This is a genomic window from Rahnella sp. BIGb0603 (genome assembly GCF_024808755.1).
GTDB classification, from domain to species: domain Bacteria; phylum Pseudomonadota; class Gammaproteobacteria; order Enterobacterales; family Enterobacteriaceae; genus Rahnella; species Rahnella contaminans.
The window spans coordinates 53,091-110,761 of the sequence record NZ_JANUEX010000011.1 but is presented as its reverse complement, the minus strand read 5'-3'; the positions used below and the strand labels follow the sequence as shown (position 1 = coordinate 110,761).

Here is a 57,671-nt window from a genome sequence, read left to right as displayed (position 1 = left end):
TGACGTGGAACCAGAACGTCGAACCGCGGTTGATCTGGCTGTAGAAGCTGATGTCGCCGCCCATTTCTTTGACCAGACGCTGAGTGATGACCAGCCCCAGACCGGTGCCGCCGTGACGGCGTGAAATGCTGGCATCTGCCTGACGGAAGGCCTGGAAAAGCTGCGACTGCTGGCGCTCGGAAATCCCGATGCCGGTATCGTGGATCTGCACTTCCAGTTCTACTTGCAAATTATTCTGCGAGCGCAATTCAACATTGATATCAATGTTACCGCTTTCGGTGAATTTAATCGCATTTCCCAGCAGGTTAGTAACCACTTGCTGCATGCGCATCGGGTCGCCGAGAACGTTTTCCGGCACGTTGTTGTGGACGTTCAGCGTCAGCTCCAGCCCCTTATCATGCGCGGTGTGGGCGAGCAGGATCACCACTTCATCGAGCATTTCACGCAGGGCGAAGGGAATATGTTCGAGCACCAGCTTGCCGGCTTCCAGCTTCGAGAAGTCCAGGACGTCATTAATGATGGTCAGCAGGTGATTCGCGGAACGCTCGATGGTTTGCAGGTAATCCGCCTGCGTTGGCGAGAGCGGTGTTTTCAGCGTCTGACGGGTGAAGCCAATCACGCCGTTCAGCGGCGTACGCAGCTCGTGGGACATATTGGCCAGGAATTCAGATTTAATACGTGCGGCTTCCTGCGCACGTTTTTTCGCGAGATCCAGCTCGACGTTCTGGATTTCCATCTGCTCAAGCGTTTCACGCAAATCTGACGTGGCCTGATCGATGTTCTGCTGCACTTCTTCGTGATACGCCGTCAGCGACATCGCCATCGAGTTAATGCCGTTTTTCAGCATGCTCAGCTCGCCCGGCATATTGCCTTCCACGCGGCTGTCGAGCTGGCCGCGGCGGATACGGTCAACCGTATTGACCATATTGCGTATGGGGCCGGTGACGTCGCGCATCAGGCGGTAAGCAAACAGGGTGGCGATCCCCAGACACAGCAACAGCAGCATGGTGGAAACGAACGCTTCCTGATATTGCGCAAGGCGCACGGAACGTAAATCCAGCTCAATGGCGATATAGCCTAGCATGTGTTCCTGAGACAACATGAAAGCTTCATCATCCGTTTCCGTGTGGTTTTCGGCCTGAATCGGCGTGCGCAGGATTAACATATCGCCGGCGCGAACTTTGGTCAGGCTGCGCGGAATATCGTCGACACTTTTCACCTGTAACGGGCTGCCTTCGCGCAGCGAGTTGGAGGTAGCGAACAGTTTGTTGTCGCCGTCGAAAACGCTGATGCTGCGGACAATATCTGAGTGATTGCGGTGCAGGCGGCTGATCAGGCGCTTCACCGGTTCGCGTTCGCGGAACGTCATGCCGTATTCGCTCGCGACCGCCAGAGGTTCGATAATGCTAGCTCCGGCGTCTGTCAGCTGGTTCTGCAACTCGTTGTAGCGGTGCACCACAAAGAAAGTGCTGAGCAGCAAACCGATCATTAACGTCGGTGCCAGAATCAGGATCATCATCCGTGCGCGAAGGCTATATTTGGTCATGAGGTTCCAATGTGGGAGAATTACCTAAAGTAAGCTTAATAAACCAGCGTGCAATCGACAATAATGGCTCAATTCTACTCTCCGAACCGCCGCGTGACGACCCGGCAAACGATAACTGTGACCGCCACCGACCTTGATGCTTTCGGGCAGGGTGTTGCGCGTCACAACGGCAAAGCGGTATTTGTCAGTGGTTTACTGCCTGACGAACAGGCGGAAGTCACTTTAACAGAAGATAAAAGCAAGTACGCCAAAGGGCGTCTGAAACGTTTGCTGAATACCAGTGCCGAGCGCGTAAAACCGCAGTGCCCGCATTATTCGACGTGCGGAGGCTGTCAGCAGCAGCACGCCAGCGAGGCGCTGCAACAGCGCAGTAAAGCGGCGTCATTGTTGCGCCTGATCTCCCGCGAAACTGGCGTGCAGGCGCAGGAACAGCCGGTGATTGCCGGTCCGCAATACGGCTACCGCCGTCGCGCGCGTCTGGGATTACAAATCGCCGGCGTTAAACCGGGACGTAAAGCCGGAACCGTGAACGGTCCGCTGGTGATGGGATTTCGTCAGGAAGGGTCGAACGATCTGGTTGCCATCACAAAATGCCCGGTGCTGCGCCCTGAACTGGAGCAACTGTTGGTGCCGGTGCAGAAATGCCTCTCCTCGCTGACGGCGGCGAAACGCCTCGGGCATCTGGAACTGGTGCTGGCGGATAATGGTCCGCTGCTGGTGCTGCGTCATCTTGATCCGCTCAGTGAAACCGATCGTGCGCGTCTGACAGCATTTGCCGCGCTACATCAGCTGACGATTTTCCTGGCGCCCGACAGTGATACGCTGGAGCGTTTATGCGGCGAGACGCCTTATTACCAGATTGAGGGTTTGAATCTGAAATTTGGTCCGCGTGATTTTATTCAGGTCAATGATGCGGTTAACCAGCAAATGGTGGCACAGGCCTTGCAGTGGCTGGAACTGACACCTGAAGATCGCGTGCTGGATTTGTTCTGCGGGATGGGAAATTTCACCCTGCCGCTGGCAAAAAGAGCTAAGCAGGTTGTCGGCGTCGAAGGTGTTGCTACACTGGTGGCGAATGGGCAAGATAATGCCCGGAATAATGGATTAGATAATGTGTCGTTCTTTCACGAAAATCTGGAAGACGATGTCAGTAAGCAACCCTGGGCGGCGCAAGGCTTCACGAAAGTCCTGCTGGATCCGGCCCGGGGCGGCGCTGCTGGCGTAATGACGCAGATTATTAAGCTTGCCCCGAGGCGCGTGGTGTACGTGTCCTGCAATCCCACGACTTTGGCCCGGGACAGTAAAATTTTGTTGGAGGCGGGTTATCGCTTAGCTCAGGTTCGTATGCTGGATATGTTCCCGCACACCGGGCACCTTGAATCGATGGCTCTGTTTATCAACCCGTCTGATACAGGCGTTGTATCAGAAACGTAGGGAGAGGGTATGGTTGCGGTAAGAAGTGCACATCTGAATACGGCTGGCGAGTTTGCGCTCGACGATTGGATCAACAGTTTAGGGCTGTCCAGCCAGCAATCATGTGAGCGTTTAGCCGAAACCTGGCGCTACTGCGAACAGCAAACGCAGGGCCATCCTGACGCGTCACTTCTGCTGTGGCGCGGTCTGGAAATGGTTGAAATCCTCTCGACCCTCAGCATGGATAACGACAGTATGCGCGCCGCGCTGCTGTTCCCGCTGGTCGATGACGGCATCATCGACGAAGAAACCCTCACGCAGCAATTCGGCAAAGGCATCACGGATTTGGTTCACGGTGTCCGTGATATGGACGCCATCCGCCAGCTGAAAGCCACACAAAACGATTCGATGGGCTCCGAGCAGGTGGATAACGTCCGCCGCATGTTGCTGGCGATGGTGGAAGATTTCCGCTGCGTGGTGCTCAAGCTCGCAGAACGTATTGCGCATCTGCGTGAAGTCAAAGACGCGCCGGAAGAAGAGCGCGTACTGGCTGCAAAAGAGTGTACCAATATCTATGCGCCGCTGGCGAACCGCCTGGGTATCGGCCAGCTCAAATGGGAGCTGGAAGATTTCTGCTTCCGCTATCTGCATCCCGACGAATACAAACGCATTGCCAAACTGCTGCACGAGCGACGTATTGACCGCGAGCAGTACATCGACGATTTTGTCTCGACCGTTAAAAATGCGATGGCGGAAGAGGGCATCAAAGTTGATGTTTATGGCCGCCCGAAACATATCTACAGCATCTGGCGCAAGATGCAGAAAAAATCCCTGTCCTTCGATGAACTCTTCGACGTGCGCGCCGTGCGTATCGTGGTGGAACGTTTGCAGGATTGCTATGCCGCGTTAGGGATTGTGCACACCCATTTCCGCCATCTGCCGGATGAGTTTGACGATTACGTCGCTAACCCGAAACCAAACGGTTATCAGTCGATACATACCGTTGTTTTGGGGCCGCGCGGTAAAACGCTGGAAGTGCAGATCCGTACCCGCCAGATGCACGAAGACGCCGAGCTGGGCGTCGCCGCGCACTGGAAATACAAAGAAGGTACCGCCGTGGTCGGTGGCCGCAGCGGTGGTTATGAAGGGCGCATCGCGTGGCTGCGTAAACTTATCGCGTGGCAGGAAGAAATGGCCGATTCGGGCGAAATGCTCGACGAAGTGCGCAGTCAGGTCTTCGACGACCGCGTTTACGTGTTTACGCCAAAAGGCGATGTTATCGATCTGCCGATGGGCTCCACGCCGCTCGACTTCGCTTATCACATCCACAGTGATGTCGGTCACCGGTGTATCGGGGCAAAAATCGGCGGGCGTATCGTGCCGTTTACCTATCAGTTGCAGATGGGCGATCAGATTGAAATCATCACCCAGAAGCATGCGAACCCAAGCCGCGACTGGCTGAACCCGAGCCTCGGTTATGTCACTACCAGCCGCGGGCGTTCTAAAATCCAGAACTGGTTCCGTAAGCAGGATCGCGATAAGAACATTATTGCCGGTAAACAAATCCTCGACGATGAACTGGACCGGCTGGATATCAGCATCAAAGATGCCGAGAAACTGCTTCTGCCGCGCTACAACGTGAACTCGCTCGACGAGGTTCTGGCCGCGATCGGTAACGGCGATATCCGCATCAACCAGATGGTTAACTTCCTGCAATCGCAGCTGAAAAAGCCGAGCGCGGAAGAACTGGATAAAGAAGCGCTGCGCCAGCTGACGCAGAAAACCACGCCACCACCGACGCGTACCAAAGATAATGGCCGCGTCGTGGTCGAAGGCGTGGGCAATCTGATGCACCACATTGCCCGTTGTTGCCAGCCAATTCCGGGCGATGAAATCGTCGGCTACATCACGCAGGGGCGCGGGATTTCCATCCACCGCGCCGATTGTGATCAGCTGGAAGATTTGCGCTCGAATGCGCCGGAACGCGTGGTAGACGCCGTGTGGGGCGAAAGCTATTCCAGCGGCTATTCACTGGTGGTGCGTGTGGTCGCGAACGACCGCAGCGGGCTGCTGCGTGATATCACGACTATTCTGGCCAACGAAAAAGTGAACGTGCTCGGCGTAGCCAGTCGCAGTGATACCAAGCAGCAACTGGCAACCATCGATATGGATATCGAAATCTACAACCCTCAGGTTCTGGGGCGCGTGATTGCCAAACTGAATCAGCTTCCTGACGTTATTGAAGCGAAGCGACTGCACGGTAGTTGATTATCTTTATCTCAAGGCCCGCCAGTCGGGCCTTTTCTATTTTTATTCCGCCAGAAAAAATTTTAAAACGGACGGGCGCCATGACTGAAACTCCTTTGCAACGTTTGCTCACCATCATGAAAACTCTGCGTGACCCCCAAGCCGGTTGCCCCTGGGATAAAGAGCAGACATTCGAGACTATCGCGCCATATACGCTGGAAGAAACCTACGAAGTGCTGGACGCGATTGCCCGCAAAGATTACGCCGATGTGCGCGACGAACTGGGAGATCTGCTGTTCCAGGTGGTGTTCTACGCGCAAATGGGCAGCGAGCAGGGATTGTTTGAATTTGACGATATCTGCAACGCCATTTCAGACAAATTAGAGCGCCGCCATCCGCAGATCTTTGGCACTGAAGCGGCCTGGTCGAAAGAGGCCAGCAGCAAAGACGTGCTGGTAAAATGGGAAGCGCGTAAGGCGCAGGAGCGGGCGGAAAAATCCCTGCATTCCGCGCTCGATGACATTCCGTCTGCTCTGCCAGCGCTGATGAAAGCACACAAAATTCAGAAGCGCTGTTCCAATGTCGGCTTCGACTGGACGACGCTCGGGCCGGTGCTCGACAAAGTGTACGAAGAAATCGACGAGGTGATGTTTGAAGCGCGTCAGGCCGTGATCGACGAGGAAAAACTGGGTGAGGAGATCGGCGATCTGCTGTTCGCGACCGTTAATCTTTCACGTCATCTCGGCCATAAAGCGGAAGATGCATTGCAGGCCGCTAACCGCAAGTTTGAGCGTCGTTTCCGGCAGGTTGAGGAGATTATTCGCAGCAAAGGGTTAAATATGGAAGACGCCACGCTAGAACAGATGGAAGCTGCCTGGCAGCAGGTGAAAAAGCAGGAAGACTGAGATCGGCGAATACGACTTTGATCGGCGACAAGATCTGACAATGCTGAAACGGTTAAGCTCAGTGTCATTCAGGGGCTAAAACGCTGATCTGCGAGCATTAAAGTCCAACAAATTGAAATCTAAGATGTTTTAGTGAGTTATGCGAACAGTAATGCATGTTTTATCAGCTAACTGTTTGTTTTTGAAAGACTGAGAGGGAAGGGCTGAAAGGCAAAACCCTTCTGAACTGACGGCAAGGAAACGATGATGGACAGCAAAACGATTATTTGTGGCGCACACAAGGTTCCGGTATACTGTTTTCCCGTCTTGGTTACTCCATCATCTTTAAACCTAACCTCTCAGGTTCAGCATGACAACTAATTATATTTTTGTGACCGGCGGGGTCGTATCCTCTCTGGGTAAAGGCATTGCCGCAGCCTCTCTGGCGGCTATTCTCGAAGCCCGTGGCCTCAACGTGACCATCATGAAACTGGACCCGTATATCAACGTGGATCCGGGTACGATGAGCCCGACTCAACACGGCGAAGTCTTCGTTACCGAAGATGGCGCTGAAACCGATCTCGATCTGGGTCACTACGAGCGTTTCATCCGCACCAAGATGACTCGCCGCAACAACTTCACCACAGGCCGTATCTATTCTGACGTGCTGCGCAAAGAGCGCCGCGGCGATTATCTCGGCGCGACCATTCAGGTTATCCCGCACATCACCAACAACATCAAAGAACGCATCATTGAAGGCGGCGAAGGCCACGATGTCGTGCTGGTTGAAATTGGCGGTACTGTCGGTGATATCGAATCCCTGCCGTTCCTGGAAGCGATTCGTCAGATGGCGGTTGAAGTGGGCCGTGAACATACGCTGTACATGCACCTGACCCTGGTGCCGTACATGGCCGCTGCCGGTGAAGTGAAAACAAAACCGACTCAGCATTCTGTGAAAGAACTGCTGTCTATCGGTATCCAGCCAGACGTGCTGATCTGCCGTTCTGACCGCGCTGTTCCTGCCAACGAACGTGCAAAAATTGCGCTGTTCTGCAACGTGCCGGAAAAAGCGGTTATCTCCCTTAAAGATGTTGATTCCATTTATAAAATCCCGGCCCTATTGAAATCTCAGGGTCTGGACGACTATATTTGTAAACGTTTCAGCATCAACGCGCCGGAAGCCAATCTGTCCGAGTGGGAACAGGTTGTTTACGAAGAAGCTAATCCGGGCGGTGAAGTCACCATCGGTATGGTCGGTAAGTACATTGAGCTGCCAGACGCGTATAAGTCTGTGATTGAAGCGCTCAAACACGGTGGCCTGAAAAATCGTCTGACCGTGAACATTAAACTTATCGATTCACAGGATGTCGAAACCCGTGGCGTCGAAGTGCTGAAAGGCCTGGACGCAATCCTAATCCCGGGTGGCTTCGGTTATCGTGGTGTGGAAGGGAAAGTCGCGACAGCCCGTTATGCGCGTGAAAACAACATTCCTTATCTGGGTATTTGTCTGGGTATGCAGGTTGCGTTGATTGAGTTTGCCCGTAACGTTGCGGGTATGGATAACGCCAACTCAACGGAATTTGTGCCAGACTGTAAGTTCCCGGTAGTCGCCCTCATCACTGAATGGCGCGATGAAGAAGGTAACGTCGAAGTACGTTCCGAAGACAGTGATTTAGGCGGAACCATGCGTGTAGGTGGTCAGCAATGTCACCTGAACGAGGGTAGCCTGGTTCGCGAGATGTACGGCGAGCCGACAATAGTTGAACGCCATCGTCACCGTTACGAAGTGAACAATATGCTGCTGAAACAAATCGAAGCCGCAGGTTTACGCGTAGCCGGTCGCTCTGGCGATAAGCAACTGGTGGAAATTATCGAGCTGCCAAACCATCCGTGGTTTGTTGCTTGCCAGTTCCATCCAGAATTTACGTCTACGCCGCGTGATGGTCATCCGTTGTTTGCAGGCTTCGTGAAGGCTGCCGGTGAGTATCAGAAGCGTCAGGTAAAATAAAATACAGGGGAAACGACGTGTCGCAGATGCGTCGTTTGTCTGAAGCTTTAGTTAACTTGTACTGAGGAAATCCTAATGTCCAAAATCGTTAAAGTCATCGGTCGCGAAATCATCGATTCACGTGGTAACCCGACTGTAGAAGCTGAAGTTCATCTGGAAGGTGGTTTTGTTGGTCTGGCTGCTGCGCCATCAGGTGCTTCTACCGGTTCCCGCGAAGCGCTGGAACTGCGTGACGGTGACAAATCCCGTTTCCTGGGCAAAGGCGTTCTGAAAGCCGTTGCTGCTGTTAACGGTCCAATTGCTCAGGCTGTATTGGGCAAAGACGCAAAAGACCAGGCTAACATCGATAAAATCATGATCGACCTGGACGGTACCGAAAACAAATCTAACTTCGGTGCTAACGCGATTCTGGCTGTTTCCCTGGCTGCTGCTAAAGCGGCTGCTGCTTCTAAAGGTCTGCCACTGTACGCTCACATCGCAGAACTGAACGGTACCCCAGGCAAATACTCTATGCCACTGCCTATGATGAACATCATCAACGGCGGCGAACACGCTGATAACAACGTTGATATTCAAGAGTTCATGATTCAGCCTGTTGGCGCGAAAACGCTGAAAGAAGCCATCCGTATGGGTTCTGAAGTTTTCCACACCCTGGCTAAAGTTCTGAAATCTAAAGGCATGGGTACTGCTGTTGGTGACGAAGGTGGCTACGCGCCAAACCTGGGTTCTAACGCAGAAGCTCTGGCTGTGATCGCTGAAGCGGTTAAAGCAGCAGGCTACGAACTGGGCAAAGACATCACCCTGGCGATGGACTGTGCGGCATCTGAGTTCTACAAAGATGGCAAATACGTTCTGGCTGGCGAAGGCAACAAAGCATTCACTTCTGAAGAGTTCACTCACTTCCTGGAAGACCTGACTAAACAGTACCCAATCGTTTCTATCGAAGACGGTCTGGACGAATCTGACTGGGCTGGCTTTGCTTACCAGACTAAAGTTCTGGGCGACAAAATCCAGCTGGTGGGTGACGATCTGTTCGTAACCAACACCAAGATCCTGAAAGAAGGTATCGACAAAGGTATCGTTAACTCCATCCTGATCAAATTCAACCAGATCGGTTCACTGACCGAAACTCTGGCTGCGATCAAAATGGCTAAAGATGCTGGCTACACTGCCGTTATCTCTCACCGTTCAGGCGAAACTGAAGATGCAACCATCGCTGACCTGGCGGTCGGTACTGCTGCTGGCCAGATCAAAACCGGTTCTATGAGCCGTTCTGACCGTGTTGCTAAATACAACCAGCTGATCCGTATCGAAGAAGCGCTGGCGGCACAGGGTACTCCTGCTCCGTTCAACGGTCTGAAAGAAGTTAAAGGTCAGTAATTACTGCCCTGTAACGCTTTCTTAAAAACCCGCTCCGGCGGGTTTTTTTATGCCTGAAAAATGGTGTCGGGCAAATCTGCCATACTCATTTACAGCACAAGTTTGGCCTCACCCGTCTTATCTGTGATAATGCGCGCTGATTTTTTAGAGATGACTGAGAAAACGATGCAGTACCCGATTAATGAGATGTTCGAAACCCTGCAAGGGGAAGGTTATTTTACCGGCGTGCCGGCGATTTTTGTGCGCCTGCAAGGCTGCCCGGTGGGTTGCAGCTGGTGCGACACCAAACACACCTGGGATAAAATTGCCGATCGGGAAGTCGATATGCAGCGCATTCTGGTCAAAACCGAAGAGAGTGATGCCTGGGGTAACGCGACGTCAGAACAGTTGCTGGACGTCATTGCACAACAGGGTTACACCGCCCGTCACGTGGTGATCACCGGCGGCGAGCCGTGCATTTATGACCTGACCGAGCTGACCTCTTTGCTCGAGAAAAACGGCTTCAGTTGTCAGATTGAAACCAGCGGCACGCATGAAGTGCGTTGTTCAGTGAATACCTGGGTCACCGTTTCACCTAAAGTGAATATGCGTGGCGGGTACGACATTCTGCCGCAGGCGCTGAAACGTGCTGATGAAGTGAAACATCCGGTGGCGCGTCAGCGTGATATCGACGCACTGGAAGCATTGCTGGAAACGCTGACCGACAGCAAATCACGCATTATCGCGTTGCAGCCTATCAGCCAAAAAGAAGAAGCCACCAGACTGTGCATTGCGACCTGCATTGCAAAGAACTGGCGGCTGTCGATGCAGACCCATAAATACTTAAATATCGCCTAAATAGCGATATCGGGTGGATCAGCCTTTATAGACGCAACCCGCTGTGCAAGTTTCTTTCACGCGCACGGCGGAAAGTAAAGGCAGCTTCGGCTTCATCTCATTCCAGATCCATTCCGCCAGCACTTCGCTGGTTGGGTTTTCCAGGCCCGGAATATCATTCAGATTATAATGATCGAGGCGGTCCAGCGTCGGGTTGAATGCAGCTTTCAGATCGGCGAAATCCATTACCCAGCCTGTGTGCGGATCCACTTCACCGGTGATTTCTATACGAACGGTAAAAGAGTGGCCATGCAACCGGCCGCATTTGTGTCCGGCAGGGACGTGCGGTAAATGGTGTGCGGCTTCGAACTGAAAATCTTTAAATAATGTGGTGGTCATGAGGCTGTCTCGTTGCTCGAAAAAACGCGGCATAGTACCGGAATACCGGCTTACGTGCCATGACTTAACTGCGCTTTTCTTCACCAAATCCTGACTTTTACTCTCTTTACTCCGCCCGCATTGCTGGCTTACAGTGAGCCGGTAGAAACTAACCTGTTGAGATAGTGAATGATTACTGTGCTTCGTTGCGCTGTTCTGGCGCTGTTGTTCTCTGCCAGCGTGCAGGCAGAAACCACGGCTCCCCCACAGGAAGCCGCGCCCGCCGCGGCTAAAACCGTTCAGCCTGCGGCAAAAGTGCCACCGGTCGCCAAAACGGCTATACCGAAAGCTCCGCTGATATTCCCGCCGGGTGCCGGTGTCATGCATGTTCCTCTGGCTCAGAGTAAAAAGACGCTGGAAGTCTTCACCTACCAGCCCGCAGAGGCTGATGAAAATACGCCGGTAGTGATGGTCATGACCGGCGTTGACCGCAACGCGGCAACCTACCGTAATGACTGGATAACCGTTGCAGATCAGTATCATTTGCGCGTTATCGTGCCGCATTTCAGCGAACAGGAATTCCCGGGCGCGGCGGGGTACAACCTTGGAAATCTGGTGGACAGCAAAACGCACCGCCGTCTGCCTAAATCTCAGTGGGCGTTCAGCATGGTCGATAATCTGTTTACGACGTTGCAAAAGCAGGGCGTGACTGGCCAGAAGCAATACTATTTGTTCGGGAACAGCGCGGGCTGCCAGTTCGTTCACCGCATGCTGACGTTATTGCCTGAGCCGAATGTCAAAGCTGCCGTCTGCGCTGCGGCCGGCTGGTGGACATTGCCGGATACCGATCAGCGCTGGCCGTATGGTTTGCGTGAAGCGCCAGTGGCGGTAAACCAGCAACAGCTCAATGATTATTTTGCGAAACCGGTGCTGATTGCCGTGGGCGCTGAAGATGACGATCCGGAAAATCATCTGCTGCGTAAATCCAAACAGGCGATGGCGCAGGGGACTAACCGGCTGGAACGTGCAGAAAGCTATTTCACCACATCCCAGCAGCGTGCCGAACAGAACAATACGCCGTTCAACTGGCACTTTATGGACCTCTCTGACATCGGCCACAGCGGCAGTAAAATGTCGGTCTTTGCCGCCGGCCAGTTTGCGTGGTTCGAGCAGCATAACGCCTTCCATCTCTGAGACTTGAGCGTAAAAGCCGTGTCCTGAAAAAATTTCATCACCCCGCTCCGGCGGGGTTTTTCTTTTACTTTCCGTCACTTTGAAAATGCCCGCGAAGTGTGTGGGAAATTTCATAGCGATTTCAGTACGATAAAAAACTCCCTTTACCACTTTTTCAGATAGAACTTACCGCTAAATCCTCTTAGTCATTTTGGTTATTTATTATTTCCATCACTTCTTTAATTGTTATTATCCGGCTCGTTAACCTTACACTTTCTGAAGGTCTTTTCCGCGCGTAGGTATCCCCTGAAAGCCGCTGAAGGCCGGATTGATGACTGGCTTATGCATAAGGGAATTCGTACTGCGATGACGACTCAGGCTCCTCCAATTTCACTGCTCCCGCTGACCCCCGAGCAACTGGCACGACTTCAATCGGCAACGAGTGATTATTCACCGACTCAGATGGCCTGGCTTTCCGGTTATTTCTGGGGGATGGTTAACCAGCAACCGGGCGCTGTGGCCGCGCCGGCACCGGTGCCGGCAGCAGCATCGATTACCTTGATTTCTGCCTCGCAAACCGGCAATGCCCGCCGCGTGGCCGAACAGTTACGTGATGACCTGATTGCCGCAAAACTGAATGTGAATCTGGTGAATGCCGGTGATTACAAATTCAAGCAAATCGCGCAGGAAAAACTGCTGCTGATTGTGGCGTCGACGCAGGGCGAAGGCGAGCAGGCTGAAGAAGCCGTCGCGCTGCATAAATTCCTGCAATCCAAAAAAGCCCCAAAATTCACGGACACGGCTTTTGCGGTGTTCGCGCTTGGCGATACCTCTTATGAGTTCTTCTGCAAGGCCGGTAAAGACTTCGATACGCGTCTGGGCGAACTGGGCGCGGAGCGTCTGTTAGACCGCGTAGATGCGGACGTTGAATATAAAGAGACTGCCGCCGGATGGCGCAAGCGCATAGTTGAAGTGCTGAAACAGCGCGTACCAGCAGACACTTCCGCGCAAGCCGCGCCGACGCTGGCGGGCAGTGTAAATCAGATCGACAGCAGCCCGTATACGAAAGAAGCACCGCTGACGGCGACGCTGGCGGTGAACCAGAAAATCACCGGCCGCGATTCGGATAAAGATGTGCGTCATCTGGAAATCGATCTCGGTGATTCTGGTCTGCGTTACCAGCCGGGCGATGCGCTGGGGATCTGGTTTGAAAACGATCCGCAGCTGGTGCAGGAAGTCGTGGAACTGCTGTGGCTGAAAGGCGATGAGACGGTCGGCATCAACGGCAAATCAATGCCGCTGTCTGAAGCCCTCCAGCATCATATCGAGCTGACGCAAAACACCACGCCAATCATTGAGAAATACGCCGCGCTTTGCCGCGACGAACATCTGACCGGATTGCTGGCCGACAAACCTGCGCTTTTGCAATACGCGCAAACCGTGCCGTTTGTTGACATGGTGCGCCGGGCACCGACTGAACTCGACGCTCAGCAACTGGTGGATTTACTGCGTCCGCTGACGCCGCGCCTGTATTCGATTGCCTCGTCACAGGCCGAAACCGAATCCGAGGTGCATATCACCGTCGGCGTTGTGCGTTATGACATTGATGGCCGTCCGCGTTCCGGTGGTGCATCAGGTTATCTGGCTGACCGTCTGGAAGAAGACGGCGAGGTGAAAGTCTTCATCGAGCACAACGACAATTTCCGTCTGCCAGCAAATCCTGAAACGCCGGTCATTATGATCGGGCCGGGCACCGGGATTGCGCCGTTCCGCGCGTTCATCCAGCAGCGTGATAACGACGGCGCCAGCGGCAAAAACTGGCTGTTCTTCGGCAATCCGCACTTCACCGACGATTTCCTTTATCAGGTGGAATGGCAGCGCTACGTGAAAGACGGCCTGCTGACCCACATCAGTCTGGCGTGGTCACGTGATCAGGCGGAAAAAGTTTACGTACAGGACAAGCTGCGCGAGAGCGGCGCTGAAGTCTGGCAATGGTTGCAGGAAGGCGCGCACGTCTATGTTTGCGGCGACGCCAACCGTATGGCGAAAGACGTAGAGCAGGCGCTGCTGGAGATTATTGCCGAATATGGCGTGATGGATCTGGAAACCGCCGACGAATATCTCAGCGAGTTGCGTCTGGATCGCCGCTATCAGCGTGACGTTTACTAATCTGGCGTTTATAAAAATTAGAGCGATGAGTAAAAACTTATGAGCAAAAAGTTGTGGAGTGAACTCAATCCCGGCCCCGGTCCGCTGATTGTCGATGCGCCTCTGGCCGACGCCGAACGCCTGAAAAAGGAAAGTCATTTCCTGCGCGGAACCATTGCCGATGATTTAAAAGACGGCCTGACCGGCGGTTTCAACGGTGACAATTTCCTGTTGATCCGTTTCCACGGCATGTACCAGCAGGACGACCGCGATATTCGTGCTGAACGTGCTGAGCAAAAGCTGGAGCCGCGTCACGCCATGATGCTGCGTTGCCGTCTGCCGGGCGGGGTGATGACGCCTGCGCAATGGCTTGGCATCGACAAATTTGCCGAAGACAGCACGATCTACGGCAGCATCCGTATTACTAACCGTCAGACATTCCAGTTCCACGGCATTCTGAAACCGAACGTAAAACCGGTGCATCAGTTGCTGAATAAACTCGGCCTGGATGCACTGGCGACCGCCAACGACGTTAACCGTAACGTGCTATGTACGTCGAATCCGGTGGAGTCTGAACTGCATCAGGAAGCGTATCAGTGGGCGAAGAAAATCTCCGAACATCTGCTGCCGCGCACCCGTGCTTACGCCGAAGTCTGGCTCGATCAGGAAAAAGTCGAAACCACTGACGAAGAACCGATTCTGGGCGCGACTTATCTGCCACGTAAATTCAAAACCACCGTGGTGATCCCGCCGCAAAACGATGTTGATCTTCATGCGAACGATCTGAACTTCGTGGCGATTGCTGACAACGGTAAACTGATCGGTTTTAACGTACTGGTCGGCGGTGGTCTTTCTATCGCACACGGCGATAAAGCGACTTACGCCCGTACCGCCAGCGAGCTGGGCTTTATCCCGCTGGAGAAAACGCTGGCCGTAGCCGAAGCCGTGGTGACCACGCAGCGGGACTGGGGTAACCGTACCAACCGTAAAAACGCCAAAACGAAATACACGCTGGAACGCGTTGGCGTGCCGGTATTCAAAGCTGAAGTGGAAAAGCGCGCGGGAATTCAGTTCGCTGAAATCCGCCCTTACGAATTCACCGGCCGCGGCGATCGTATCGGCTGGGTGAAAGGCATCGACAAACAGTGGCACCTGACCCTGTTTATCGAAAATGGCCGTATTCTGGATTATCCGGGCAAGCCGCTGAAAACCGGTCTGGCAGAAATTGCTAAGATCCACAAAGGCGATTTCAGGCTAACTGCTAACCAGAACCTGATCGTGGCCGGTGTCGCCGAAAAAGACAAAGACGCGATAGAAACGCTGGCGCGTAATCACGGCCTGATCGACGACGGTGTTACCGAGCAGCGTAAAAACTCAATGGCCTGCGTGTCTTACCCGACGTGTCCGCTGGCGATGGCGGAAGCTGAACGTTTCCTGCCGGAGTTTGTGACCAAAGTGGAAGGCATCATGCACGGTCATGGCGTAGGCGATGAACACATCGTTCTGCGCGTGACGGGCTGCCCGAACGGTTGTGGCCGTGCACTGCTGGCGGAAATTGGTCTGGTGGGCAAAGCCCTCAACCGTTATAACCTGCACCTCGGCGGTAACCGCGCCGGGACGCGCATTCCGCGGATGTACCGCGAAAATATTTCAGACGCAGAGATCCTGACAATCATCGACGAACTGGTAGGGCGCTGGGCAAAAGAGCGCGAAACTGGCGAAGGTTTTGGTGATTTCGTGATCCGCGCGGGGATCATCAGACCGGTGCTTGATCCGGCCCGTGATTTCTACGATTAACCGTTACGACTGACAGGAGGCACCATGAGTTCATTGAATCTGACTCTGGCCGAACTGAACGACATGCCGAAGTCCGGACAGGCCCTGGCGCTGGCGGAAATTAACGTCAGCCTTGAAAAACTGTCTGCACAGGAGCGTGTGCAGTGGGCACTGGAGAATATGCCCGGTGAATTTGCGTTGTCCTCCAGCTTTGGTATTCAGGCGGCCGTGAGCCTGCATCTGGTGACGCAGCAGAAACCGGACATTCCGGTGATCCTCACGGATACCGGTTATTTGTTCCCGGAAACCTACCAGTTCATTGATTCGTTAACTGAGCAGCTCAGCCTGAACTTGAAGATCTTCCGTGCGGAGCAATCGCCTGCCTGGCAGGAAGCGCGTTACGGCAAACTGTGGGAGCAGGGCGTCGAAGGCATTGAGAAGTACAACCACCTCAATAAAGTTGAGCCGATGAATCGTGCGATTCAGACGCTCGGCGTGCAGACCTGGTTCGCCGGTCTGCGTCGCGAACAGTCCGGCAGCCGTGCGCATCTGCCGGTTCTGGCGGTTCAGCGTGGTGTGTTTAAAATCCTGCCGATCATTGACTGGGATAACCGTCAGGTCTTCCAGTACCTGAAAGAACATGGCCTCAGCTACCATCCGCTGTGGGATCAGGGCTATCTTTCCGTCGGCGATACCCATACCACGAAAAAGTGGGAAGAAGGGATGAAGGAAGAAGAAACGCGTTTCTTTGGGCTTAAACGAGAGTGCGGCCTGCACGAGTAAATCCCCGTCATACTTCGAGTTGCAGATGCGTTGGCTGCGTGCACATACCCCGGTCACATGGTTATCTATGCTCAAGGGGATGCGTTTACTTGCCGCCTTCCTGCAACCCGAATTATTTAGGGGATTCCTGTTATTAGCGTCTCTACGACTCTTCTTTAAATCAGGCGTGTTTCGCCGGTTTCGCCAGATCCCTGAGCAGCGGGAACAACACTTTCACGGTATCCCGCGAGCGTTTTTCAATGCGGCCCGGCAGCGCGGTATCGAGATATTGCAGGTTATCGAACTGGCTCTGATAGCGGGTTGTGCCCAGCGGGAAGTGGCTGCTGACGGCGCGTTGTTGCTCGCCATCTTTCTTGCCTAATGCATAATTCGTGGCCGTCACGTTCAGCAGCGGTAATCGCGCTTCATCCAGTGCGCCGATGCCGTCGCAGCAATGCGTATTGTCATGGCTTTCCGCCGGGATCCCCAGACTGTGCGCAATCTTGATGGCGCGGACGCGGGTTAGTTTTGCCACCGCCGCAGAGGTATTCACGCCGCTGTTGAAATACAACCGGTCGCCGGTAATCAGTGAATTCAGATTGATCACCAGCAGTGTGTTTTTCTTCTCTTCAGCGCTCATGCGGTTCACAAAATCCTCCGCACCTTTCGCACCGGTTTCTTCGGCACTCAGCGCCACAAAGCGCAGACTGTAATGTGTGGGAATGGCCTGCATGCGTTCGGCCAGCTCAAGCATCACACCGACGCCTGACGCGTTATCATCCACACCCTGCAAGGTCAGGCCGCCGAGATTATGGTTGGTGTCGCTGTCGCTTTGCGGCATATAAGTATCAAAGTGCGCCATCACAATAATCTGCTGCGGAACGTCGCCGGGGCGCGCGGCAATAACGGACGTGGCGTGAATATTCTGCCAGTTTTTTTTGCCGTCGTTGCTGGTGTACAGATAGCGGGTATCGAATCCGCGCAGATCGCTTTTATACCCTAATTTATTGAATTGCTGATTCAGATAATCTGCCGCGATAAGTTCAGCAGGGCTGCCTGCCATGCGTCCCGGAAAATAGGTTGCGATATGACGAATTTGCTGACTGGCGATTTCACCCATCGCCGGAAGTGGCGACGAAGCAGCCACCGCATGACTCATTAAGACGCCGCTCAACCCGATGGCGAGCAGCGTCCGCTTCATGCGTAAAAAAGAAAACATAGCCAAAAATCCTTGTTTGCGGGTCAAAATGACCGGAAAGGGCACTACACCTGACAGGCCGCGTGTGGCGGTCTTTGTGGGCGATATAGTATGCGATTGTCCGCGCTAATAGACAATTTCCCGTTATCTCAAACCGCTCTTTTTGTCGCCCGGAACAGCCGGAAGAGTTCATGAAAAATATTCAGGCTGGCCGGAGTATAAAAAAAGCAGCCCCCTGACGGCGCGCTATATTCCATTTAGTAACTAATCATTCCTTTTCGTCATTTCAGATCAATTATTGCCTGCACGTATAGTTTGATGATTAATCCTGACAATCAATAAAGGCCTTTGTGGACTATCTACCAATATTTGCCGACCTCAAACAACGCCCGGTGCTGGTTGTTGGTGGTGGCGAAGTCGCTGCCCGCAAAATAGATCTTCTCCTGCGGGCGGGTGCACAAGTTCGGATAGTTGCACAGGCACTTTCCCCCGAGCTGGAACAACGTGAACATGCCAATGAAGTCAGCTGGCTGGCGCAGGCATTTCTGCCAGAGCAGCTCAATGATGTGTTTCTGGTGATTGCTGCCACTGATGACGCCGCGCTGAATGCGGAAGTGTTCGAACAGGCCAGTCAGCGTCATCTTCTGGCGAACGTCGTCGACGATCAGCCTAAATGTTCCTTTATCTTTCCTTCGATAGTTGACCGCACGCCGATTGTGGTCGCGGTTTCCTCCGGGGGTAAAGCGCCGGTGCTGGCAAGAATGTTGCGTGAAAAACTCGAAACGTTGCTGCCAAACAGCCTGGGGCAAATGGCGGAAATCGCCGGTCGCTGGCGCGGCAGGGTCAAAGCGCAGTTCAGTTCCATGCGTGCACGCCGTCGGTTCTGGGAGCAGGCCTTTGCCGGTCGCTTTGCCAGTCTGGCTTCTGCGGGGAAACTCGCACAGGCGGAGAAAGCGTTGCAAGAACAGTTAGAAAGTGCGGAAGACATCGCGCAAAACGGCAATGTCACGCTGGTCGGTGCCGGGCCGGGTGATGCAGGATTGCTCACCTTACGCGGTTTGCAGGTTATGCAGCAGGCTGATGTGGTGTTGTACGACTATCTGGTCAGCGACGACGTGCTGGATTTAGTCCGCCGTGACGCGGACAGAATTTGTGTCGGCAAACGAGCGGGCAGCCACTCGGTGTCGCAGGAAGAAACCAACCGTCTGCTGGTCGAACTGGCTCAGCAGGGGAAAAAAGTCGTGCGCCTGAAAGGCGGCGACCCGTTCATCTTCGGACGTGGCGGTGAAGAACTCCAGGCGGTGAAAGCGGCCGGAATTCCTTTCCAGGTCGTTCCGGGTGTCACCGCTGCCGCTGGCGCAACGGCGTATGCCGGCATCCCTCTGACGCACCGTGATTACGCGCAGAGCGTGATGTTTGTGACAGGGCATTGCCGCTCTGATGATAACGGCGTGCAGTGGGAGACGCTCGCCAAAGGAAAACAAACGCTGGCGATTTACATGGGCACGCTCAAAGCGGCTGAAATCAGCCAGCAGCTGATCGCTCACGGACGTGCAGCAACGACACCTGTCGCGGTCATCGGACGGGGAACGCGAGCCGATCAGCAGGTGCTGACCGGAACGCTCGATAATCTTGAACATCTGGCTCAAAAGGCGCCGGTACCGGCGCTGCTGGTGATTGGTGAAGTGGTGGCACTTCATCAGCAACTGGCGTGGTTTGGGCATCATCCTGAAACTGACGGGACTCAACGTCCGTCGGTTGTGAATTTGGCTTAAAGGATCTGTTATGGACGAAAAACGACTGACTCATTTGCGGCAACTGGAGGCGGAGAGTATCCATATCATCCGTGAAGTGGCTGCTGAATTCGCCAACCCGGTGATGATGTATTCCATTGGGAAAGACTCCTCGGTGATGCTGCACCTGGCTCGCAAAGCTTTCTTCCCGGGCACGCTGCCGTTCCCGCTGTTGCATGTGGACACCGGCTGGAAATTCCGCGAAATGTACGAATTCCGTGACCGTACGGCGAAAAACTACGGTTTCGAGCTGCTGGTGCATAAAAACCCGGAAGGCGTGGCAATGGGCATCAACCCGTTCGTTCACGGCAGTGCCAAACACACTGACATCATGAAAACCGAAGGACTGAAACAGGCGCTGAACAAATACGGTTTTGACGCGGCTTTCGGCGGCGCACGCCGTGACGAAGAAAAATCCCGTGCCAAAGAACGTATTTACTCGTTCCGTGACCGTTTTCACCGCTGGGATCCGAAAAACCAGCGTCCGGAGTTGTGGCATAACTACAACGGCCAGATTAACAAAGGCGAAAGTATCCGCGTGTTTCCGCTCTCCAACTGGACTGAGCTGGATATCTGGCAGTACATCTATCTGGAAAATATTGAAATCGTTCCGCTCTACCTGGCTGCGCCGCGCCCGGTTCTCGAGCGTGACGGCATGCTGCTGATGGTGGATGACGATCGTATTGATCTCCAGCCGGGCGAAGTGATCGAGAAGAAAATGGTGCGTTTCCGTACGCTGGGTTGCTGGCCGCTGACCGGTGCCGTGGAATCCGAAGCGCAAACGCTGCCGGAAATCATCGAAGAGATGCTGGTTTCCACGACCAGTGAGCGTCAGGGACGGGCGATCGACCGCGATCAGGCCGGTTCGATGGAACTGAAAAAGCGTCAAGGGTACTTCTGAGGAGCCGCAGCTAATGAATAATGCAATTGCACAACAAATCGCGGAGCAGGGCGGCGTCGAAGCTTACCTGCACGCTCAGCAACACAAAAGCCTTCTGCGCTTCCTGACTTGTGGCAGCGTCGATGATGGCAAAAGTACGCTGATCGGGCGTCTGCTTCACGATACCCGCCAGATTTACGAAGACCAGCTGTCCTCGCTGCACAATGACAGCAAGCGTCACGGCACGCAGGGCGAAAAACTGGATCTGGCTTTACTGGTTGATGGCCTGCAAGCGGAACGCGAACAGGGTATTACCATCGATGTGGCTTACCGTTATTTCTCCACTGAAAAGCGTAAGTTCATCATCGCGGATACGCCGGGACACGAACAGTACACCCGTAATATGGCGACCGGTGCATCGACCTGCGATCTGGCGATCCTGCTGATCGACGCCCGTAAAGGTGTGCTGGATCAAACCCGTCGCCACAGCTTTATCGCCACTTTGCTGGGGATCCGCCATCTGGTTGTGGCTGTGAACAAAATGGATCTGGTCGATTTCAGCGAGTCTGTGTACGAGCAATTTAAACAGGATTATCTGGATTTCGCTCAGCAGCTGCCGACCGATCTGGACATCAAATTTGTACCGCTTTCCGCACTGGAAGGCGATAACGTGGCGACGCCAAGCGAAAAAATGGGCTGGTATACCGGACCAACGCTGCTCGACGTGCTGGAAACGGTCAACATTATTAACATTCGCGAACAGCAACCGATGCGTTTCCCGGTGCAGTATGTGAACCGTCCAAACCTCGATTTCCGTGGTTATGCCGGTACGCTGGCGTCGGGGTCTGTCCGCGTCGGTCAGAAAGTAAAAGTTCTGCCGTCAGGTGTGGAATCTACCGTGGCACGCATCGTGACCTTTGACGGTGATTTGCAGGAAGCCTGGGCAGGCGAGGCGATCACGCTGGTGCTGGCCGATGAACGTGATATCAGCCGCGGCGATACGCTGGTGGATGCGGATGAAACCGTTAAACCGGTGCAGAATGCGAAAGTGGACGTGGTGTGGATGGCCGAGCAACCGCTTAGCGTCGGCCAGAGCTATGACATCAAAGTTGGTGGCAAGAAAGCCCGTGCGCGCGTGGAAAATATTGAGTATCAGGTCGAGATCAACTCACTGACTCAGCGCGTGGTGGAAAACCTGCCGCTCAACGGTATCGGCCTGGTCGAACTGACCTTTGACGAACCGCTGGTGCTGGATAATTACCAGAGCAACGCGGTGACTGGCGGGATGATCTTTATCGATCGCCTGACGAACGTGACCGTGGGCGCTGGTCTGGTTCGCGAAGCGCTGGAAGAAGTTTATCAGGAAGCGGATAAATACAGCGCGTTTGAGCTGGAACTGAACAGCCTTGTTCGCCGCCACTTCCCGCACTGGGGCGCGCGCGATTTGCTGGGTGGAAAATAAGATGGCGTTGCATAACGGCTCCTTCTTAAAAGACGACAATGTTGTCTGGCATCCGCACGCGGTGACGCGCGCGGATCGCGAGAAACAGCATGGTCATCGTGGCGCAGTTCTGTGGTTCACCGGGCTTTCGGGCTCGGGGAAATCCACGGTGGCGGGTGCACTGGAACAGGCGCTGCATGCGCAGGGTATCAGCACGTATCTGCTTGATGGCGACAACGTCCGCCACGGGCTTTGCCGTGATTTAGGGTTTACGGATGACGACCGTCGCGAAAACATCCGGCGCGTTGGTGAAGTGGCAAAACTGATGGTGGATGCCGGTCTGGTCGTGCTGACCGCCTTCATTTCTCCTCATCGCGCTGAGCGGGACATGGTGCGTAATTTGCTCGGGGAAGGGCAGTTTATTGAAGTGTTCGTTGATACGCCGCTGGCGATTTGCGAGGCACGTGATCCTAAAGGTTTATACAAGAAAGCGCGCGCGGGTGAACTGAAGAATTTCACCGGAATTGACTCTGAATATCAGCCGCCGGAAGTGCCGGATGTGCATCTTAATGGTGAACAATTGGTAACACATTTGGTTCCCCAATTATTAGATGTGATGCGTCAGCGCGCTATTATCAATCCCTGAATGTTTGCCGGCCAAACGCCAGAGAGCGTGCCGGTTTACACTGAATACAGGGATCATCTATGCAGGCTTTACTCAGCAGACTTGTCAGCCGGATCCGGGTCGAAAACACCCGCTATCAGAGGCTGGCGCAGGTCACAGACAGTTCAGACATCGACGAGCCGTCCTACTCTATGCAGGGCGGGTTCATTGGTTTCGTCTTTTACTGGCTGGCCTTTGCAATCCCTTTTATGGTCTACGGCTCCAATACCCTGTTTTTCCTGCTCTACACCTGGCCTTTCTTTCTGGCGCTCATGCCTGTATCCGTCCTTATTGGCATTGCGCTCAGTATGTTCTTTCGTGGTGGCTGGTTTAAAACGTCGGTTACCAGCGCAATCTGCGTTATCAGCATGTTCTGGACGGTCTTCTCATTTCTATCGGGCTGGTGAGTCAGGCAGACTCTTTTCCGGTTCCTTTTCTTCGGTGATGTCGTCCGACGGCCCTGCGTTTTTCAGGCGGTTTTCCCTGCAATTCTCCTTCACGATGTAACCCATTGTGTCATTCTCACCCATAATTGAGTGCGTAAGTCTGATTCTCGCAGGCATTTACCCTGCCACAGTGGAGTCAGAGGGAAAGTTGTGGGATGATTGTCCGGCTTTTTTAGGGGGCGGGGATGGGCAAACTAACACTGCTTTTACTGATTTTACTTGGCTGGCTACAGTATTCACTGTGGCTGGGCAAGAATGGTATTCACGACTACGTTCGTGTAAACGATGACGTTCAGGTGCAACAAGTTAATAACGGCAAACTGAAATCACGTAATGATCAACTTTTCGCAGAAATCGACGATTTGAACGGCGGTCAGGAAGCGATCGAAGAACGCGCACGCAACGAACTGAGCATGATCAAGCCCGGTGAGACTTTCTATCGCCTGGTGCCTGACAACAAACGAGCGCCGGGCAGCACCGTATCGCAAAGCAACCCGAATCAATAGCCATGAGCCATACTGCAGTTTCCCTTCCAAAGGTCATTGCCGTGTTACCGGCTGCCGGAATCGGCAGCCGTATGCAGGCCGAATGCCCCAAGCAATACCTGACTATCGGTGGTAAGACGCTGATAGAACACTCGATCCGTGCCTTGTTGCACAGCAGCAACGTCACCAAAGTTATCGTGGCGCTGAGCCCGCATGACACTCAGTTCCGGCAGTTACCCGTCGCCAGCGATCCACGGATCCAGCTGGTTACCGGCGGAAATGAGCGCGCCGAATCTGTGATGGCAGGCCTTGAGGCCGCGGGCGATCATGGCTGGGTGCTGGTGCATGACGCGGCGCGTCCTTGTCTGCATCCCGATGATCTGACAAACCTTCTGGCCATTTCTGCGGTCAGCAAAACTGGCGGGATCCTCGCCGCACCAGTTCGTGACACCATGAAACGTGGTGAGCCCGGCGCGCATGCGATCGCCCATACGGTGGATCGTCAGGAACTCTGGCATGCGCTCACGCCGCAATTCTTTCCTCTCGAATTATTGAAAACCTGCCTGCGCCGCGCACTGAATGAAGGCGCTGTGGTCACTGATGAAGCTTCCGCAATGGAATATTGTGGTTTTCATCCTATGCTGATCCCGGCGCGGGCCGATAATATTAAAGTCACCAGACCAGAAGATCTGGCACTGGCTGAATTCTACTTAACCCGCTTGTATCAGGAGGAGAACGCATAATGCGTATCGGTCACGGTTTTGATGTACATAAGTTTGGCGGCGAAGGCCCGCTGGTGATCGGTGGTGTGCGTATTCCTTATCCGCAGGGGTTACTGGCGCATTCCGACGGCGACGTTGCGCTGCATGCGGCCACTGACGCACTGCTGGGCGCGGCGGCGCTGGGTGATATCGGCAAGCTTTTCCCGGACACCGACCCAGCCTACAAAGGCGCGGACAGCCGTGAACTGCTGCGTGAAGCTTATCGCCGTATCCGTGCGAAAGGCTACAAGCTGGGCAATCTGGATATCACCATCATTGCACAGGCACCGAAAATGGCGCCGCATATCCCGCAGATGCGTGTGTTTCTGGCCGAAGATTTGCACTGCCATATGGATGACGTCAACGTAAAAGCCACCACCACCGAACAGCTGGGCTTTACCGGTCGCGGCGAAGGTATCGCCTGTGAAGCCGTTGCCCTGCTGATTAAGGAATGATGTTGTGGAAGATTACCGCATGATAGATATGTCCCGTCTCACCTGGTTGCTGGGTGAACCCACCGCCACCGGCCTGCTGAAAGCCAATCCGGAAGACTTTATCGTCGAAGAGGATTTGGGTTTTGAACCGGATGGCGAAGGTGAACATCTCTTAGTGCGGATCCGTAAAAATGGCTGCAACACGCAGTTTGTTGCCGAGCAGCTGGCGCGTTTTGCCAAAGTGCATCCGCGCGATGTCAGTTACGCAGGGCTTAAAGACCGGCACGCGGTAACGGAACAGTGGTTTTGCCTGCATCTGCCCGGTAAGGCAGATCCTGATTTGAGCCAGTTTAATCTCGAAGGTTGTGAAGTGATCCGTGCCTCGCGACATCGCAAGAAAATGCGTATCGGAACCTTGAAAGGCAATGCGTTTACGCTGGTTTTGCGACAGATAAGTGACATCGATAATGTCGAAGAACGTCTGGCGAAAATTGTTGAGCAGGGCGTACCGAACTACTTCGGCACGCAGCGTTTTGGGCGCGGCGGCAATAATCTGGTGCAGGCGAAACGCTGGGCAACCAATGAAGCACGCCCTAAAGAGCGCGCCAAACGTAGTTTCTATTTATCCGCCAGCCGCAGTGCGATGTTTAACATTGTCGCCAGTCAGCGTCTGGCAGAAGGCACCGTCCGTCAGGCAATACTGGGCGATGCGTTGCAACTCAGTGGCCGCGGAAGCTGGTTTGTGGCGAAAGCGGAAGAGTTTGAATCGCTGCAACCGCGTGTCGAAAGCGGAGAACTGCTGGTGACGGCGCCGTTGCCGGGTGACGGGCCGTTAGGCACGTCAGAAGAGGCCGAAGTCTTTGAGCTGGCTTGTCTGGCCGGGCAGGAAGATTTGCTTTCACTGCTCAAACGCGAGCGTGTTGAACCTGCGCGTCGAGCCATTATGCTCCAGCCTTTGCAAATGAAATGGCAGCGCTGGGATGACGTCACTCTGGAACTTAAATTCTGGCTACCGGCGGGCAGTTATGCCACCAGCGTAGTGCGTGAACTGATGCATCTGGATGAAATGAATGCGGATATTACTGAGTAACGACGACGGCGTACTGGCTCACGGCATTCAGGCACTGGCCTGCGCGCTACGTGAATTTGCGGATGTAAAGCTGGTCGCCCCTGACCGTAACCGGAGCGGCGCGTCAAACGCGCTGACGCTCGACGGTCCGTTACGTATTCAGTCCTATCCGAACGGCGATACCGCAGTCATCAACGGTACACCGACCGATTGCGTGTATCTCGGCGTCAATTCGCTGATGCGCCCGAAGCCGGATATTGTCGTTTCCGGCATCAATGCAGGCCCGAATCTGGGCGACGATGTGATTTATTCCGGCACCGTCGCGGCGGCCATGGAAGGGCGTCATCTGGGATTTCCTGCGCTGGCGGTTTCACTCGACGGTCATCAGCATTATGACACGGCAGCGATTATTACCTGCCAGCTGCTCAGGGCGCTGGCGCGCGAACCTCTCCGTACTGGCAAAATTCTGAATATTAACGTTCCGGACCTGCCACTTTCCGAAATCAAAGGGATTAAGGTGACGCGTTGCGGTAGCCGCCATCCTGCTGAGCAGGTATTTTGTCAGCAGGATCCGCGCGGACAAGACTTGTACTGGATTGGTCCGCCGGGCGATAAGTTTGACGTCGCACCTGACACCGATTTTGCGGCGGTCGCGCAAGGATATGTTTCCGTGACGCCATTGCAGGTGGATTTGACCGCCTACGCGGCTCAGGATGTCGTGGTCTCATGGTTGGAAAAGGCCGGGGTGAGCGCGAATGGTGAATAAGCCGATGTATAACCTGCTGGAGCAACTCCGGCTGCAGGGCATTCATGATGAAAAACTGCTGCATGCCATCGAGTCCGTACCGCGTGAGCGCTTTGTGGATGAGGCGTTTCAGCATAAAGCTTACGAAAATACCGCGTTGCCGATTGGCTCAGGCCAGACCATTTCTCAGCCTTATACCGTGGCGAGAATGACGGAATTACTGCGCCTGACGTCGACATCCCGCGTGCTGGAGATCGGCACCGGATCGGGCTACCAGACGGCCATTCTGGCGCATCTGGTTGAACATGTGTACTCGGTTGAGCGTATCAAAGGGTTGCAGTGGCAGGCCAAAAGACGTCTCAAGCAGCTCGATTTGCATAACGTCTCCACGCGTCACGGCGATGGCTGGCAGGGTTGGCCTTCACGTGGCCCGTTTGATGCCATCATTGTTACCGCTGCACCGCCTGAAATACCTCAAGATTTACTGCAACAACTCGAGGAGGGAGGCGTGATGGTGTTGCCCGTCGGCGAAGAAAGCCAGACTCTCCAGCGAGTCACCCGACGTGGTGATGATTTTGTTGCGGAGACCGTAGAAGCTGTCCGTTTTGTGCCGCTGGTGAAAGGCGAACTGGCCTGAACCCTGACGCGCGCAGGACTAACCCCTTAAAATTTAAATACAACTGTTATATGGTGCTGTACTGGCGATGTTGATAGCATCCACTACAGTTTTTTATGGCACGGTCCGTTCCGGGGGAAAACCTGAACGGGCATGTTGCCTGCGCGTACAGTGTCTGATGACACGAAATGCGCCAGTTGGCGCGGTGTGCGCGGATAAAGAGATATTCTGAGATTGCCGTAACGGGGGAAAATATGAGCACGGGAAGCCCAATAAAAACACTAAGCCGCATTGCAGTGTGTACATTTATCAGTGCCTGGATGGCGGGATGTTCGAACAATTCCAACACATCCGCGCCAATCAGCAGCGTTAATGGCGGCGGAAACAGCGGCAGTAGCAGTCAGAATACTCTGAATTCCCCTCCGCAAATGGCGCCTGCCGTCGGCCCAGGCGGACACATTGTGTACAACCGCAGCTATAACTCGATCCCTAAGGGAAGTTACAGCGGAAGCACCTATCAGGTGAAGCGCGGAGACACCTTATTCTACATCGCATGGATCACCGGCAATGACTTCCGGGACCTTGCTGCGCGCAATAATATCCCTGCTCCGTACAGCCTCGAAGTGGGTCAAACAGTCCAGATAAATAACGTTTCTTCTGCCGCCAGCACGAGCAGTACGACGGCCGTCACCGACGCCACAAATAGCGGTGTTCCGAAAGTTCCTACTGGGGGAATGCTCACAGGTTCTGTGGTTGCATCTCAACCAACTACCACGTATTCTGAATCTTCTGGTAAACAGAATGTAGGTAAGATGTTGCCTACATCAGGTGCAGTCACCACCACAACACCTGTTGCTGTAGCCAGCACTCCCGTCGCCACCTCAACGAATAATGGCGGTCCGGTTTCCTCCTGGAAATGGCCGACTGACGGGAAAATTATCGATAATTTCTCAGCTGCTGAAGGGGGAAATAAGGGGATCGATATCGCTGGTTCGCGTGGACAAGCTGTCGTAGCAACTGCCTCGGGGCGCGTTGTTTATGCCGGTAATGCTCTTCGCGGTTACGGTAATCTAATCATCATCAAACACAATGATGATTACCTGAGCGCCTATGCACATAACGATACAATGCTGGTCCGGGAACAACAAGAAGTGCAGGCGGGACAAAAAATAGCGACGATGGGTAGCACCGGAACCAGTTCAGTAAGATTGCATTTTGAAATTCGTTACAAGGGGAAATCCGTAAACCCGCTGCGTTATCTTCCGCAGCGATAAATCCGGGCAGAGCATCGATTCTGCCCTCGGGACCACGGGTAGGAGCAGCTTATGAGTCAGAATACGCTGAAAGTTAACGAGTTACATGATGATGTAGATTTCGATGAGAACAGCGCTGAAGCCTTTGACGAGAAAGCAATAGTCGAAGAGACTGCCGACAACGATGCTGAAGAAGAATTGTTGTCGCAGGCTGTAAGCCAACGAGTGCTGGACGCAACTCAACTGTACCTCGGTGAAATCGGTTATTCCCCTCTGCTGACCGCAGAAGAGGAAGTTTATTTTGCACGACGCGCGTTGCGGGGAGATGTGCCTTCCCGCCGCCGTATGATTGAAAGTAACCTGCGTTTGGTGGTTAAAATTGCCCGCCGCTACAGTAATCGCGGTCTGGCACTGCTGGATTTGATCGAGGAAGGCAACCTGGGTCTGATCCGTGCGGTTGAAAAATTTGACCCTGAGCGGGGCTTCCGTTTCTCTACCTATGCAACATGGTGGATCCGTCAGACGATTGAACGGGCGATCATGAATCAAACCCGTACCATTCGTTTGCCAATTCACATCGTTAAAGAACTGAACGTTTATCTGCGTACCGCACGCGAACTTGCACACAAACTGGACCATGAACCGAGTGCCGAAGAGATTGCTGAGCAACTCGACAAACCGGTGCATGACGTCAGCCGTATGTTACGCCTGAATGAGCGTATTACCTCTGTAGATACCCCGTTGGGTGGTGACTCAGAGAAAGCGCTGTTAGATATTCTGGCAGATGAAAAAGACAACGGCCCTGAAGACACCACGCAAGACGACGATATGAAACAGAGTATCGTGAAGTGGTTATTCGAGTTGAATGCAAAACAGCGTGAAGTTCTGGCACGTCGTTTCGGCCTGTTAGGTTATGAAGCTGCGACGCTGGAAGATGTGGGTCGTGAGATTGGCCTGACACGTGAACGTGTTCGTCAGATTCAGGTAGAAGGTCTGCGTCGCCTGCGTGAAATTCTGCAGGGGCAAGGGCTGAGCATCGAAGCACTGTTCCGCGAATAACTTTTCGTTAAGAAAAACTGTTCGCCGGAAAGACAGTTCGATATCAAAAAAACGGTGGGTTAATCCCCACCGTTTTTCATTTCTGCCGCCGCGGCTTCTACACCATATCTTTCAGACGGTAAATCCATTCCAGCGCCTGACGTGGCGAGAGAGAATCCGCGTCCAGAGATTCCAGCGCTTCTACTGCAGGCGACACCTCTTCTGCCAGCAGCGTCAGTTGCGGACCATCCACTTTGCTGGCGGCGGCGTTGCTGGACAACGTTTCCAGCTCTTTCAGTTTCTGGCGAGCACGTTTAATGACATCACGCGGGACACCCGCCAGCGCCGCGACGGCCAGACCGTAACTTTTGCTGGCAGCGCCATCCTGCACGCTGTGCATAAACGCAATGGTATCGCCGTGTTCTATGGCATCCAGGTGAACATTGACCGTTCCTTCCATTTTTTCCGGCAGCGTCGTCAGCTCGAAATAATGGGTCGCGAACAACGTCATAGCTTTAATGCGGCTGGCCAGATTCTCGGCGCACGCCCACGCAAGCGATAAACCGTCGTAGGTCGATGTGCCGCGCCCGATTTCATCCATCAGCACCAGGCTATTTTCCGTGGCGTTATGCAGAATATTCGCGGTTTCGGTCATTTCCACCATAAACGTTGAACGGCCAGAAGCCAGATCATCTGCGGCGCCGACGCGGGTGAATATCCGGTCTACGGGGCCGATAACCGCGGTATCCGCAGGAACGTAGCTGCCAATATGCGCCATCAGAACAATCAGCGCCGCCTGACGCATATAGGTACTTTTACCGCCCATATTCGGGCCGGTGATGATCAGCATCCGGCGCACCGGAGACATGTTCAGCGGGTTGGAAATAAACGGTTCTTTCAGTACCTGTTCCACGACCGGATGGCGGCCACCGGTGATGTTGATGCCGGGTTTCTCGCTCATCGTCGGGCAGGTATAACTGAGCGTGTAGGCACGTTCTGCGAGATTACTCAGAACATCCAACTCGGCCAGCGCACTGGCGCTTTGCTGCAAAGCGGGCAGGTGCGGCATCAGCAAATCAAACAGCTCTTCGTACAGCGCTTTCTCCAGCGACAGGGCTTTGCCTTTGGAGGTCAGAACCTTATCTTCATACTCTTTCAGTTCCGGTATGATGTAACGCTCGGCGTTTTTGAGCGTCTGACGGCGGACATAATGAATAGGAACGAGATGGCTCTGGCGGCGGCTCACTTCGATGTAATAACCATGTACACCGTTAAATCCGACCTTCAGCGTTTCCAGGCCCAGCTTCTCGCGTTCGCGAATTTCTAAGCGGTCAAGATAGTCTGTTGCGCCGTCAGCCAGTGCGCGCCATTCGTCCAGTTCCGCGTTATAGCCTGGCGAAATCACACCGCCGTCACGCACCAGAACTGGCGGAGCTTCAACAACCGCACGTTCAAGTAGTTCGACCAGCTCTGTAAATTCACCGGTTTGCTCCACCAGTGTAGCGACATGCGCGGCATCAGCATCTTGCAAAATCCCCCGGATTTCGGGCAGTTGCTGTAACGCATGGCGCATACGGGCGAGATCGCGTGGCCGTGCGCTGCGCAAGGCAAGGCGCGCCAGAATACGTTCGAGATCGCCGACCTGACGCAGCACGGGTTGCAAGTCGGCGGTCAGATCCTGTAATGCTCCGATTGCCTGCTGACGATGGGTCAGCATTTTGATGTCGCGGCTTGGCATGTGGATCCAGCGTTTGAGCATACGGCTGCCCATCGGTGTGACGGCCTGATCCAGGACTGCCGCCAGCGTATTTTCCACACCACCTGCCAGATTTTGTGTCAGCTCCAGATTACGGCGCGTCGCCGCATCCATAATGATGCCGTCCTGCTGGCGCTCCATCGTCACGCCACGAATATGCGGCAGGGCGGTGCGCTGGGTATCTTTTACATATTGCAGCAGGCAACCGGCGGCGCGGAGTGCCTGAGTGGCCTGTTCCACACCAAACCCGCTCAGATCGCGGGTGCCGAACTGGAGATTCAGCTGTTGCTTTGCGGTTTCGAGCTCAAATTCCCACATCGGACGACGGCGCAGGCCGCGGCGGGAAGCAATAAGCGGCATGGCTTCAAAGCTTTCCGGATACAGAAGTTCTGCCGGATTTGTACGCTGTAATTCAGCGGCCATGGTTTCCAGATCGTCTGGCTGAGCGACACGGAAACGACCGGAGCTGATATCCAGCGTCGCATAGCCAAAGCCACGTCCGTCTTGCCAGATGGCCGCGAGAAGGTTGTCATGACGCTCACTCAATAAGGCTTCATCACTGACCGTGCCTGGCGTCACGATCCGCACAATTTTGCGCTCAACCGGCCCTTTGCTCAGCGCCGGATCGCCAATCTGCTCAGCGATGGCGACGGATTCGCCCAGTTGCACCAGCTTGGCCAGATAGCCTTCAACGGCGTGATAAGGCACACCGGCCATCGGAATCGGTTCGCCCGCCGAAGCGCCACGTTTGGTCAGGGAAATATCCATCAGCTGAGACGCACGTTTTGCATCGTCATAAAACAGTTCGTAGAAGTCCCCCATACGATAAAACAGCAGAACTTCCGGGTTCTCCGCCTTAAGACGCAGGTACTGCTGCATCATGGGGGTGTGAGCATCCAGCCCGCTCATATCACTACCTTTATTCTTGATTTCATTCAATTTTAAATCATCCTGTTGGCTCGTACCGCCCGGGGCAACGACTTTACAACGGATCCTAACGTGAGTAGAGGTAAAAAACCACGATGCGTTTTGAAGTTGCGTAATGCTCCGCAAATCACCGTGGATCAGGATCTTCGTGCATCGTTGTAAAGACGTTTATTTTCAGTTTTTTCGGCCCTGATAATGCTCTACCATATCCCCCACCTCTTTTATTGCATGGTTACGGATATCCGATGCGCCTCCTGGCAGTCATTATTCCCCTGGTTTTAACACTTTCTGCTTGTAGCAGTAATAAGCCTCCGGCTCAGCCTGAAGGCCCGCGCAATCCTTTCTCTGACGGAAGAAATGCCAGCGGCAATTCGGTTCCCAGCGGGGGCTTTCTGTTGCAACCCGAACATACTGGCGCAGTGCAGTCCGGTGATTTCGCGTACGATCCGGCCATGAACCGGTTTGTGGACAAAATGGTCAGCGAGCATGGTTTTGATCGCCAGCAACTGCATGATGTGCTGGCGCAAACGAAACGACTGGGCTTCGTTTTACGTCTGATGGATCAGCAAGCGCCATCTGGCCCGCCGTCAACCGTGCCAAATGGTGCCTGGAACCGTTATCGCAGCAAATTTATTACGCCGGATAACGTCCAGAATGGTGTCGTGTTCTGGAATCAGTATCAGGATGCCTTGCAGCGTGCGGAGCAGGTTTACGGCGTACCGCCGGAAATCATTGTCGGTATTATCGGCGTCGAAACCCGTTGGGGCCGCGTCATGGGTAAAACCCGCATTATCGATGCGCTGGCGACCTTATCCTTTGCCTATCCGCGCCGGGCGGATTACTTCTCCGGCGAGCTGGAAACCTTTCTGCTGATGTCCCGTCGTGAGGGGGACGATCCGCTGAGCCTGCGCGGTTCGTTTGCGGGTGCGATGGGTTACGGTCAGTTCATGCCATCTTCTTATAAAGATTATGCCGTGGACTTTAACGGCGACGGCCATGCCAATCTGTGGGATCCGATTGATGCTATCGGCAGCGTAGCCAATTACTTCAAGGCGCACGGATGGACGAAAGGCGCACCCATTGCGGTGCCAGCCGCCGGGCAGGCACCGTTGCTGGAGAATGGCTTCAAGACAAAATATCCACTTTATACGCTGACGGCGGCGGGTCTTAGCCCGCTGGGTTCTCTGGGGGGTTATCAGGAAGCGAGCCTGTTGCGTCTGGATATGGGCACCAGTTACCAGTACTGGTACGGGCTGCCAAACTTCTACACCATCACCCGTTACAACCACAGCGTGCATTATGCGATGGCGGTATGGCAGTTGGGTGAAGCGGTGAAAGCGGCGCGCTGAACCTGATTTCCTGCTTTATCACGGAGGGCCGCTTGTTGTGGCCCTTCTTTTTGCCTTTTATTCCAATTCTGAATACATCGCGCAAAACGCACCGACGGGACTCACACAGCGAAAGAGAAATGCTAACATCAGGTTGAATTCAGCTGACCCGCCAGGATGGAATATGGACGAAAAACGTTTACATGAATTGAGTGCAGAAATCGGCACTGAGCTTAAATCTCAGGGATTGTGGATCACCTGCGCGGAATCTTGCACGGGCGGATTAATTGCCAAGGCCATTACGGACATCGCCGGAAGCTCGGCCTGGTTTGATCGCGGATTTGTTACTTACAGCAATGCGGCCAAGCATGAATTGCTCGGCGTGTCTGAAAGTACGCTTGAGCAATATGGCGCGGTGAGTGAGCAGGTAGTGCATGAAATGGCGCAGGGTGTATTGCACGCCGCGGGTGCGGATGTGGCCCTTTCGGTCAGCGGCATCGCCGGGCCTGACGGCGGCTCAGCAGAAAAACCTGTCGGCACGGTCTGGTTTGGCTTCGCTGGTAAAGACGGGCGTGTCGTGACGACAAAACAACAATTTTCTGGCGATCGAGAAGCAGTACGTTTGCAAGCTGCTGTTTTTTCGCTACAAACTGCGTTATCTGAGTTTCTGCAAAATTAGGCTTGATACTGTATGAGCATACAGTATAATTACTGCCAATTACCTGTACATAAATTATATTCAGTGATGCAGGTTGGATGTTCCCCTGTATCAGACGAGGAGTAAAAATGGCTATTGATGAGAATAAGCAAAAGGCGTTAGCTGCAGCACTGGGCCAGATTGAAAAGCAATTCGGTAAAGGCTCCATCATGCGTCTGGGTGAAGATCGCTCTATGGACGTGGAAACGATCTCTACCGGCTCTTTGTCTCTGGATATCGCGTTAGGCGCTGGCGGTTTGCCAATGGGTCGTATCGTGGAAATCTACGGGCCGGAATCTTCCGGTAAAACGACGCTGACCTTGCAGGTTATCGCTGCTGCACAACGTGAAGGCAAAACCTGTGCGTTTATCGATGCGGAACACGCACTGGATCCTATCTACGCTAAGAAATTGGGCGTGGATATCGATAACCTGCTGTGTTCTCAGCCGGATACCGGTGAGCAGGCGCTGGAAATTTGTGATGCGCTGACACGTTCAGGTGCGGTTGACGTTATCATCGTTGACTCCGTCGCAGCTCTGACACCGAAAGCTGAAATCGAAGGCGAAATCGGCGACTCACACATGGGCCTCGCGGCACGTATGATGAGCCAGGCAATGCGTAAACTCGCGGGTAACCTGAAAAACGCCAACACCTTGCTGATCTTCATCAACCAGATCCGTATGAAAATCGGTGTGATGTTCGGTAACCCGGAAACCACAACCGGCGGTAACGCACTGAAATTCTATGCTTCTGTTCGTCTGGATATCCGTCGTATCGGCGCTATAAAAGAAGGTGATGTGGTTGTCGGTAGCGAAACGCGTGTGAAAGTGGTGAAGAACAAAATTGCTGCACCATTCAAACAAGCCGAATTCCAGATCATGTACGGCGAAGGCATCAACATCAACGGCGAGCTGATCGACCTTGGCGTTAAGCACAAGATGATCGAGAAAGCCGGCGCATGGTACAGCTACAACGGTGAGAAGATTGGTCAGGGTAAAGCAAACTCCTGCAACTTCCTGAAAGAAAACCCGAAAGTAGCTGCTGAGCTGGACAAAAAACTGCGTGACCTGCTGCTGAGCGGCACCGGCGAGCTGAGCGTTGCCACGACAGCTGAAGACGCTGACGACAACATGGAAACCAGCGAAGAGTTTTAATTTCGCGGTTGTCTGACGTCACAGTCGATAAAATGCCAGCCTGGTTTCAGGCTGGCATTTTGCATATCTGAGGGACTCCGATGTCCACTGAAAAAGCACCGAATCAAAATGTCATCGATCTGAAACGACTTCTTGAAGAAGTTGAACAAAACAATGAATCCACATTGTTTGCGCCTCAGGAAAAAGACGCCAATGCGGCGAAAATTAATACACTGATCAGCCGCGCGATGCGTCTGCTGTCTCAGCGTGATCACGGTGAAGCTGAACTGCGCCGCAAACTGCTTATCCCGCCAGTCCCCTTTGTAAAACCCCAAAATAAACAAAGCCGCTGGTCTTCACGTAAACGACCAGACGAAAATGCCTTTGATGAAGATAATGCGGTAAAGGCGCGCCCGGAACCACGCCCGGTGCCGGAAGAGATCCCGGAGGAACATGTACAGGCAGTTATCGACTATTGCTACCAGCATCACTGGCTTGATGATGCCAAATTTGCCAGTCGCTATATTTCCGGTCGCAGCAATAAAGGCTACGGGGCACAACGTATTCGTTCGGAATTACTGCAAAAAGGTGTCGATAAAGAAATCATATCGACGGCACTGGAGGAAACGGAGGTTGACTGGTGTGTTCTGGCGCGGGATATTGCCGTCAGAAAGTTTGGAGAAAATTTACCGAAAGACTGGAAAGAAAAATCGAAAGTTCTGCGTTATTTGCTTTACCGAGGCTTCTTTCAGGAAGAAATACAGTCGATTTATCGCGATTTTGACGATTGACCGCATACGGTATTTTACTTCCCTGCGCAGAAATTTTATCTTATCCGCACTTTTTCGTTCGTGAGCTGTACAGATTGCTGCCATATGCAGCGTTATCCGGCTCAAGAGCCGTTCTTCCAGCATGATTCCGGGATATTTATGAGCAAGAGCACCGCTGAGATCCGTCAAGCGTTTCTCGATTTCTTCCATAGTAAGGGACACAACGTTGTTTCAAGCAGTTCGCTTGTCCCGACAAACGATCCGACACTGTTGTTTACCAATGCCGGGATGAACCAATTTAAAGACGTTTTCCTCGGTCTGGATAAACGTGACTACAGCCGTGCCACCACATCTCAGCGTTGTGTGCGTGCAGGTGGTAAACACAACGACCTCGAAAACGTCGGCTATACCGCCCGTCACCACACCTTCTTCGAAATGCTGGGCAACTTCAGCTTCGGCGATTACTTCAAGCACGACGCAATCAACTACGCTTGGGAATTACTGACCGGCGAAAACTGGTTTAATCTGCCGAAAGAAAAGCTTTGGGTCACCGTCTATGAGACTGACGACGAAGCGTTTGAAATCTGGGAAAAAGAAGTCGGCGTTCCAAAAGAACGTATTATCCGCATTGGCGATAATAAAGGCGGCGCTTACGCTTCTGACAACTTCTGGCAGATGGGTGATACCGGTCCTTGCGGTCCTTGCACCGAAATTTTTTACGATCATGGCGACCATATCTGGGGCGGCCCTCCGGGTTCTGCTGAAGAAGATGGCGACCGTTACATCGAAATCTGGAACATCGTTTTCATGCAGTTCAACCGTCAGTCTGACGGCACCATGCTGCCACTGCCTAAACCTTCCGTCGATACCGGGATGGGGCTTGAGCGTATCACCGCTGTTATGCAGCATGTGAACTCAAACTATGACATCGACCTGTTCCAGAAACTGATCGCCGCCGTTGCTGACGTCACTGGCGCGACCGATCTGACCAGCAAATCTCTGCGCGTTATCGCTGACCATATTCGCTCTTGCGCTTTCCTGATTGCAGACGGCGTGATCCCATCGAATGAAAACCGTGGCTACGTGCTGCGTCGTATCATTCGTCGTGCGATCCGTCACGGCAATATGCTGGGCGCGAAAGAGACCTTCTTCTACAAACTGGTTGCTCCGTTAATTGACGTGATGGGCCCGGCTGCGGCTGAGCTGAAAGAACAGCAAGCCATGGTTGAGCAGTTGCTGAAGACTGAAGAAGAGCAGTTTGCCCGTACTCTGGAGCGTGGTCTGGCGCTGTTGGACGATGAATTATCTTCTCTGCAAGGCGATACGCTGGACGGTGAGATTGCTTTCCGTTTGTACGACACCTTCGGTTTCCCGCTGGATCTGACTGCGGACGTGTGCCGCGAACGCAATCTGAAAGTTGACGAAGTCGGTTTTGAAAAAGCGATGGAAGTTCAGCGTCGTCGCGCACGTGAGTCCAGTGGTTTCAGCGCGGACTACAACAGCATGGTGCGTGTTGACGGCGTTACGCAGTTCTCCGGTTATGAGCATCTGCAACGTCATTCCAAAGTTGTGGCGCTGTTCATCAATGGTCAGCCAGTAAATGAAATTCAGGCGGGCGATAACGCTATCGTCGTTCTGGATGACACACCATTCTACGGCGAGTCCGGCGGACAGGTTGGCGATAAAGGCATCCTGAAAACGGCTGCCGGCACGTTCGACGTTTCTGATACCCAAAAATATGGCAAGGCCATTGGTCATCAGGGCTCGCTGAGCGCAGGCAAACTGAGCGTTGGTGACAGCGTTGAAGCCGAAGTTGACGTTGAGCGTCGCGAACGTATTCGTCTGAATCATTCCGCGACTCACTTGCTGCACGCTGCACTGCGTCAGGTACTGGGCAAGCACGTTGCTCAGAAAGGCTCGCTGGTAAACGATAACTATCTGCGTTTCGACTTCTCGCATTTCGAAGCGATGAAGCCGGAAGAGATTCGTCAGGTCGAAGATCTGGTGAATGCGCAAATCCGTCGTAACTTGCCAATTCAGACCACCATCATGGATCTGGATGAAGCGAAAGAAAAAGGTGCGATGGCGCTCTTTGGTGAAAAATACGAAGACAGCGTGCGCGTGCTGACCATGGGTGATTTCTCCACCGAGCTGTGCGGGGGGACACACGCCAGCCGTACGGGTGATATCGGCCTGTTCCGTATTCAGAGTGAGTCAGGCACGGCAGCAGGTGTTCGTCGTATCGAAGCGATTACCGGTGAAAACGCCATTAATGCACTCCATCAGCAAAGTGATTTGCTGCAAGATGTTGCGCACATGGTGAAAGGTGATGTGAACAGCATTACTGATAAAATCCGTACTCTGATTGAACGTTCCCGTGTGCTGGAAAAAGAACTTCAGCAGGTGAAAGGGCAACAAGCTGCGCAGGAGAGTGCTTCACTTTCCAGCCAGGCGAAAGAAGTGAAAGGCGTTAAGCTGTTGGTCCGTCAGCTGGATAACGTAGAGCCTAAAATTCTGCGTACGATGGTTGATGACCTGAAAAATCAGTTGGGTTCAGTGATTATTGTTCTGGCAACCATCGCTGACGATAAAGTCAGCCTGATTGCGGGCGTCACGAAAGATCTGACGGATCGCGTCAAAGCAGGGGATCTGATTGCTTCTGTCGCCCAGCAGGTGGGCGGTAAAGGCGGTGGTCGTCCTGATATGGCGCAGGCAGGGGGAAGTGACGTTCAGGCATTACCGGCTGCACTGGCAACAGTAGAAGCCTGGGTTGAATCCCGGCTGTAATAAGAAATAAATAGCTAACCAGGAAGCGCCATAATGTATTGTGCAATATGGCGTTTTCGGTCTTAATGGCAGGGTAGGCCTCGCGATAAAAGTCGCGACAATGATGATATCGGCTAAACTTAAAGTACTATGGCTTGAGTTGCGGGCCGCTTACAGTTTACGTAGGGGTCATGGCTTACGTTTTACCTGCTTATGATAGATAATGGCCGGGAAACTGAGAGACCCGACTCTTTTAATTATTCAAGGAGCAAAGAATGCTTATTCTAACTCGCCGAGTTGGTGAAACCCTCATGATTGGCGATGAGGTTACTGTTACCGTTTTAGGTGTTAAAGGTAATCAGGTGCGTATTGGTGTGAATGCGCCGAAAGAGGTTTCTGTTCACCGTGAAGAGATTTATCAGCGTATCCAGGCTGAAAAGTCTCAACAGACGAGTTACTGATTTACGAGGCGTCTCGTCGATGACGAGGCGCTGAACTTCCTTTATCCTCTTTTTTGATTTTTCTCCCCTTAATTTACTGCCTCCCCAGTTTTTATTTTCCTTCTGCGGCTTCTTCCAGACCTGTCATTTTTTAAAAGCTAAGCCTTTTTTCTGACCACTGAGCCCCTTTATTGCCTTCAAACTGCTCAGGTTGTGCGTGAAATGTCCAAACGGGTGATTGTTAGGAAAAAAGGGTTTGACTTATAAGGGCCAGAAAGTAATATGTGCGCCACGCAGTGCCGATGAGCTTAAACAAAGTTAGTCAGCACACTCGCAAGAGGCGTATGGTGAGGTGGCCGAGAGGCTGAAGGCGCTCCCCTGCTAAGGGAGTATGCGGTCAAAAGCTGCATCCGGGGTTCGAATCCCCGCCTCACCGCCATTTAAAATGCACCCATAGCTCAGCTGGATAGAGTACTCGGCTACGAACCGAGCGGTCGGAAGTTCGAATCTTCCTGGGTGCACCATACTTTCCTGAACGTATGTTGATTTGCAATCAAATGAGCGTGACGGGCAAAGGCGAAAGCTGATGTAGTGCGGAAAAATGGTCAGGTAAATCTGCAGTAAGAATCAAAATGCACCCATAGCTCAGCTGGATAGAGTACTCGGCTACGAACCGAGCGGTCGGAAGTTCGAATCTTCCTGGGTGCACCATTCTTCCTCTTAGTATTTTCCGGAAAAACTCAGCACGACCCCAATGCACCCATAGCTCAGCTGGATAGAGTACTCGGCTACGAACCGAGCGGTCGGAAGTTCGAATCTTCCTGGGTGCACCATATTCCAAACATGTCTGAGCGACGACTTTCATATAGAGTCCTCCGGCATGTTAGAAAAACCCGCTTTGGCGGGTTTTTTGCTTTCTGCTTTTCCTCTCTGATTTTCCCCCCTTCTTTTTCATTTCCCTGATTTTTCTGACGTGTTCGGATGTGCTGTGGGTGTGGACAAAATGCGACTTTCGCCAGACTTTGCGATAAAGTAGTTTTCCTGTTTTTTCGTGATCATGGAGCATTCGATGTACGATCGATACGAAGGGCTAATATTTGATATGGATGGCACCATATTGGATACCGAACCTACGCACCGTAAGGCATGGCATCAGGTATTGACCAAATACAGTATGCATTATGATGTCGAATCCATGGTCGCTCTGAATGGTTCACCAACCTGGCATATTGCCCGGTTTGTTATCGACAGCAATAACGTCGAAATGGATCCCCATCTCCTTGCCGCAGAGAAAACCGCTGCTGTGCAGGAAATGTTGCTTGATACCGTACGTCCTTTGCCATTAATTGATGTCGTGAAGGCTTATCATGGCCGCCGGCCAATGGCGGTAGGGACGGGCAGTGAGCACTGGATGGCTGATGCGTTATTGCGTCATCTTGGGCTGCGCGATTGCTTTGATGCGATCGTGGGTGCAAATGATGTACAAAATCACAAACCGGCACCCGACACCTTTTTACGCTGCGCTGAGTTAATCGGCGTGCCTCCTGAAAAATGCGTTGTCTTTGAAGATGCAGATTTCGGTATTGAGGCGGCCCAGCGCGCCAATATGGATTTTGTGGACGTGCGTACGCTGTGAGTAGCGTTGTGGCGCTGGCTTCATTATTTGGCAGCAGTTTTCTCAGCGCGACATTATTGCCCGGAAATTCAGAAGTCTTATTAGTCGCTTTATTGTCAGCTGGCAGCGCAATGCCAGCGGCACTGGTTTTGTCTGCAACTGTTGGCAATACCTTAGGAGGCATAACCAACGTCATCATCGGACGCTTTGTGCCGCAGCCCAAACCGCAACGTGGACTTGATGTTGCACAGAACTGGCTGAAGCGTTTTGGACCGGCGGCATTATTGCTAAGCTGGCTGCCGGTGATTGGCGATGTGTTGTGCGTGTTAGCAGGTTGGCTGCGAATGCCATGGGGTCCGGTGGTCTTTTTCATGTTGATTGGAAAAGCAGTGCGTTACATCGTTTTGGCTGTTGTGACGTTACAGGGGCTTTCATGGTTAGGTTAGATTGGCATCAGTTATCAATTATGGTCACATCTATGCAGATTCAGTATGCTTGCAAATTAATGGTTTCACCGAGCGGGAGGTCAATTTGATCCCGGATGTATCTCAGGCGCTTTCCTGGTTGGAAGCCCATCCTCAGGCATTAAAAGGTATTCGTCGCGGTATTGAACGTGAAACGCTGCGGGTCAATCCCGATGGTTCATTAGCGACGACCGGACACCCGGAATCTTTAGGGGCTGCACTGACGCACCGCTGGATAACCACCGATTTTGCTGAAGCTTTATTAGAATTCATTACGCCCGTCGATGACAATATTGAGCATCTGATGGCGTTTCTGCGTGATATCCATCGTCACGTGGCTCGTGAACTTGGTGACGAGCGGATGTGGCCATTCAGCATGCCGTGCTTTATCGAGTCCGGACAGGATATCGAGCTGGCACAGTACGGTTCATCTAACGTCGGGCGCTTTAAAACGCTTTACCGTGAAGGATTGAAAAACCGTTATGGCGCGCTGATGCAGGTGATTTCCGGCATCCACTATAATTTCTCGCTGCCGCTGTCTTTCTGGCAGGAACGTCTGGGTGTTACGGATGTTGAAAGCGGGAAAGAAGCGATTTCAGCGGGCTACTTTAAGCTGATCCGCAATTATTACCGCTTTGGCTGGGTGATCCCGTATCTGTTTGGTGCGTCACCTGCGATCTGTAAATCCTTCCTGAAAGGGCGTGAAACAGATCTGCCATTTGAATATACCGATTCCGGATTGTGCTATCTGCCGTACGCCACCTCGTTGCGTCTGAGTGATTTGGGCTATACCAACAAATCACAGAGCAATCTGGGGATCACGTTTAACGATCTGGAAACGTACGTTCAAGGCGTGAAGAAAGCGATTCGCACCCCGTCTGCGGAATACGCGGAAATGGGTGTAAAGAAAGACGGTAAATATCTGCAACTGAACACCAATGTGTTACAGATTGAGAACGAACTTTATGCGCCAATCCGTCCAAAGCGGGTCACCAAATCAGGTGAAAGCCCTTCTGATGCACTGATGCGCAGCGGGATCGAATACATTGAAGTCCGCTCGCTGGACGTCAATCCGTTCTCACCTGTGGGTATTGATGCGACTCAGGCGCGTTTCCTGGATTTGTTTTTGGTATGGTGTGCCTTAGCGGACGCACCGGAAATGAACAGTGATGAGCTGCTTTGTACGCGCAAAAACTGGAATCGGGTGATCCTCGAAGGCCGCAAACCAGGCCAGACGATTGGTATTGGTTGCAACGATGAGCGCAAGCCGCTGGTCAGCGTCGGGAATGCGTTGTTTGATGATTTGAGCCGTGTGGCGCAGGTTATGGACGAGCAGAACGGCGATCACCTTTATCAGGATGTCTGCAAAGAGCTGGTTGCTGCGTTTGATGATCCTGAACTGACGTATTCTGCGCGGATCCTTAAAGATCTGAAACAGCAGGGCGGCGTGGGCAGTCTTGGGCTGGAACTGGCAGAAAAGTATCGCCAGATGCTGGTAAGTGAACCGCTGGAAGTTTTAGATGCCAGTGCATTAATGGCAGAGCAGGACGGTTCATGGCAACGTCAGCGTGCACTGGAAGCGGGTGATACGCTAAGCTTTGAAGAATATCTGGCTGCGAACGCAGGCAGTAGCGATGAGTAGAAAAGAAAAAGGCCACAATCAATGTGGCCAAATAAACATCTCTGTTTACAGGGATGATGATAACAAATGCGCGTCTTTCACTAATTAAGACCCGCATGCTGGGAAAAGGTTTCCTGAGTTCGTAAAAAAAATTAATTTATTTAGGAGAGGTGACGATATGCCACTGTTGGATAGCTTTACCGTAGACCATACCCGTATGGCAGCACCTGCTGTTCGCGTCGCAAAAACCATGAAAACCCCGCACGGGGATACCATCACTGTGTTCGATCTGCGTTTCTGCCGCCCGAATATTGAAGTGATGCCTGAACGCGGTATTCATACGCTGGAACACCTGTTCGCAGGTTTCATGCGTAACCATCTGAATGGCAACGGCGTGGAGATCATTGATATTTCCCCAATGGGCTGCCGTACGGGTTTCTACATGAGCCTGATCGGTGTACCGGAAGAGCAATTTGTTGCTGATGCCTGGAAAGCGGCGATGGCAGATGTTCTGAAAGTGAAAGAACAGCGTCAAATCCCTGAGCTGAATGAATATCAGTGCGGTACTTACGAGATGCATTCCCTGAAAGAAGCTCAGGAAATCGCGCAACATATTCTCGATCACGACGTAGTTGTGAACCGTAACGACGATCTGGCTCTGCCAAAAGAAAAACTGTCCGAACTGCACATCTAGTTTTAGCGTGTTGCAGGTAAAAAAAAGACGCGTTCATCGCGTCTTTTTTATGTCTGTTATTCAGCGGATTAGCGTTGATTTACGCTGGTTTGCAAGGGCTGTAACGGGCGAACCTGCACCTGTTTGATCATATTGTCCTGCACGTCGAGAATTTCGACTTCGTAATCTTCAATGCGCAAACTGGTGCCGATAGTCGGGATATCTTCCAGCACTTCCAGAAGCATGCCGTTGATGGTTCGTGGCCCGTCGGCAGGAAGATGCCAGTTAAACGCTTTGTTCAGCTCACGGACGTTCGCGCTGCCTTCAATCAGTACAGAACCGTCGCTTTGCGGTGTCACTTCTTCAGCCAGAGTAGGTGACATCGACGTGGTAAAATCACCGACGATCTCTTCAAGAATATCTTCGACCGTCACTAGCCCCTGAATGTCACCGTATTCATCGACCACAATGCCCACTTTCTTTTTATTGCGCTGGAATTTCACCAACTGAATGTTCAGCGGCGTACCTTCCGGAATGTAGTAAATCTCGTCCGCAGCGCGCAGCAAGTTTTCTTTGGTGAATTCTTTCTTCTCGGTCATCAGGCGATACGCTTCGCGTAAACGCAGCATGCCGATCGCATCATCAAGCGAGTCGCGGTAGAGCACGATTCGGCCATGCGGTGAGTGCGTGAGCTGGCGGATGATGGACTTCCAGTCGTCGTTAATGTCGATGCCGACGATTTCATTGCGCGGCACCATGATGTCATCAACGGATACTTTTTCGAGATCCAGAACGGAAAGCAGCATGTCCTGATTACGGCGTGAGATTTGCGAGCGCGATTCATTCACGATAGTACGCAGCTCTTCTTTGCTCACAGCATCACTCAGGCTGGCGGTGGTTTTGATACCAAACATACGCATCAGCAGACGCGAGAGGCTGTTCAGGATCCACACCAGTGGCATCATGATTTTTTGCAGCGGACGCAACAAAATGCTGCTCGGAAAAGCAATGCGTTCAGGATTGAGGGCTGCGAAGGTTTTCGGCAGAACTTCAGCAAACAGCAGAACCACGAAAGTCAGCACACCGGTGGCAATCGCGACCCCGGCATCGCCATACAAGCGGATACCCACAATGGTTGCCAGAGCGGAAGCAAGAATGTTGACCAGGTTATTGCCGATAAGCACGAGGCTGATCAACTGGTCCGGGCGTTTTAACAGCTTTTCGACGCGACGCGCCGCGCGGTTACCCTGTTTGGCCAGGTGACGTAACCGGTAACGGTTGAGTGTCATCATACCGGTTTCGGAGGCTGAAAAATAAGCCGAAACCACCACCATGATGATCAATGTGATGATCAGGGTTGTTGTCGAGACGTGCTCCAACGGGTATTCCTTTTAATTAATGAACCATGATTTGCTGGATCAGGCGACTGCCAAAATAGGCAAGAGTCAGAAGAATGGCGCCTGCCATGCTGAACCATACCACGCGGCGGCCACGCCAGCCTTCGTGATAATGGCCCCACAGCAGGACGATATAAACGAACCATGCCAGTATCGATAAGACAGCCTTGTCGATATTCTCCGGGCTGAACAGGTTGTTCAGATACAGTAATCCGGTGCACAGCGTCAGCGTCAGTAAAATGACGCCAATCTGGGTGATGTGAAACAGTTTACGTTCAATGCTCATCAGCGGTGGCATATCGGCAGTAAATGTCAGGCGTTTGTTCTTCAACTGGTAATCAAGCCACGCCAGTTGCAAGGCGTAAAGCGCTGCGATCATCAGCGTAGCATAGGAGAATAACGCCAGGCCGATGTGTACCAGCAAGCCTTTGCTTTCTTCCAGATGCGTGATGAATTCGCCCGGAAGGAAGGTGACGAACGCCAGATTGATCAGCGAGAAGCTGTAAACGATCGGTAAGACAAACCAGCCGCGATTACGTGAGGCAACAATAGTCATCACCGTACCGATGATTAAACTGACCACTGAACCGATGTTCACCAGACTCAGGTTCTGGCCGGTGCTCACATCGAATATGCGTTGCTGTAATGCCACAGCGTGGCAAATAAGCGCTACCACAACAGAAATCAGTGCTAAACGCCGGTATGCGCTGTTCTTCCGGATGATGCTCGGAATGATCAGTGCAAGGCTGAGCAGATAGGCCAACATGGCGACGAGAGCAAAAACTGACATAGCGTTTCAGTAGCATCGAAAAGTGAATGAGAACCGCAGTATAACGTTACCGGCGTCACGCTCCAACCTATCTGAGATGCCAAAGCAGAGATCGTCCGCGCTTCGTGTTATAATCCCGCAATTACGTCGCAAGAGCGGCCTGTCATTACGTTGAGCAAGAGACGATGTTTGAGAATTTAAGCGATCGATTGTCGCGCACACTGCGCAATATCAGCGGCCGCGGGCGGCTGACCGAAGAAAATATCAAAGAGACATTACGTGAAGTGCGTATGGCGTTACTGGAAGCGGACGTTGCGCTGCCGGTCGTTCGCGACTTCATCAACCGGGTGAAAGAGAGCGCTGTTGGCCATGAGGTCAATAAGAGTCTGACGCCGGGTCAGGAATTCGTCAAAATTGTCCAGAAAGAACTGGAAACCGCGATGGGCGAGGCTAATACCGAGCTCAACTTAGCGGCGCAGCCACCGGCTGTCGTTCTGATGGCGGGTTTACAAGGTGCTGGTAAAACCACCAGCGTCGGTAAACTGGCGAAATTCCTGAAAGAAAAGAAAAAGAAAAAAGTGCTGGTGGTCTCCGCCGACGTTTATCGCCCTGCGGCGATCACACAGCTGGAAACCCTGGCGCAGCAAGTTGACGTGGATTTCTTCGCGTCCGACGCGCAGGAAAAGCCGGTGGATATCGTCACCCGCGCCCTGCAACAGGCGAAACTGAAATTCTACGACGTTCTGATTGTCGATACCGCCGGCCGTTTACACGTCGACGAAGCGATGATGGACGAAATCAAACAGGTTCATGCCGCGATTAATCCGGTAGAAACGCTGTTTGTGGTCGATGCCATGACCGGCCAGGATGCGGCGAATACCGCGAAAGCGTTCAACGAAGCGCTGCCGCTGACCGGTGTGATCCTGACGAAAGTCGACGGTGACGCCCGTGGTGGTGCTGCGCTGTCGATCCGCCACATCACTGGCAAACCGATTAAATTCCTGGGTATGGGTGAAAAAACCGATGCACTGGAGCCGTTCCACCCGGATCGTATCGCGTCCCGCATTTTGGGCATGGGCGACGTGCTTTCTCTTATCGAAGATATTGAGAGCAAAGTTGACCGTGCACAGGCTGAGAAACTGGCCAACAAGCTCAAGAAAGGCGATGGTTTTGACCTGACCGACTTCCTCGAGCAGCTCAAGCAAATGCGCAATATGGGCGGCATGGCGAGCATGATGAGCAAATTGCCGGGCGTGGGTCAGTTGCCTGACAACGTCAAATCTCAGATGGATGACAAGGTTCTGGTGCGGATGGAAGCGATCATCAACTCGATGACGATGAAAGAACGCGCTAAACCAGAAATTATTAAAGGTTCCCGCAAGCGCCGTATCGCGCTGGGTTCCGGCATGCAGGTGCAGGACGTTAACCGCTTACTCAAGCAGTTCGACGATATGCAGCGCATGATGAAGAAAATGAAGAATGGCGGCATGGCGAAAATGATGCGTGGCATGAAGGGTATGATGCCACCAGGTTTCCCGGGCCGTTAATCGACATCACTGTCTATATATCAGCCACATAGGCGGCTCATGCAAAATGCGGTCTGGGCTCTTTACGCTTTAGATTGCTTTTTGCGCCAAAATGAGTAAAATTTTCGGGCTTTTTATATTGCAACCAGACCCCGTTCCCCGATGGGGTCTGGTTGTTTTATTAACTAAAGAGGATGTTATGGTAACAATTCGTTTAGCACGTGGCGGCGCAAAAAAGCGTCCGTTTTATCAAGTAGTAGTGACCGACAGCCGCAACGCTCGTGACGGTCGTTTCATCGAACGCGTAGGTTTCTTCAACCCATTGGCTTCTGGCCAGGCTGAAGCACTGCGTCTGGACCTGGATCGTATTACCCATTGGGTAGAGCTGGGTGCAACCGTTTCTGATCGCGTTTCTTCGCTGATCAAAGACGCTAAGAAAGCAGCTTAATCTGTCGCGGTGGTGGCAATGAGCAAGCAATCCAATCCAGTGGTACCCGCTGAGCCGTTAGTACTCGGCAAAATGGGTTCAACATACGGCATTCGTGGTTGGCTCAGAGTGTTTTCATCCACCGAAGACGCTGAAAGCATCTTCGAATACCAGCCCTGGTTTATCCAGCGTGCCGGTAAGTGGCAAGTTGTCGAGCTGGAAGGCTGGAAACGCCACACTCAGGACCTGATTATCAAAGTCAAAGGCGTTGATGACAGGGATGCAGCGAATCTTCTGACCAATTGCGAAATTGTTGTTGATTCAAAGCAGCTACCTCCACTGGAAGACGGCGACTACTACTGGAAAGACCTTTTTGGTTGCCAGGTAGTGACCACTTCCGGTTACGAACTGGGAAAAATCATCGATATGATGGAAACCGGTTCTAACGATGTGATGGTAGTCAAAGCCAACCTGAAAGATGCCTTCGGACTCAAGGAGCGGTTGATTCCGTTCCTCGATGGGCAGGTTATCAAGAAAGTCGATCTCACTACTCGCACTGTTGAAGTAGATTGGGATCCTGGTTTTTGACCTCCGTAACGTTTACTGATGTAAACAACGATGGGTTGAGCGATAAAGCATTCGAAAGGGGTAGGCTATGTGGATTGGTATAATTAGCCTGTTTCCTGAGATGTTCCGCGCAATCACCGATTACGGGGTAACTGGCCGGGCAGTTAAAAATGGCCTGTTGAGCGTAAATTGCTGGAGTCCTCGTGACTTCGCATACGACCGACATCGTACCGTGGACGAGCGCCCTTACGGCGGTGGTCCCGGCATGCTGATGATGGTGCAACCTTTACGGGAAGCTATTCATGCAGCAAAAGCAGCGGCAGGCGAAGGTGTGAAGGTGATTTATCTTTCACCTCAGGGACGCAAACTGGATCAAACCGGTGTGTGTGAACTGGCGGCCCATCAGAAAATTATTCTGGTTTGTGGTCGTTACGAAGGGATTGATGAGCGCGTAATCAAAACCGAAATTGATGAAGAATGGTCAATTGGCGATTATGTTCTCAGTGGTGGAGAGTTACCGGCAATGACGCTGATTGATTCAGTTTCCCGCTTTATACCGGGCGTTCTGGGTCGTCAGGCTTCAGCAGAAGAAGATTCTTTCGCTGACGGATTGCTCGATTGCCCCCACTATACCCGCCCTGAAGTGTTGGAAGGCATGGAAGTTCCGCCAGTTTTACTGTCGGGAAACCACGCTGATATACGTCGCTGGCGCCTGAAACAGTCGCTGGGTCGAACCTGGCTTAGAAGACCTGAACTTCTGGAAAACCTAGCTCTGACTGACGAGCAAGAGGTGTTGCTGAGAGAGTTCCAAAAGGAACATCGGCTCAGTCAACAAAACTATGAAGGGAACGCTTAAGCGTTACGCTAAGCCCTCCCGATATATCAGTTTACCTAGGGTAAGAGACATATTATGAGCAATATCATTAAACAAATCGAACAAGAGCAGATGAAGCAAGACGTACCTGCATTCCGTCCAGGTGATTCCCTGGAAATTAAGGTATGGGTCGTTGAAGGTTCTAAAAAGCGTCTGCAGGCATTCGAGGGCGTGGTTATCGCTATTCGTAACCGCGGTCTGCACTCTGCATTCACTGTTCGCAAAATTTCTAACGGCGAAGGTGTTGAGCGTGTATTCCAGACTCACTCCCCAGTAATCGACAGCATTACTGTTAAACGTCGTGGTGCCGTTCGTAAAGCTAAACTGTACTACCTGCGTGAGCGTACTGGTAAGTCAGCTCGTATCAAAGAGCGTCTTAACTAAGAATCGCTTTCGCGACATCGAAAATACTCTTAGTTATCAAGGGTCTAGCGTAAGCGCTAGACCCTTTTTTTTTAAAGTGGCGGCAAAATGGCGGCAGAGAATAAGTCCGTGGCGGCAGGGCATAAAAAAACCCGCTTTCGCGGGCTTCATTTTTGATGCCTTTTTAGTGCATCTGGAATGACTGCTGACTGTTTTTGTCAGGATGGATCGGCACGGCATGAACTGCCCCAGGTTCGACAATAATACTGTCGATTGACTCATAGGTTTTGAACGTGCAACTGCAATTAATATTCTGACACTGGTGATAGCGTTCTTTCGTGCTGAGGCTCAGGTAACGGCTTGAACGAGCATGTGCGGCTTGCTGGCATTTCGGGCAGTGCATCATAGTAATCACCATGTAATCATTTTAATCAGATGCAATCATTGTATGTTATCCGCAAAAACATACATCTGACATTACAGTGTTTTACACATCTCGCTTATTCAGCCCCATCGCTTTCTGTCGCCTCGTAATTGACGTCTGATAGCAGCACCTCCAGATTCAGCGCCGTCACAAACCCACTTCCGCCCAGGCTGTGCGTCACCTTGCTGATTATCCAGGGCTGCGCGTCGATCACGGATTTAAAGCCGGACACGGCCACCGGCGTCTCAGGAAATAAATCAGCCCGCCCGCGAGCCAGGGAGATCGAGAACTCCGCGACGCCGCGCTGGAGTTTGTCCCACTTTGCCTGGGCTGCCCGCATGGCCGCTTTCTGCGTGGCGTAGATGGTGGTGAGGGCAAACACATTGTCTTCACTGCCCGCCAGGTATTCCCCTTCCTTCGCCTCCGGCGTTTTCTGTGCCTTCGCGCTGGTCTTCTTTGCCTTTGGATGTTGCAGGGCGCGCAGGTACTGCACTTTCGGTTTCCTTTGTACCTTCACTTTTTTAGGCTTCGGGTCTTTGGTATGCAGCCAGCTTGCCGACACGCCGGTATAAGCCCCACGGTCAGCAATATTGAACGTGTGCCCGTCGCCGTCGCTGCGGACAATCGTCATTTGCGGGATAGGCTTCCCGCTGGCCGTCCTGGCCGCACCTGGTTTGATAAACAGCAGATTACCGGCCTTGATGGCGACAACTGCGCCGTTCAGCTCCGCCAGGCGGGTAATAAATTTCGCGTCGGTTTCCTGCGTCTGGTCGATATGCGACACCGGCACGCCCCTGAACGGCTCCGCAACGGCGGGCTTGAGGTTATTGCGCGCCGCCACGGCGGACACCACCGCTTCCAGCGTCGTGTCGTGATAGGAGTTGTCGCGGCGGGAATTCAGACTGCCGCGATAGTCCGCACTGCGGGCGCGAATGGTCAGCGTGTCCGGCGTTCCGCGATGCTCCACCTCGTCCACCGTGAAATCGCCTTTGTTCGTCAGCGCCTGGCCTTTCCAGCCCAGCGCGATATTAATCACCGCACCGCGTGGCGGCATGTCCAGCAGGCCGTCGGTATCGCTCAGTTCGATGTCGAGCTGGTCAGCCTCAAAGCCTCGGTTATCCGTGAGCGTCAGCGAAATCAGCCGGTTGCTAACGTCCTGCGTGATGTCCTTGCCGCCGACGGTCACCGTGAAGTCCGGCGCAAACTGCGCACCGGCGCCGATGGTCATATCTGTAATCACAGCAGACCTCCCAGCTGACCGGTTAAGCCACCGGCCTGATCCAGCAGCCCGTCGGCCTGGGCTTTCATGTCGCCGAACATCGCCGCCAGGGATTCATCGACGCGGGTCAGCGTCAGCGTAAATTCAATCCGGCGGGCGGCACCGTTGGAAAAATGCTCCGTATGGGTTTCGCTGACGCTGTTCACCACGAACATCCCGTAAATGGTGCCGCTGCCTTCCAGCAGAGGCCACGCCTTGCCTTCGTCAGCCATCAGGTTCAGTGCCAGCAGCGACAACTTCCCGCCGGTGATTTCCGGCATCAGCACGCCGGACAGGGTAATTTTTTCCTCATTCACGCCGAGGAACTGCGGCAGCGGGCGCAGGCCGACGCGGTTGTTTACCGGCCAGCGGTAATCCACATCGCGCTGCAAGCTTTGGTAAGGGACGGTCTGCAACTGAAAGACAAACAGCCCGAGGGTTAACATCATGCTGGGTTCTCCTTAATCGTTATCCATGCGGGAACGTTGCTGTGTGGCGCGGGCGCGGTCACGGGCTTCCAGCTCGGCGCGGATCTGACGACTGGTGTCCTGGACACCCAGACCGGCACCGGCTGAAATCTGATAGGTGTGCGTGCTGCGGTCGATATAGCTGCGGCCGCCGCCGACGGACACCGGTGCATAACCGCCGCCCGGCAGGCCGCCAGCCGGTGGCGTGACCGGCGCGGGGTTATCCAGCGGGTGTTCTGCCGGTGTCACATCGCTGTTTTGTTTCGTGCGCCGGTCAGCTTTGTCGGCTGCTTTATCAATGTCTGCGGATTCATCCTTGATGATGCCGAGTTTCTCCAGCAGCCAGACCACGCTGCTGCGCAGCTTATTCGCCACCTGCAACGGTGCGGTCAGTGCGTTAGCGACCAGGTGACCAAACGACACCCCTGCATCTTTACAACTGTTCAGCGTTTCCTGCGTGGATTTCACGGGCTCAATCAGGTCTTTGAACCACTGCCACAGGACTTTGAGCTTGTCCCCCAGCCAGTCAAACACCGGCTTAAGCGGCGAAAACATCTCTTTTACCGGTTCGAACGCAATCCCTAACCCTTCAATGACGCCCGCAAAGAACGCGCTGATCGGCTCCCAGTACTTACGGATAAGCAGGGCACCGGCGACAATCGCCACGCCAATCGCGACAATCGGCAGCGTAAGCCCGCCGATCACAGTCGCAATTGCACCGCCGACGGTGCCGAGAATTGTCCAGAGCACACCGGCAGCGGCGACGATCAGATTGATACCGCTGATAACCGGACCCGCCACCAGGCCAAACACGCCGAGCGCACCGGTAATCAGCAGCGCACCGCCTGCCACCTTGCCGAGCGTGGTCGCCAGGGCTTTATTGTTCACAATCCACTTATCGAGTTTCAGCACGTAGCCGGTGGCGGTCTGCACCAGTTTGCGCAGTGAGGAATCCTGCTGATCAAACAGGTCAGTCCCGACGGCCTCATAGGCTGACTGAAATTCCTTAAAGTCGCCGCCCAGGTTGTCCTGCATGATCGCCACCAGCGCCTCGGTTTTACCGTCCGAGGTTTTCAGTGCCTGGCTGAGTTTGTCGAGTTTGCCGGATGACGCATCTCCCATCAGCACCGACGCCGCCGAGCTGGCCTCCTCGCCAAAGATGGCCTTCATGTATTGCGCCCGCTGCGTATCCCCGAGTTTGTTTTTCTCAAAGCTCTTTTGCATTTCCTTCAGGATGGTAAACAGCGGGCGCATGTTGCCTTTGCCGTCTGCCGTCTTCACCTTCAGCTCACCGAGCGCGGCAGCAGCGGTGCCCGTCGGTGCCTGTAAGCGGGTAATGACAGCGCGGCTGCCTGTGCCCGCCATTGAGCCAGTGATTTTGGCATCGGCCAGCGCGGCGGCCATCGCGGCAGTTTCTTCGACGCTGATACCGGCCTGCTTTGCCACCGGCGCGGCGTAAGTCATGGTGTCTGACAGCCCGTCAAAGGTGGCGGCAGATTTATTCATGGCCGTAGAAAGCACGTCGCCGATGTGCGCCACGGTGTCATTGGTCATGCCGAACGCGGACTTCACGCCCATCAGCAGGGTGGCGTTTTCCTCCATGGTGCGCTTGTTTGCCAGGGACAGATTCAGGATGGTCGGCGTCGCCGCCAGAATCCCGTCCTTGTCCGCGCCGGACTTCGCGACAATGATTTGCGCGGCGGCGGCATCGTCGGCAGACGCGGCGGTGTTGTCGCCGAGCTGCCGCGCCTGGGTGCGCAGCGCGGTCATGTCCGCGGAGTCTTTTTCCAGGCCAAGCGTCGCCTGCAATTCTGAGTTTTTCAGCGCAAAGTCATAGCCGGGCTTGAGCATCCCGGCACCGGCTACCGTCCCCGCCGTCGCAATGCCGACACCCGCAGCCCCTGCGCCGGTCACGCTACCGGCCAGTTGTTTACCGGACTGATACCGGCCTTTGACCGCGTTCAGTTTGGCCTGCTGCGCGCTCACCCGTGCCAGGGATTCACGCTGGCGGTTGAGCTGCGCGGTGGTGTCGCTGATGGAGGTTTTCAGGCGGCGTTCTGATTCAGACAGCGTGCGCGTGCTGATGCCCGCCTGGGTAAGTTCGGTGCGCTGACGCTGTACCGACTGCCGAAGCCCGTTGAACTGGGTCTGCAACTGCGCGGCGGTGCGCTTCGCGGACTCCATCGCCTGCGCCTGGGCGCGGGTCGGGTTGGCGGTGTTTTTGAACCCGATAGCCAGCGCCGCCGCTTCCGCTTTGGCGTCTTTGAGTTTCTGGCTGGTGACGGCAAGCTGCGCGCTGGACTTGCGGAATCCGTCAATCTTTCCGGCCTGAGCGTTCAAGTCTTTGAGCACGGTCTGAGAGTTTTTAATATCTCCGGACAGCGCCTTACTGGCGTTCTCCACCGATTTAAACGGGCGGGTCGCCTGGTCAACCGCCTTTAACAGCACCTCTACTTTTAAATTACTCACTGTCGGCTCCGCTGCGCTGCATGGCCTTATGACGCCAGCCGCAAAGCTCGGTCAGCGTCATCAGGTTCATTTCTGACGGCGGCCAGTGAAAGATCACCGCAATGTCCGCCATCAGGTCATCGACCGTCAGGGTCGGGGGAAGTTTTACTGTTCCGATTTCGGCGATAAAAAACCAATCACCTTACCCGCCAGGGCAATCAGGTCGGGCAGGTTCAGGCTTTTGCAGTCCTGGGCGGTCAGGTTCGGGGCGGTAATGCGCGGCAGGATCACGGTCAACGCGTCAACGTCGGCATTCGCCAGCGCGGCCAGGCCAATGCCGCGCAGGTGTCCGGCATTCGGTTTAATGACTTCAACCTGGTTAATGAGCGTGTCGCCGCGCTTGATCGGTTCTTCCAGGATTACGATGTTTTCATTGTGTTCTGACATAGCGGTGTCTCTTATTCAAAGGGGCGTTTTCGCGCCGGAGTCCGGCGCGGGGTTCGGGTTACAGGCCGATGTTTTTGCGGTGCTGCGCCACGCGGTCAACGCCGCCGACGATTTCCACCATGTTCACGGTATCGACTTCAATCATGTCTTTGCCGTCAATCACCAGCTTGAAATAGGTGCACTGGGTGGTGATTTTGGTTTCGGTGTCTTCACCCTGTTTGTACTCGCCGAAATCCATTTCCTTGTGGCGTCCGCGCATCGTGACTTCCACGGCGGAGGTTTCGCCGGTGTCGTCGCGCTGGAAGGAACCGGCAAAGCGCAGCGGCACGGCATCGACTGCCCCCCACTGCTGCAACACCAGCTCATCCAGCCCGCCCACCGTCCACTCAAAGCTCAGTGCGTCGTCGTCCAGCCCGAAATCAATGGCAGCCGAACCGGTCATGCCGCCGCCGCGGTAGTTCTCCAGCTTGCGGGTCAGTTTTGGCAGCGTCAGCGCGCTGACCATGCCGAGGTAGCTGTTCCCGTCGTTAAACAGGTTTAGGTATTTCAGTTTCTTAGGCAGTGCCATGTTTTAGCGCCTCTTAGCTGTTAACGGAGGTGGCGAACGTCGCCAGGTACTGATCGGTGATGCGCTGCCGCAGGGTCAAATCTTCCAGAGGCGGCACCGGGGTATAGTCGTAATCAATGAACAATTTGCCCGCTTTGAGGGTTTCGACGGTGTTGGCGTCGGGGTCATACCAGCAGTTGCCATCGATGATCAGACCGGCGGTTTTCATTTCGCGCAGTTTGGCGTTAATGCCCGCAATCATGTCTTTGATAAGCGTCGGGGTAACGGGCTTATCTGATGCCCACATATGACCTTCGGCGATAGTGTCCGCCAGCACCTGCGCGGTGCGGGTGTAGTTCTCAAAGAGGTAAAGCGGATCGTCAGAGCATGTGCGCTGCCCCCAGAATTTAAAGCCATCCTTGCGGATAAGGGTGGTGACGCACGCCTGGTTCAGCAGGTCAGCATCGGTGCCGGTGGTCTGCAAATCCCAGTACACGCTGGCAGACAGGCCGGTGACGCCGTTGATACCAACGTTAGACAGGGTTTTATGCCAGCCGGTTTCGGCGTCGATTTTGGCACGCAGGCCGAGGGCGTAAGCCGTCGCGGGGGCGATGTCGCTGGCGTTCGTGGTGGTATTCCAGGATACGAAATCAGGCCAGACCACCATCAGCTCACGCTGGCTGAAGTTGTCGCGGTATTTAATGGCATCGGACACGGTTTTGCAGCCGTAGGCGCTGATGTAACCAAAGGCGCGGAGCTGCTGACAGACGGCGGCCAGCGCCGTGGCGACGTCCTGATTGTCCAGCCCTGGCACGCCGAGAATGCGCGGCTTTACGCCGAGTTCGGTTTGCGCAGACAGCAGGGCTTTCATGCCGGTATACATGCCGGTTTCATCTGAGCCGCCGATGATGTTGGAGGTGGTTTCTGCGTCGTCTTTGCCTTCGGCAACGCGCACGACGACGACAACCGGTTTAGCCTGGTTGGCGATGGCCATCAGGGAGGCGCGGAGCGTGCCGGTTTTACCGGCCTTGCCTGCGGCGGTCAGCACGTTGGTAATGAGTACGGGCGTATCCAGCGGGAAGGTCGCCGCGTCGGCATCTTCTGCGGTGCAGACCATCCCGATGATGGCCGTGGAAACGGTGGAGATAACGCGGGTGCCGTCATTGATTTCAACAACGCGCACACCGTGATGATAATCAGCCATGGTGTTTTTCCTGTGTTAATAAGCCAGTCAATCATCGCGTGTTGGGGACAATCAGGCACGGCGTGAGGGATGTTTGAGCAATGGCACAACGTGGCGGAGCAGAAACAAAAAAGCCCCTTTCGGGGCGAGGGTCAGGCGGGGATTTCAGGCCAGGTGATATCCGGCGCGGCGTTCGCATCCAGCCGGTTAAGCAGCACGCGGTATTTTTTCCAGCCGACAATTTGCGCCTTTTCGTCCTCTGAAGCCATATCCAGATCGATGGCGTCCTGAAGCGTATCAATTTGCAAAACGGCCTGCTGCATCAGCGTTTTCTTCTGCACTTCCGCTTCCTGAACCTGCTGAATGCGCTCCGCCGCATCATCCTTCACCCAGGCCGCGCCGTCCCAGCGATCAAAGCGGGTAGCAGGGGCGATATCCGTCGTATTCTCAGGCAACGCACCCAGCTCCGTGATGGTTGTCTGCTGACCCGTCTGCGTGCTGTAAACCACCTTACCCCGAAAGTCTGCCACCACGTCCCAGGCTTCGCCGGTGAAAACCGCCACAAAGCCTTTTTCTGTCTGTGGGGGCACAATGTCCGTGCAGCGGGCAGGCAGGCCGGTATCCGGCGGGATCATGGCGTCGCTTTTGCCAATCAGTTCGCCGGTGATAGCCGAAAAGTCATACACCTTAATTGTCTGTGTCTTATCTGAATATCTGAACATTATGCGAGTCTCACAAGGTAATTAAAGGCCACGTTTTTCACGGTGTTTTCCGTGTTACCGGCGGCGTTAACGGTGATGGTGTGCCCGTGGGCGCCCATGTCGATGTAATGATCGTGTGCCCCGATATCGACATAGTGATCGTGCGCGCCGATGTAGGTGTTATGTCCGTGGTTGCCGTCCACGCTGGTCACCGGCATTTCTGTCTGATTGGCATTATTGGAACCGCTAAACCCGTAGTCTTTCGCCACGCCAATCGCACCAAAGCGGTTATTAGCACCGGCGACCCCCATCTGATGCTGGTGTGCGCCCTGGCCGTCTGACCCTTTGGTGCCGTAGTCAAAGCCGGATGTTCCTTTACGTCCGTAATCAAACGCACTCGTCGTTTTCCGTCCGAGGTCGGTATTGCTGGCTGTGGCGGTGTGGTTGTGACTTTTGACCCCGTCCTGCTCCAGGGAAAGCACGGCGCGCCCGCTGGCCGGTTTGCCTTTGAGGGTCTGCCCGCGCATGTCAGGAATAACACCGGAGGGATACGCAACGGCGAGAGACGGATACGTTGTTTTATTGAATGTCTGCCCGACCATCAGCGCAAAACCGGCGGGCACGGTGTCAGAAGGCCAGGGAACCGGCATACCGACAAGCACGTCGCCGGTGGCTAATGCGCCGATTTCTGCGGGACTGGGCTTATTGGCCTGGCAGTAAATTTCATTC

Annotated in this window: 54 protein-coding genes and 4 tRNA genes (2 of these 58 cut by a window edge); 42 read left to right on the top strand and 16 right to left on the bottom strand. The window is 53.6% G+C overall.

What is annotated here, in order from left to right; all coding sequences use genetic code 11:
- On the bottom strand, window positions 1-1,546 hold the 5' portion of the coding sequence (gene barA / locus M2403_RS22890) for a two-component sensor histidine kinase BarA (protein WP_152324028.1). The gene continues 1,205 nt to the left of window position 1, outside the view; the window shows 1,546 of its 2,751 coding nt (coding positions 1-1,546); its start codon is at window positions 1,544-1,546; the stop codon falls past the left edge of the window.
- 63 nt (window positions 1,547-1,609) lie between these two features.
- On the opposite strand from barA, the gene rlmD reads away from it, so the two are divergent.
- The 6 genes from rlmD to queE all read left to right on the top strand — a co-directional run bounded on the left by rlmD (window position 1,610) and on the right by queE (window position 10,315).
- A complete protein-coding gene (rlmD, locus tag M2403_RS22885; protein ID WP_165061509.1) occupies window positions 1,610-2,980 on the top strand; it encodes a 23S rRNA (uracil(1939)-C(5))-methyltransferase RlmD in 1,371 nt (456 codons plus the stop codon).
- A 9-nt stretch (window positions 2,981-2,989) separates the two neighbouring features.
- On the top strand, window positions 2,990-5,227 hold the full coding sequence (gene relA, locus M2403_RS22880) for a GTP diphosphokinase (RefSeq protein ID WP_165061511.1): 2,238 nt from the start codon (window positions 2,990-2,992) through the stop codon (window positions 5,225-5,227).
- Window positions 5,228-5,307: 80 nt separating this feature from the next.
- Window positions 5,308-6,111, top strand: coding sequence for a nucleoside triphosphate pyrophosphohydrolase (gene mazG / locus M2403_RS22875; protein ID WP_165061514.1), 804 nt, complete (start codon window positions 5,308-5,310; stop codon window positions 6,109-6,111).
- A gap of 349 nt (window positions 6,112-6,460) precedes the next feature.
- A complete protein-coding gene (gene pyrG / locus M2403_RS22870; protein ID WP_152324024.1) occupies window positions 6,461-8,098 on the top strand; it encodes a glutamine hydrolyzing CTP synthase in 1,638 nt (545 codons plus the stop codon).
- 75 nt (window positions 8,099-8,173) lie between these two features.
- Complete coding sequence (gene eno, locus M2403_RS22865) at window positions 8,174-9,478, top strand: phosphopyruvate hydratase (RefSeq protein ID WP_101078452.1); 1,305 nt, start codon at window positions 8,174-8,176, stop codon at window positions 9,476-9,478.
- A gap of 165 nt (window positions 9,479-9,643) precedes the next feature.
- Window positions 9,644-10,315: a 7-carboxy-7-deazaguanine synthase QueE gene (queE, locus tag M2403_RS22860; protein WP_152324075.1), complete on the top strand. Its 672-nt coding sequence runs from the start codon at window positions 9,644-9,646 to the stop codon at window positions 10,313-10,315.
- Between the two features lie 18 nt (window positions 10,316-10,333).
- Here queE and queD read toward each other — a convergent pair whose 3' ends face one another.
- Complete coding sequence (gene queD, locus M2403_RS22855) at window positions 10,334-10,693, bottom strand: 6-carboxytetrahydropterin synthase QueD (protein WP_120134241.1); 360 nt, start codon at window positions 10,691-10,693, stop codon at window positions 10,334-10,336.
- Window positions 10,694-10,861: 168 nt separating this feature from the next.
- Here queD and M2403_RS22850 point away from each other — a divergent pair, with 168 nt between their 5' ends.
- The 4 genes from M2403_RS22850 to M2403_RS22835 all read left to right on the top strand — a co-directional run bounded on the left by M2403_RS22850 (window position 10,862) and on the right by M2403_RS22835 (window position 16,552).
- Entirely contained in the window at window positions 10,862-11,866 is a 1,005-nt protein-coding gene (locus M2403_RS22850; RefSeq protein WP_208952043.1) for a hypothetical protein, read from the top strand.
- A gap of 345 nt (window positions 11,867-12,211) precedes the next feature.
- On the top strand, window positions 12,212-14,014 hold the full coding sequence (gene cysJ / locus M2403_RS22845) for an NADPH-dependent assimilatory sulfite reductase flavoprotein subunit (RefSeq protein ID WP_259231106.1): 1,803 nt from the start codon (window positions 12,212-12,214) through the stop codon (window positions 14,012-14,014).
- A 39-nt stretch (window positions 14,015-14,053) separates the two neighbouring features.
- The gene (gene cysI, locus M2403_RS22840) at window positions 14,054-15,790 is read left to right on the top strand and encodes an assimilatory sulfite reductase (NADPH) hemoprotein subunit (protein ID WP_152324021.1); all 1,737 of its coding nucleotides are present in this window, start codon (window positions 14,054-14,056) and stop codon (window positions 15,788-15,790) included.
- A 24-nt stretch (window positions 15,791-15,814) separates the two neighbouring features.
- On the top strand, window positions 15,815-16,552 hold the full coding sequence (locus tag M2403_RS22835; RefSeq protein ID WP_152324020.1) for a phosphoadenylyl-sulfate reductase: 738 nt from the start codon (window positions 15,815-15,817) through the stop codon (window positions 16,550-16,552).
- A 160-nt stretch (window positions 16,553-16,712) separates the two neighbouring features.
- Here the strand turns inward: M2403_RS22835 and M2403_RS22830 are convergent, their stop codons facing one another.
- Window positions 16,713-17,750 (bottom strand): aminopeptidase, encoded by a 1,038-nt coding sequence (locus M2403_RS22830; protein ID WP_259231058.1) that lies wholly within the window; start codon window positions 17,748-17,750, stop codon window positions 16,713-16,715.
- Between the two features lie 329 nt (window positions 17,751-18,079).
- On the opposite strand from M2403_RS22830, the gene cysG reads away from it, so the two are divergent.
- The 13 genes from cysG (at window position 18,080) to rpoS (ending at window position 29,375) form a co-directional block, all read left to right on the top strand.
- Entirely contained in the window at window positions 18,080-19,504 is a 1,425-nt protein-coding gene (gene cysG, locus M2403_RS22825; RefSeq protein ID WP_165061528.1) for a siroheme synthase CysG, read from the top strand.
- Between the two features lie 10 nt (window positions 19,505-19,514).
- The gene (cysD, locus tag M2403_RS22820; RefSeq protein ID WP_101078459.1) at window positions 19,515-20,423 is read left to right on the top strand and encodes a sulfate adenylyltransferase subunit CysD; all 909 of its coding nucleotides are present in this window, start codon (window positions 19,515-19,517) and stop codon (window positions 20,421-20,423) included.
- 13 nt (window positions 20,424-20,436) lie between these two features.
- On the top strand, window positions 20,437-21,864 hold the full coding sequence (gene cysN / locus M2403_RS22815; RefSeq protein WP_165061531.1) for a sulfate adenylyltransferase subunit CysN: 1,428 nt from the start codon (window positions 20,437-20,439) through the stop codon (window positions 21,862-21,864).
- A 1-nt stretch (window position 21,865) separates the two neighbouring features.
- Window positions 21,866-22,489: an adenylyl-sulfate kinase gene (gene cysC / locus M2403_RS22810; RefSeq protein ID WP_152324016.1), complete on the top strand. Its 624-nt coding sequence runs from the start codon at window positions 21,866-21,868 to the stop codon at window positions 22,487-22,489.
- Window positions 22,490-22,548: 59 nt separating this feature from the next.
- Window positions 22,549-22,914, top strand: coding sequence for a DUF3561 family protein (locus tag M2403_RS22805; protein ID WP_152324015.1), 366 nt, complete (start codon window positions 22,549-22,551; stop codon window positions 22,912-22,914).
- A gap of 224 nt (window positions 22,915-23,138) precedes the next feature.
- Window positions 23,139-23,459, top strand: coding sequence for a cell division protein FtsB (ftsB, locus tag M2403_RS22800; protein ID WP_152324014.1), 321 nt, complete (start codon window positions 23,139-23,141; stop codon window positions 23,457-23,459).
- A gap of 2 nt (window positions 23,460-23,461) precedes the next feature.
- Entirely contained in the window at window positions 23,462-24,181 is a 720-nt protein-coding gene (ispD, locus tag M2403_RS22795) for a 2-C-methyl-D-erythritol 4-phosphate cytidylyltransferase (RefSeq protein ID WP_217153955.1), read from the top strand.
- Window positions 24,181-24,654, top strand: a complete 474-nt coding sequence (ispF, locus tag M2403_RS22790; protein ID WP_259231056.1) for a 2-C-methyl-D-erythritol 2,4-cyclodiphosphate synthase — start codon at window positions 24,181-24,183, stop codon at window positions 24,652-24,654. Before ispD ends, ispF begins: the two co-directional genes overlap by 1 nt.
- 22 nt (window positions 24,655-24,676) lie before the next feature.
- A complete protein-coding gene (gene truD / locus M2403_RS22785) occupies window positions 24,677-25,723 on the top strand; it encodes a tRNA pseudouridine(13) synthase TruD (protein ID WP_208952051.1) in 1,047 nt (348 codons plus the stop codon).
- On the top strand, window positions 25,704-26,468 hold the full coding sequence (surE, locus tag M2403_RS22780; RefSeq protein ID WP_259231054.1) for a 5'/3'-nucleotidase SurE: 765 nt from the start codon (window positions 25,704-25,706) through the stop codon (window positions 26,466-26,468). Before truD ends, surE begins: the two co-directional genes overlap by 20 nt.
- Complete coding sequence (locus M2403_RS22775) at window positions 26,458-27,084, top strand: protein-L-isoaspartate(D-aspartate) O-methyltransferase (RefSeq protein ID WP_259231053.1); 627 nt, start codon at window positions 26,458-26,460, stop codon at window positions 27,082-27,084. The genes surE and M2403_RS22775 overlap by 11 nt, the downstream gene beginning before the upstream one ends.
- 233 nt (window positions 27,085-27,317) lie before the next feature.
- Window positions 27,318-28,337 carry a murein hydrolase activator NlpD gene (nlpD, locus tag M2403_RS22770; protein WP_152324009.1) on the top strand — a complete coding sequence of 340 codons (1,020 nt, stop codon included), beginning with the start codon at window positions 27,318-27,320 and terminating at the stop codon, window positions 28,335-28,337.
- A gap of 51 nt (window positions 28,338-28,388) precedes the next feature.
- Window positions 28,389-29,375: an RNA polymerase sigma factor RpoS gene (gene rpoS, locus M2403_RS22765; protein WP_095923512.1), complete on the top strand. Its 987-nt coding sequence runs from the start codon at window positions 28,389-28,391 to the stop codon at window positions 29,373-29,375.
- Between the two features lie 97 nt (window positions 29,376-29,472).
- Here rpoS and mutS read toward each other — a convergent pair whose 3' ends face one another.
- Window positions 29,473-32,019, bottom strand: a complete 2,547-nt coding sequence (gene mutS / locus M2403_RS22760; protein WP_152324072.1) for a DNA mismatch repair protein MutS — start codon at window positions 32,017-32,019, stop codon at window positions 29,473-29,475.
- 263 nt (window positions 32,020-32,282) lie between these two features.
- Here mutS and mltB point away from each other — a divergent pair, with 263 nt between their 5' ends.
- The 14 genes from mltB to luxS all read left to right on the top strand — a co-directional run bounded on the left by mltB (window position 32,283) and on the right by luxS (window position 43,565).
- Window positions 32,283-33,386, top strand: a complete 1,104-nt coding sequence (gene mltB, locus M2403_RS22755; RefSeq protein ID WP_165061542.1) for a lytic murein transglycosylase B — start codon at window positions 32,283-32,285, stop codon at window positions 33,384-33,386.
- 163 nt (window positions 33,387-33,549) lie between these two features.
- On the top strand, window positions 33,550-34,044 hold the full coding sequence (gene pncC / locus M2403_RS22750) for a nicotinamide-nucleotide amidase (RefSeq protein ID WP_165061545.1): 495 nt from the start codon (window positions 33,550-33,552) through the stop codon (window positions 34,042-34,044).
- A gap of 107 nt (window positions 34,045-34,151) precedes the next feature.
- The gene (recA, locus tag M2403_RS22745; protein WP_152324006.1) at window positions 34,152-35,216 is read left to right on the top strand and encodes a recombinase RecA; all 1,065 of its coding nucleotides are present in this window, start codon (window positions 34,152-34,154) and stop codon (window positions 35,214-35,216) included.
- A 203-nt stretch (window positions 35,217-35,419) separates the two neighbouring features.
- A complete protein-coding gene (recX, locus tag M2403_RS22740; protein WP_193333076.1) occupies window positions 35,420-35,986 on the top strand; it encodes a recombination regulator RecX in 567 nt (188 codons plus the stop codon).
- 138 nt (window positions 35,987-36,124) lie between these two features.
- Window positions 36,125-38,752 (top strand): alanine--tRNA ligase, encoded by a 2,628-nt coding sequence (gene alaS, locus M2403_RS22735; RefSeq protein ID WP_259231050.1) that lies wholly within the window; start codon window positions 36,125-36,127, stop codon window positions 38,750-38,752.
- Window positions 38,753-39,006: 254 nt separating this feature from the next.
- Window positions 39,007-39,192: a carbon storage regulator CsrA gene (gene csrA / locus M2403_RS22730; protein WP_013574027.1), complete on the top strand. Its 186-nt coding sequence runs from the start codon at window positions 39,007-39,009 to the stop codon at window positions 39,190-39,192.
- 325 nt (window positions 39,193-39,517) lie between these two features.
- Window positions 39,518-39,610 (top strand) — tRNA-Ser (locus M2403_RS22725).
- 8 nt (window positions 39,611-39,618) lie between these two features.
- Window positions 39,619-39,695 (top strand) — tRNA-Arg (locus M2403_RS22720).
- Between the two features lie 110 nt (window positions 39,696-39,805).
- Window positions 39,806-39,882, top strand: a tRNA-Arg gene (locus tag M2403_RS22715).
- Between the two features lie 45 nt (window positions 39,883-39,927).
- Window positions 39,928-40,004, top strand: a tRNA-Arg gene (locus M2403_RS22710).
- Window positions 40,005-40,240: 236 nt separating this feature from the next.
- Window positions 40,241-40,807 carry a fructose-1-phosphate/6-phosphogluconate phosphatase gene (gene yqaB / locus M2403_RS22705; RefSeq protein WP_259231047.1) on the top strand — a complete coding sequence of 189 codons (567 nt, stop codon included), beginning with the start codon at window positions 40,241-40,243 and terminating at the stop codon, window positions 40,805-40,807.
- A complete protein-coding gene (locus M2403_RS22700) occupies window positions 40,804-41,232 on the top strand; it encodes a YqaA family protein (protein ID WP_165061551.1) in 429 nt (142 codons plus the stop codon). Before yqaB ends, M2403_RS22700 begins: the two co-directional genes overlap by 4 nt.
- Window positions 41,233-41,317: 85 nt before the next feature.
- Window positions 41,318-42,892 (top strand): glutamate--cysteine ligase, encoded by a 1,575-nt coding sequence (gene gshA, locus M2403_RS22695; protein ID WP_165061553.1) that lies wholly within the window; start codon window positions 41,318-41,320, stop codon window positions 42,890-42,892.
- A 157-nt stretch (window positions 42,893-43,049) separates the two neighbouring features.
- On the top strand, window positions 43,050-43,565 hold the full coding sequence (gene luxS / locus M2403_RS22690; protein WP_152323999.1) for an S-ribosylhomocysteine lyase: 516 nt from the start codon (window positions 43,050-43,052) through the stop codon (window positions 43,563-43,565).
- 68 nt (window positions 43,566-43,633) lie between these two features.
- On the opposite strand, the gene M2403_RS22685 is transcribed toward luxS, so the two are convergent.
- Window positions 43,634-44,923, bottom strand: a complete 1,290-nt coding sequence (locus tag M2403_RS22685) for an HlyC/CorC family transporter (protein ID WP_152323998.1) — start codon at window positions 44,921-44,923, stop codon at window positions 43,634-43,636.
- Between the two features lie 16 nt (window positions 44,924-44,939).
- Entirely contained in the window at window positions 44,940-45,731 is a 792-nt protein-coding gene (locus M2403_RS22680) for an inner membrane protein YpjD (RefSeq protein WP_095923501.1), read from the bottom strand.
- Between the two features lie 164 nt (window positions 45,732-45,895).
- Here M2403_RS22680 and ffh point away from each other — a divergent pair, with 164 nt between their 5' ends.
- The 5 genes from ffh (at window position 45,896) to rplS (ending at window position 49,488) form a co-directional block, all read left to right on the top strand.
- The gene (gene ffh, locus M2403_RS22675; protein WP_259231046.1) at window positions 45,896-47,257 is read left to right on the top strand and encodes a signal recognition particle protein; all 1,362 of its coding nucleotides are present in this window, start codon (window positions 45,896-45,898) and stop codon (window positions 47,255-47,257) included.
- 178 nt (window positions 47,258-47,435) lie between these two features.
- Complete coding sequence (gene rpsP, locus M2403_RS22670) at window positions 47,436-47,684, top strand: 30S ribosomal protein S16 (protein WP_152324071.1); 249 nt, start codon at window positions 47,436-47,438, stop codon at window positions 47,682-47,684.
- An 18-nt stretch (window positions 47,685-47,702) separates the two neighbouring features.
- Window positions 47,703-48,251: a ribosome maturation factor RimM gene (gene rimM, locus M2403_RS22665; protein WP_152323996.1), complete on the top strand. Its 549-nt coding sequence runs from the start codon at window positions 47,703-47,705 to the stop codon at window positions 48,249-48,251.
- Between the two features lie 67 nt (window positions 48,252-48,318).
- On the top strand, window positions 48,319-49,086 hold the full coding sequence (gene trmD, locus M2403_RS22660; protein WP_104924473.1) for a tRNA (guanosine(37)-N1)-methyltransferase TrmD: 768 nt from the start codon (window positions 48,319-48,321) through the stop codon (window positions 49,084-49,086).
- 54 nt (window positions 49,087-49,140) lie between these two features.
- Complete coding sequence (gene rplS, locus M2403_RS22655) at window positions 49,141-49,488, top strand: 50S ribosomal protein L19 (RefSeq protein WP_013574038.1); 348 nt, start codon at window positions 49,141-49,143, stop codon at window positions 49,486-49,488.
- A 163-nt stretch (window positions 49,489-49,651) separates the two neighbouring features.
- On the opposite strand, the gene M2403_RS22650 is transcribed toward rplS, so the two are convergent.
- The 10 genes from M2403_RS22650 to M2403_RS22605 form a co-directional block, all read right to left on the bottom strand.
- Window positions 49,652-49,873, bottom strand: coding sequence for a DNA-binding transcriptional regulator (locus tag M2403_RS22650; protein WP_259231104.1), 222 nt, complete (start codon window positions 49,871-49,873; stop codon window positions 49,652-49,654).
- Between the two features lie 94 nt (window positions 49,874-49,967).
- A complete protein-coding gene (locus M2403_RS22645; protein ID WP_405047854.1) occupies window positions 49,968-51,119 on the bottom strand; it encodes a phage late control D family protein in 1,152 nt (383 codons plus the stop codon).
- 8 nt (window positions 51,120-51,127) lie between these two features.
- Window positions 51,128-51,598 (bottom strand): phage tail protein, encoded by a 471-nt coding sequence (locus tag M2403_RS22640; protein ID WP_112286890.1) that lies wholly within the window; start codon window positions 51,596-51,598, stop codon window positions 51,128-51,130.
- A 12-nt stretch (window positions 51,599-51,610) separates the two neighbouring features.
- Window positions 51,611-54,085: a phage tail tape measure protein gene (locus tag M2403_RS22635; protein ID WP_259231043.1), complete on the bottom strand. Its 2,475-nt coding sequence runs from the start codon at window positions 54,083-54,085 to the stop codon at window positions 51,611-51,613.
- Window positions 54,078-54,197: a GpE family phage tail protein gene (locus M2403_RS22630; protein ID WP_112286888.1), complete on the bottom strand. Its 120-nt coding sequence runs from the start codon at window positions 54,195-54,197 to the stop codon at window positions 54,078-54,080. The genes M2403_RS22635 and M2403_RS22630 overlap by 8 nt, the downstream gene beginning before the upstream one ends.
- A gap of 32 nt (window positions 54,198-54,229) precedes the next feature.
- On the bottom strand, window positions 54,230-54,511 hold the full coding sequence (locus M2403_RS22625) for a phage tail assembly protein (protein WP_112286887.1): 282 nt from the start codon (window positions 54,509-54,511) through the stop codon (window positions 54,230-54,232).
- Between the two features lie 58 nt (window positions 54,512-54,569).
- Entirely contained in the window at window positions 54,570-55,079 is a 510-nt protein-coding gene (locus tag M2403_RS22620; RefSeq protein ID WP_259231042.1) for a phage major tail tube protein, read from the bottom strand.
- 13 nt (window positions 55,080-55,092) lie between these two features.
- Window positions 55,093-56,262, bottom strand: coding sequence for a phage tail sheath protein (locus M2403_RS22615; protein ID WP_259231041.1), 1,170 nt, complete (start codon window positions 56,260-56,262; stop codon window positions 55,093-55,095).
- A gap of 131 nt (window positions 56,263-56,393) precedes the next feature.
- The gene (locus tag M2403_RS22610) at window positions 56,394-56,966 is read right to left on the bottom strand and encodes a tail fiber assembly protein (protein WP_259231102.1); all 573 of its coding nucleotides are present in this window, start codon (window positions 56,964-56,966) and stop codon (window positions 56,394-56,396) included.
- Window positions 56,963-57,671: the 3' end of a phage tail protein gene (locus tag M2403_RS22605; RefSeq protein ID WP_259231040.1), read on the bottom strand. It continues 1,976 nt past the right edge of the window; 709 of the gene's 2,685 nt are visible here — the last part of the coding sequence; the start codon falls outside the window, past its right edge; it ends in the stop codon at window positions 56,963-56,965. The genes M2403_RS22610 and M2403_RS22605 overlap by 4 nt, the downstream gene beginning before the upstream one ends.

What these genes read in the sequence shown, in the direction of transcription:
- M2403_RS22805 (WP_152324015.1), top strand. Translation starts at nt 22,549, where the DNA reads ATGCAGGCTTTACTCAGCAGACTTGTCAGCCGGATCCGGGTCGAAAAC.
- mazG (WP_165061514.1), top strand. Translation starts at nt 5,308, where the DNA reads ATGACTGAAACTCCTTTGCAACGTTTGCTCACCATCATGAAAACTCTG.
- nlpD (WP_152324009.1), top strand. Translation starts at nt 27,318, where the DNA reads ATGAGCACGGGAAGCCCAATAAAAACACTAAGCCGCATTGCAGTGTGT.
- luxS (WP_152323999.1), top strand. Translation starts at nt 43,050, where the DNA reads ATGCCACTGTTGGATAGCTTTACCGTAGACCATACCCGTATGGCAGCA.
- cysJ (WP_259231106.1), top strand. Translation starts at nt 12,212, where the DNA reads ATGACGACTCAGGCTCCTCCAATTTCACTGCTCCCGCTGACCCCCGAG.
- mutS (WP_152324072.1), bottom strand. Translation starts at nt 32,019, where the DNA reads ATGAGCGGGCTGGATGCTCACACCCCCATGATGCAGCAGTACCTGCGT.
- ispF (WP_259231056.1), top strand. Translation starts at nt 24,181, where the DNA reads ATGCGTATCGGTCACGGTTTTGATGTACATAAGTTTGGCGGCGAAGGC.
- M2403_RS22680 (WP_095923501.1), bottom strand. Translation starts at nt 45,731, where the DNA reads ATGTCAGTTTTTGCTCTCGTCGCCATGTTGGCCTATCTGCTCAGCCTT.
- cysC (WP_152324016.1), top strand. Translation starts at nt 21,866, where the DNA reads ATGGCGTTGCATAACGGCTCCTTCTTAAAAGACGACAATGTTGTCTGG.
- queD (WP_120134241.1), bottom strand. Translation starts at nt 10,693, where the DNA reads ATGACCACCACATTATTTAAAGATTTTCAGTTCGAAGCCGCACACCAT.
- rplS (WP_013574038.1), top strand. Translation starts at nt 49,141, where the DNA reads ATGAGCAATATCATTAAACAAATCGAACAAGAGCAGATGAAGCAAGAC.
- pncC (WP_165061545.1), top strand. Translation starts at nt 33,550, where the DNA reads ATGGACGAAAAACGTTTACATGAATTGAGTGCAGAAATCGGCACTGAG.
- trmD (WP_104924473.1), top strand. Translation starts at nt 48,319, where the DNA reads ATGTGGATTGGTATAATTAGCCTGTTTCCTGAGATGTTCCGCGCAATC.
- M2403_RS22830 (WP_259231058.1), bottom strand. Translation starts at nt 17,750, where the DNA reads ATGTTTTCTTTTTTACGCATGAAGCGGACGCTGCTCGCCATCGGGTTG.
- rpsP (WP_152324071.1), top strand. Translation starts at nt 47,436, where the DNA reads ATGGTAACAATTCGTTTAGCACGTGGCGGCGCAAAAAAGCGTCCGTTT.
- recA (WP_152324006.1), top strand. Translation starts at nt 34,152, where the DNA reads ATGGCTATTGATGAGAATAAGCAAAAGGCGTTAGCTGCAGCACTGGGC.
- M2403_RS22615 (WP_259231041.1), bottom strand. Translation starts at nt 56,262, where the DNA reads ATGGCTGATTATCATCACGGTGTGCGCGTTGTTGAAATCAATGACGGC.
- M2403_RS22630 (WP_112286888.1), bottom strand. Translation starts at nt 54,197, where the DNA reads ATGGCGGACATTGCGGTGATCTTTCACTGGCCGCCGTCAGAAATGAAC.
- csrA (WP_013574027.1), top strand. Translation starts at nt 39,007, where the DNA reads ATGCTTATTCTAACTCGCCGAGTTGGTGAAACCCTCATGATTGGCGAT.
- pyrG (WP_152324024.1), top strand. Translation starts at nt 6,461, where the DNA reads ATGACAACTAATTATATTTTTGTGACCGGCGGGGTCGTATCCTCTCTG.
- ftsB (WP_152324014.1), top strand. Translation starts at nt 23,139, where the DNA reads ATGGGCAAACTAACACTGCTTTTACTGATTTTACTTGGCTGGCTACAG.
- M2403_RS22775 (WP_259231053.1), top strand. Translation starts at nt 26,458, where the DNA reads ATGGTGAATAAGCCGATGTATAACCTGCTGGAGCAACTCCGGCTGCAG.
- ispD (WP_217153955.1), top strand. Translation starts at nt 23,462, where the DNA reads ATGAGCCATACTGCAGTTTCCCTTCCAAAGGTCATTGCCGTGTTACCG.
- surE (WP_259231054.1), top strand. Translation starts at nt 25,704, where the DNA reads ATGCGGATATTACTGAGTAACGACGACGGCGTACTGGCTCACGGCATT.
- M2403_RS22620 (WP_259231042.1), bottom strand. Translation starts at nt 55,079, where the DNA reads ATGGCACTGCCTAAGAAACTGAAATACCTAAACCTGTTTAACGACGGG.
- cysD (WP_101078459.1), top strand. Translation starts at nt 19,515, where the DNA reads ATGGACGAAAAACGACTGACTCATTTGCGGCAACTGGAGGCGGAGAGT.
- M2403_RS22625 (WP_112286887.1), bottom strand. Translation starts at nt 54,511, where the DNA reads ATGTCAGAACACAATGAAAACATCGTAATCCTGGAAGAACCGATCAAG.
- yqaB (WP_259231047.1), top strand. Translation starts at nt 40,241, where the DNA reads ATGTACGATCGATACGAAGGGCTAATATTTGATATGGATGGCACCATA.
- queE (WP_152324075.1), top strand. Translation starts at nt 9,644, where the DNA reads ATGCAGTACCCGATTAATGAGATGTTCGAAACCCTGCAAGGGGAAGGT.
- cysI (WP_152324021.1), top strand. Translation starts at nt 14,054, where the DNA reads ATGAGCAAAAAGTTGTGGAGTGAACTCAATCCCGGCCCCGGTCCGCTG.
- M2403_RS22640 (WP_112286890.1), bottom strand. Translation starts at nt 51,598, where the DNA reads ATGATGTTAACCCTCGGGCTGTTTGTCTTTCAGTTGCAGACCGTCCCT.
- ffh (WP_259231046.1), top strand. Translation starts at nt 45,896, where the DNA reads ATGTTTGAGAATTTAAGCGATCGATTGTCGCGCACACTGCGCAATATC.
- M2403_RS22650 (WP_259231104.1), bottom strand. Translation starts at nt 49,873, where the DNA reads ATGATGCACTGCCCGAAATGCCAGCAAGCCGCACATGCTCGTTCAAGC.
- M2403_RS22645 (WP_405047854.1), bottom strand. Translation starts at nt 51,119, where the DNA reads ATGACCATCGGCGCCGGTGCGCAGTTTGCGCCGGACTTCACGGTGACC.
- relA (WP_165061511.1), top strand. Translation starts at nt 2,990, where the DNA reads ATGGTTGCGGTAAGAAGTGCACATCTGAATACGGCTGGCGAGTTTGCG.
- rimM (WP_152323996.1), top strand. Translation starts at nt 47,703, where the DNA reads ATGAGCAAGCAATCCAATCCAGTGGTACCCGCTGAGCCGTTAGTACTC.
- mltB (WP_165061542.1), top strand. Translation starts at nt 32,283, where the DNA reads ATGCGCCTCCTGGCAGTCATTATTCCCCTGGTTTTAACACTTTCTGCT.
- alaS (WP_259231050.1), top strand. Translation starts at nt 36,125, where the DNA reads ATGAGCAAGAGCACCGCTGAGATCCGTCAAGCGTTTCTCGATTTCTTC.
- M2403_RS22850 (WP_208952043.1), top strand. Translation starts at nt 10,862, where the DNA reads ATGATTACTGTGCTTCGTTGCGCTGTTCTGGCGCTGTTGTTCTCTGCC.
- rlmD (WP_165061509.1), top strand. Translation starts at nt 1,610, where the DNA reads ATGGCTCAATTCTACTCTCCGAACCGCCGCGTGACGACCCGGCAAACG.
- eno (WP_101078452.1), top strand. Translation starts at nt 8,174, where the DNA reads ATGTCCAAAATCGTTAAAGTCATCGGTCGCGAAATCATCGATTCACGT.
- M2403_RS22835 (WP_152324020.1), top strand. Translation starts at nt 15,815, where the DNA reads ATGAGTTCATTGAATCTGACTCTGGCCGAACTGAACGACATGCCGAAG.
- cysN (WP_165061531.1), top strand. Translation starts at nt 20,437, where the DNA reads ATGAATAATGCAATTGCACAACAAATCGCGGAGCAGGGCGGCGTCGAA.
- rpoS (WP_095923512.1), top strand. Translation starts at nt 28,389, where the DNA reads ATGAGTCAGAATACGCTGAAAGTTAACGAGTTACATGATGATGTAGAT.